The organism is Bradyrhizobium sp. WSM1253 (genome assembly GCF_000244935.1).
In the GTDB taxonomy this organism is placed as follows: Bacteria; Pseudomonadota; Alphaproteobacteria; order Rhizobiales; family Xanthobacteraceae; genus Bradyrhizobium; species Bradyrhizobium canariense.
In genome coordinates this window covers 72425-127023 of sequence record NZ_JH600073.1, presented here as the reverse complement: position 1 = coordinate 127023, position 54599 = coordinate 72425, and the positions used below count along the sequence as shown (strand labels likewise).

Annotated in this window: 55 protein-coding genes (2 of these 55 running past the window's edge); 20 read left to right on the top strand and 35 right to left on the bottom strand. The window is 64.4% G+C overall.

Annotated elements, in window-relative coordinates; translation table 11 throughout:
• A protein-coding gene (locus tag BRA1253DRAFT_RS02450) for an acyl-CoA synthetase (protein WP_007590712.1) crosses the window boundary here: on the bottom strand, positions 1-1474 show its 5' portion. It extends 134 nt beyond the left edge of the window; the window shows 1474 of its 1608 coding nt (coding positions 1-1474); its start codon is at positions 1472-1474; its stop codon lies off the left edge, out of view.
• Between the two features lie 179 nt (positions 1475-1653).
• Here BRA1253DRAFT_RS02450 and BRA1253DRAFT_RS02445 point away from each other — a divergent pair, with 179 nt between their 5' ends.
• Positions 1654-2010 carry a hypothetical protein gene (locus BRA1253DRAFT_RS02445; protein ID WP_007590711.1) on the top strand — a complete coding sequence of 119 codons (357 nt, stop codon included), beginning with the start codon at positions 1654-1656 and terminating at the stop codon, positions 2008-2010.
• Positions 2011-2073: 63 nt separating this feature from the next.
• Here BRA1253DRAFT_RS02445 and BRA1253DRAFT_RS02440 read toward each other — a convergent pair whose 3' ends face one another.
• Positions 2074-3003, bottom strand: coding sequence for a tetratricopeptide repeat protein (locus BRA1253DRAFT_RS02440; protein WP_007590710.1), 930 nt, complete (start codon positions 3001-3003; stop codon positions 2074-2076).
• 103 nt (positions 3004-3106) lie between these two features.
• Between BRA1253DRAFT_RS02440 and BRA1253DRAFT_RS02435 the strand changes: the two genes are divergently transcribed.
• Positions 3107-3382, top strand: coding sequence for a GNAT family N-acetyltransferase (locus BRA1253DRAFT_RS02435; protein WP_007590707.1), 276 nt, complete (start codon positions 3107-3109; stop codon positions 3380-3382).
• Between the two features lie 53 nt (positions 3383-3435).
• On the opposite strand, the gene BRA1253DRAFT_RS02430 is transcribed toward BRA1253DRAFT_RS02435, so the two are convergent.
• The gene (locus BRA1253DRAFT_RS02430) at positions 3436-3825 is read right to left on the bottom strand and encodes a DUF3597 domain-containing protein (protein ID WP_007590704.1); all 390 of its coding nucleotides are present in this window, start codon (positions 3823-3825) and stop codon (positions 3436-3438) included.
• A gap of 333 nt (positions 3826-4158) precedes the next feature.
• Here BRA1253DRAFT_RS02430 and BRA1253DRAFT_RS02425 point away from each other — a divergent pair, with 333 nt between their 5' ends.
• The 8 genes from BRA1253DRAFT_RS02425 to BRA1253DRAFT_RS02395 all read left to right on the top strand — a co-directional run bounded on the left by BRA1253DRAFT_RS02425 (position 4159) and on the right by BRA1253DRAFT_RS02395 (position 11675).
• Complete coding sequence (locus BRA1253DRAFT_RS02425) at positions 4159-5067, top strand: DUF2189 domain-containing protein (RefSeq protein WP_007590703.1); 909 nt, start codon at positions 4159-4161, stop codon at positions 5065-5067.
• A 130-nt stretch (positions 5068-5197) separates the two neighbouring features.
• Positions 5198-6022: a lytic murein transglycosylase gene (locus BRA1253DRAFT_RS02420; RefSeq protein WP_035992624.1), complete on the top strand. Its 825-nt coding sequence runs from the start codon at positions 5198-5200 to the stop codon at positions 6020-6022.
• A 469-nt stretch (positions 6023-6491) separates the two neighbouring features.
• Positions 6492-6644: a DUF1127 domain-containing protein gene (locus BRA1253DRAFT_RS41035; RefSeq protein WP_007590701.1), complete on the top strand. Its 153-nt coding sequence runs from the start codon at positions 6492-6494 to the stop codon at positions 6642-6644.
• A gap of 125 nt (positions 6645-6769) precedes the next feature.
• Positions 6770-8197, top strand: coding sequence for a methylenetetrahydrofolate--tRNA-(uracil(54)-C(5))-methyltransferase (FADH(2)-oxidizing) TrmFO (gene trmFO / locus BRA1253DRAFT_RS02415; protein WP_007590691.1), 1428 nt, complete (start codon positions 6770-6772; stop codon positions 8195-8197).
• Between the two features lie 7 nt (positions 8198-8204).
• A complete protein-coding gene (locus BRA1253DRAFT_RS02410) occupies positions 8205-9299 on the top strand; it encodes a serine/threonine protein kinase (protein WP_007590689.1) in 1095 nt (364 codons plus the stop codon).
• Positions 9300-9403: 104 nt separating this feature from the next.
• Positions 9404-9961, top strand: a complete 558-nt coding sequence (locus BRA1253DRAFT_RS02405) for a CAP domain-containing protein (RefSeq protein WP_007590687.1) — start codon at positions 9404-9406, stop codon at positions 9959-9961.
• A gap of 92 nt (positions 9962-10053) precedes the next feature.
• Entirely contained in the window at positions 10054-10467 is a 414-nt protein-coding gene (locus BRA1253DRAFT_RS44245; RefSeq protein WP_007590685.1) for a GFA family protein, read from the top strand.
• A gap of 29 nt (positions 10468-10496) precedes the next feature.
• Entirely contained in the window at positions 10497-11675 is a 1179-nt protein-coding gene (locus tag BRA1253DRAFT_RS02395; RefSeq protein ID WP_035992621.1) for an aminotransferase class V-fold PLP-dependent enzyme, read from the top strand.
• 17 nt (positions 11676-11692) lie between these two features.
• Here the strand turns inward: BRA1253DRAFT_RS02395 and BRA1253DRAFT_RS02390 are convergent, their stop codons facing one another.
• From BRA1253DRAFT_RS02390 to yajC, 6 genes are read right to left on the bottom strand one after another with little or no spacing between them, the layout of a single operon-like run.
• Positions 11693-12937 carry a threonine ammonia-lyase gene (locus BRA1253DRAFT_RS02390; RefSeq protein WP_007590682.1) on the bottom strand — a complete coding sequence of 415 codons (1245 nt, stop codon included), beginning with the start codon at positions 12935-12937 and terminating at the stop codon, positions 11693-11695.
• 45 nt (positions 12938-12982) lie between these two features.
• Positions 12983-13846: a phytoene/squalene synthase family protein gene (locus BRA1253DRAFT_RS02385; RefSeq protein WP_007590680.1), complete on the bottom strand. Its 864-nt coding sequence runs from the start codon at positions 13844-13846 to the stop codon at positions 12983-12985.
• The gene (locus BRA1253DRAFT_RS02380; protein ID WP_007590678.1) at positions 13843-14226 is read right to left on the bottom strand and encodes an Mth938-like domain-containing protein; all 384 of its coding nucleotides are present in this window, start codon (positions 14224-14226) and stop codon (positions 13843-13845) included. Before BRA1253DRAFT_RS02380 ends, BRA1253DRAFT_RS02385 begins: the two co-directional genes overlap by 4 nt.
• Before the next feature lie 60 nt (positions 14227-14286).
• Positions 14287-15312, bottom strand: a complete 1026-nt coding sequence (gene secF / locus BRA1253DRAFT_RS02375) for a protein translocase subunit SecF (protein ID WP_007590676.1) — start codon at positions 15310-15312, stop codon at positions 14287-14289.
• Between the two features lie 16 nt (positions 15313-15328).
• Complete coding sequence (gene secD, locus BRA1253DRAFT_RS02370) at positions 15329-16933, bottom strand: protein translocase subunit SecD (protein WP_007590675.1); 1605 nt, start codon at positions 16931-16933, stop codon at positions 15329-15331.
• A gap of 59 nt (positions 16934-16992) precedes the next feature.
• A complete protein-coding gene (gene yajC, locus BRA1253DRAFT_RS02365; RefSeq protein ID WP_007590674.1) occupies positions 16993-17358 on the bottom strand; it encodes a preprotein translocase subunit YajC in 366 nt (121 codons plus the stop codon).
• Between the two features lie 180 nt (positions 17359-17538).
• On the opposite strand from yajC, the gene BRA1253DRAFT_RS02360 reads away from it, so the two are divergent.
• Positions 17539-18567, top strand: a complete 1029-nt coding sequence (locus BRA1253DRAFT_RS02360) for an ATP-binding protein (RefSeq protein WP_007590673.1) — start codon at positions 17539-17541, stop codon at positions 18565-18567.
• Positions 18568-18722: 155 nt separating this feature from the next.
• Here BRA1253DRAFT_RS02360 and BRA1253DRAFT_RS02355 read toward each other — a convergent pair whose 3' ends face one another.
• On the bottom strand, positions 18723-20111 hold the full coding sequence (locus tag BRA1253DRAFT_RS02355) for a LysM peptidoglycan-binding domain-containing M23 family metallopeptidase (RefSeq protein ID WP_007590672.1): 1389 nt from the start codon (positions 20109-20111) through the stop codon (positions 18723-18725).
• A 109-nt stretch (positions 20112-20220) separates the two neighbouring features.
• Positions 20221-20871, bottom strand: coding sequence for a protein-L-isoaspartate(D-aspartate) O-methyltransferase (locus BRA1253DRAFT_RS02350; RefSeq protein ID WP_007590671.1), 651 nt, complete (start codon positions 20869-20871; stop codon positions 20221-20223).
• A gap of 226 nt (positions 20872-21097) precedes the next feature.
• Here BRA1253DRAFT_RS02350 and BRA1253DRAFT_RS02345 point away from each other — a divergent pair, with 226 nt between their 5' ends.
• A complete protein-coding gene (locus BRA1253DRAFT_RS02345) occupies positions 21098-21469 on the top strand; it encodes a response regulator (protein WP_007590670.1) in 372 nt (123 codons plus the stop codon).
• 35 nt (positions 21470-21504) lie between these two features.
• Here the strand turns inward: BRA1253DRAFT_RS02345 and surE are convergent, their stop codons facing one another.
• The 12 genes from surE to BRA1253DRAFT_RS02285 form a co-directional block, all read right to left on the bottom strand.
• Positions 21505-22272, bottom strand: coding sequence for a 5'/3'-nucleotidase SurE (surE, locus tag BRA1253DRAFT_RS02340; RefSeq protein WP_007590669.1), 768 nt, complete (start codon positions 22270-22272; stop codon positions 21505-21507).
• Positions 22273-22375: 103 nt separating this feature from the next.
• The gene (locus BRA1253DRAFT_RS02335; protein ID WP_007590660.1) at positions 22376-22738 is read right to left on the bottom strand and encodes a hypothetical protein; all 363 of its coding nucleotides are present in this window, start codon (positions 22736-22738) and stop codon (positions 22376-22378) included.
• A gap of 96 nt (positions 22739-22834) precedes the next feature.
• Positions 22835-24121 (bottom strand): serine--tRNA ligase, encoded by a 1287-nt coding sequence (gene serS, locus BRA1253DRAFT_RS02330; RefSeq protein ID WP_007590659.1) that lies wholly within the window; start codon positions 24119-24121, stop codon positions 22835-22837.
• A 211-nt stretch (positions 24122-24332) separates the two neighbouring features.
• Complete coding sequence (gene tatC, locus BRA1253DRAFT_RS02325) at positions 24333-25145, bottom strand: twin-arginine translocase subunit TatC (protein ID WP_007590658.1); 813 nt, start codon at positions 25143-25145, stop codon at positions 24333-24335.
• Positions 25142-25717, bottom strand: coding sequence for a Sec-independent protein translocase protein TatB (tatB, locus tag BRA1253DRAFT_RS02320; protein ID WP_007590657.1), 576 nt, complete (start codon positions 25715-25717; stop codon positions 25142-25144). Before tatB ends, tatC begins: the two co-directional genes overlap by 4 nt.
• Before the next feature lie 88 nt (positions 25718-25805).
• The gene (locus BRA1253DRAFT_RS02315) at positions 25806-26042 is read right to left on the bottom strand and encodes a twin-arginine translocase TatA/TatE family subunit (RefSeq protein WP_007590656.1); all 237 of its coding nucleotides are present in this window, start codon (positions 26040-26042) and stop codon (positions 25806-25808) included.
• 167 nt (positions 26043-26209) lie between these two features.
• Positions 26210-26962 carry an SMC-Scp complex subunit ScpB gene (gene scpB, locus BRA1253DRAFT_RS02310; protein WP_007590655.1) on the bottom strand — a complete coding sequence of 251 codons (753 nt, stop codon included), beginning with the start codon at positions 26960-26962 and terminating at the stop codon, positions 26210-26212.
• A 21-nt stretch (positions 26963-26983) separates the two neighbouring features.
• Entirely contained in the window at positions 26984-27823 is an 840-nt protein-coding gene (locus BRA1253DRAFT_RS02305; protein WP_007590654.1) for a ScpA family protein, read from the bottom strand.
• A complete protein-coding gene (gene nagZ, locus BRA1253DRAFT_RS02300) occupies positions 27820-28848 on the bottom strand; it encodes a beta-N-acetylhexosaminidase (protein WP_007590653.1) in 1029 nt (342 codons plus the stop codon). Before nagZ ends, BRA1253DRAFT_RS02305 begins: the two co-directional genes overlap by 4 nt.
• Positions 28849-28893: 45 nt before the next feature.
• Complete coding sequence (locus BRA1253DRAFT_RS02295; protein WP_007590652.1) at positions 28894-30468, bottom strand: SPOR domain-containing protein; 1575 nt, start codon at positions 30466-30468, stop codon at positions 28894-28896.
• A 139-nt stretch (positions 30469-30607) separates the two neighbouring features.
• On the bottom strand, positions 30608-32398 hold the full coding sequence (argS, locus tag BRA1253DRAFT_RS02290; protein WP_007590651.1) for an arginine--tRNA ligase: 1791 nt from the start codon (positions 32396-32398) through the stop codon (positions 30608-30610).
• 9 nt (positions 32399-32407) lie between these two features.
• On the bottom strand, positions 32408-33604 hold the full coding sequence (locus tag BRA1253DRAFT_RS02285; RefSeq protein WP_007590650.1) for a deoxyguanosinetriphosphate triphosphohydrolase: 1197 nt from the start codon (positions 33602-33604) through the stop codon (positions 32408-32410).
• A gap of 146 nt (positions 33605-33750) precedes the next feature.
• On the opposite strand from BRA1253DRAFT_RS02285, the gene erpA reads away from it, so the two are divergent.
• Positions 33751-34080, top strand: a complete 330-nt coding sequence (erpA, locus tag BRA1253DRAFT_RS02280) for an iron-sulfur cluster insertion protein ErpA (RefSeq protein WP_007590649.1) — start codon at positions 33751-33753, stop codon at positions 34078-34080.
• Positions 34081-34086: 6 nt separating this feature from the next.
• Here the strand turns inward: erpA and BRA1253DRAFT_RS02275 are convergent, their stop codons facing one another.
• Complete coding sequence (locus BRA1253DRAFT_RS02275; protein WP_035992616.1) at positions 34087-36417, bottom strand: ATP-binding protein; 2331 nt, start codon at positions 36415-36417, stop codon at positions 34087-34089.
• Positions 36418-36551: 134 nt separating this feature from the next.
• On the opposite strand from BRA1253DRAFT_RS02275, the gene xth reads away from it, so the two are divergent.
• Positions 36552-37349, top strand: a complete 798-nt coding sequence (xth, locus tag BRA1253DRAFT_RS02270; RefSeq protein ID WP_007590647.1) for an exodeoxyribonuclease III — start codon at positions 36552-36554, stop codon at positions 37347-37349.
• 15 nt (positions 37350-37364) lie between these two features.
• Here xth and BRA1253DRAFT_RS02265 read toward each other — a convergent pair whose 3' ends face one another.
• The 3 genes from BRA1253DRAFT_RS02265 to BRA1253DRAFT_RS43330 all read right to left on the bottom strand — a co-directional run bounded on the left by BRA1253DRAFT_RS02265 (position 37365) and on the right by BRA1253DRAFT_RS43330 (position 41606).
• Positions 37365-38186, bottom strand: a complete 822-nt coding sequence (locus tag BRA1253DRAFT_RS02265; protein WP_007590646.1) for a tetratricopeptide repeat protein — start codon at positions 38184-38186, stop codon at positions 37365-37367.
• Positions 38173-39897, bottom strand: coding sequence for a dihydroxy-acid dehydratase (gene ilvD / locus BRA1253DRAFT_RS02260; protein ID WP_007590645.1), 1725 nt, complete (start codon positions 39895-39897; stop codon positions 38173-38175). Before ilvD ends, BRA1253DRAFT_RS02265 begins: the two co-directional genes overlap by 14 nt.
• A 1310-nt stretch (positions 39898-41207) precedes the next feature.
• Positions 41208-41606, bottom strand: a complete 399-nt coding sequence (locus BRA1253DRAFT_RS43330) for a MerR family transcriptional regulator (protein ID WP_007590644.1) — start codon at positions 41604-41606, stop codon at positions 41208-41210.
• A gap of 84 nt (positions 41607-41690) precedes the next feature.
• Between BRA1253DRAFT_RS43330 and BRA1253DRAFT_RS43325 the strand changes: the two genes are divergently transcribed.
• Together BRA1253DRAFT_RS43325 and BRA1253DRAFT_RS02245 are read left to right on the top strand one after the other, a co-directional pair.
• Positions 41691-42143, top strand: coding sequence for a hypothetical protein (locus BRA1253DRAFT_RS43325; protein ID WP_007590643.1), 453 nt, complete (start codon positions 41691-41693; stop codon positions 42141-42143).
• On the top strand, positions 42143-42358 hold the full coding sequence (locus BRA1253DRAFT_RS02245) for a hypothetical protein (RefSeq protein WP_007590642.1): 216 nt from the start codon (positions 42143-42145) through the stop codon (positions 42356-42358). The genes BRA1253DRAFT_RS43325 and BRA1253DRAFT_RS02245 overlap by 1 nt, the downstream gene beginning before the upstream one ends.
• 25 nt (positions 42359-42383) lie before the next feature.
• Here BRA1253DRAFT_RS02245 and BRA1253DRAFT_RS02240 read toward each other — a convergent pair whose 3' ends face one another.
• The 5 genes from BRA1253DRAFT_RS02240 to BRA1253DRAFT_RS02230 all read right to left on the bottom strand — a co-directional run bounded on the left by BRA1253DRAFT_RS02240 (position 42384) and on the right by BRA1253DRAFT_RS02230 (position 45858).
• Positions 42384-42962 carry a hypothetical protein gene (locus tag BRA1253DRAFT_RS02240; RefSeq protein ID WP_007590641.1) on the bottom strand — a complete coding sequence of 193 codons (579 nt, stop codon included), beginning with the start codon at positions 42960-42962 and terminating at the stop codon, positions 42384-42386.
• Positions 42963-43087: 125 nt separating this feature from the next.
• The gene (locus BRA1253DRAFT_RS41020) at positions 43088-43285 is read right to left on the bottom strand and encodes a hypothetical protein (protein WP_245285850.1); all 198 of its coding nucleotides are present in this window, start codon (positions 43283-43285) and stop codon (positions 43088-43090) included.
• Between the two features lie 194 nt (positions 43286-43479).
• On the bottom strand, positions 43480-43692 hold the full coding sequence (locus tag BRA1253DRAFT_RS02235) for a hypothetical protein (protein ID WP_007590639.1): 213 nt from the start codon (positions 43690-43692) through the stop codon (positions 43480-43482).
• 148 nt (positions 43693-43840) lie between these two features.
• Positions 43841-44017, bottom strand: coding sequence for a hypothetical protein (locus BRA1253DRAFT_RS44240; RefSeq protein WP_007590638.1), 177 nt, complete (start codon positions 44015-44017; stop codon positions 43841-43843).
• Between the two features lie 104 nt (positions 44018-44121).
• Positions 44122-45858 (bottom strand): adenylate/guanylate cyclase domain-containing protein, encoded by a 1737-nt coding sequence (locus tag BRA1253DRAFT_RS02230; RefSeq protein WP_007590637.1) that lies wholly within the window; start codon positions 45856-45858, stop codon positions 44122-44124.
• Between the two features lie 323 nt (positions 45859-46181).
• On the opposite strand from BRA1253DRAFT_RS02230, the gene BRA1253DRAFT_RS02225 reads away from it, so the two are divergent.
• Entirely contained in the window at positions 46182-48371 is a 2190-nt protein-coding gene (locus tag BRA1253DRAFT_RS02225; RefSeq protein WP_007590636.1) for a lytic transglycosylase domain-containing protein, read from the top strand.
• Positions 48372-48819: 448 nt separating this feature from the next.
• Here the strand turns inward: BRA1253DRAFT_RS02225 and BRA1253DRAFT_RS02215 are convergent, their stop codons facing one another.
• The gene (locus BRA1253DRAFT_RS02215) at positions 48820-49008 is read right to left on the bottom strand and encodes a hypothetical protein (RefSeq protein WP_007590634.1); all 189 of its coding nucleotides are present in this window, start codon (positions 49006-49008) and stop codon (positions 48820-48822) included.
• 713 nt (positions 49009-49721) lie between these two features.
• On the opposite strand from BRA1253DRAFT_RS02215, the gene BRA1253DRAFT_RS02210 reads away from it, so the two are divergent.
• From BRA1253DRAFT_RS02210 to BRA1253DRAFT_RS02200, 3 genes are all read left to right on the top strand, one after another.
• Entirely contained in the window at positions 49722-52157 is a 2436-nt protein-coding gene (locus tag BRA1253DRAFT_RS02210; protein ID WP_007590633.1) for a PAS domain-containing sensor histidine kinase, read from the top strand.
• Complete coding sequence (locus BRA1253DRAFT_RS02205) at positions 52154-52825, top strand: response regulator transcription factor (RefSeq protein ID WP_007590631.1); 672 nt, start codon at positions 52154-52156, stop codon at positions 52823-52825. The genes BRA1253DRAFT_RS02210 and BRA1253DRAFT_RS02205 overlap by 4 nt, the downstream gene beginning before the upstream one ends.
• An 85-nt stretch (positions 52826-52910) precedes the next feature.
• Positions 52911-53297 carry a response regulator transcription factor gene (locus tag BRA1253DRAFT_RS02200; protein ID WP_007590630.1) on the top strand — a complete coding sequence of 129 codons (387 nt, stop codon included), beginning with the start codon at positions 52911-52913 and terminating at the stop codon, positions 53295-53297.
• Positions 53298-53329: 32 nt separating this feature from the next.
• Here BRA1253DRAFT_RS02200 and BRA1253DRAFT_RS02195 read toward each other — a convergent pair whose 3' ends face one another.
• The gene (locus BRA1253DRAFT_RS02195) at positions 53330-54298 is read right to left on the bottom strand and encodes a tripartite tricarboxylate transporter substrate binding protein BugD (protein ID WP_007590629.1); all 969 of its coding nucleotides are present in this window, start codon (positions 54296-54298) and stop codon (positions 53330-53332) included.
• Between the two features lie 87 nt (positions 54299-54385).
• Positions 54386-54599 carry the 3' end of a threonine synthase gene (locus tag BRA1253DRAFT_RS02190; RefSeq protein ID WP_007590628.1) on the bottom strand. 1028 nt of this gene lie beyond the right edge of the window, so 214 of the gene's 1242 nt are visible here — the last part of the coding sequence; the start codon falls outside the window, past its right edge; it ends in the stop codon at positions 54386-54388.

The window sequence follows — 54599 nt, the reverse complement described above, 5'->3', positions numbered from 1 at the left end:
AGCGCGGCACCTTGGGGCTGAGGAATGCCGCCATCTCCGCTTCGCTCACCGGCTTTGCGCCTTCGCGGGCGACGCAGACGGCAACGCCGACCTCGCCCCAGGTCGCATCGGGCACACCGAGCACCGCGACCTCGCCGACGCAAGGATGGGTCAGGATTTTCTCCTCGATCTCCCGTGGATAGATGTTGGAGCCGCCGGAGATGTACATGTCGGAGGCTCGTCCGGTGATGTAGACGAACCCCTCCTCGTCCATGTGGCCGAGATCGCCAGTGCGGAACCAGCCATTGCGGAACGCCTTCGCATTGGCTTCGGGATTGTCGTAGTAGCCGGCAAGCACGGCGGGGCCGATCACGCAGATCTCCCCGCTCTGGTTGGCGCCGAGTTCGCGGCCCTCGTCGTCCTGGATCGAGACCTGCATGCCGGTACGCTCGAAGCCACAGGTGCCGATCTTCGCGTGCGGCCCGTCCTCGGGATCATGCAGCGCCGCCGGCAGCACGGTGATGTTGCCGGTCACCTCGCCGAGACCGAAATACTGCACGATGACCTTGCCGAGCTTCCTCAGCGCAGCCTTCTGGTCCTCGCGATACATAGGCGCACCCGCATAGATCACCTGGCGCAGCGAGGAATGGTCGTATTTGTCGGCGGCGGGATGCTCGACCATCATCTTCAGAATGGTCGGCACCACGAAGAGATTGCTGACCCGATGCGTCTCGATCAGGCGGAACGCCTCGTCGATATCGAATTTCTCCGTCGGGAGCAGCACGGTGCAAACGCCACGCGCGGTCTGAACCAGCTGATGCACGCCGGCGCCATGCGACAGCGGCGCCACCACCAGCGAAGCATCCGCTTCGGTGACGCCGGGCGTGAGATCGGCGAGATGGTTGGTGACGACAAAACCCATCTGCCCGTGGGTGAGCACCGCAGCCTTGGAGCGGCCGGTGGTCCCCGACGTGAAGAAGAACCAGCAGGGATCGTCGTGCTCGACCGCAACGTTCTCGACCACGCTGCCAGCGCGCGACGCGACGGCATCCGCAACCGACGTCTCGGCAAATGGCGCCCGACCGTCGATGCTCCAGGTGAATTCCAGCGCGCCACCGCTCACGGCCGCGGCGTGTTCAGGAAAATCGACGTGGCACAGAAACGCCTTCGCGCCGGAGGCCTGCGCAAGATAAGTCACCTCGTCCGGCATCAGTCGGAAATTGGTGGGTACCCAGACCGCGCCGAGCCGGAACGCCGCGAACATCGAGAAGAACATCTCGTCGCCGTTCTTGGAATGGACGAGGATGCGGTCGCCCTTCGCGATGCCCCGCGCAGCGAGCGCCGCCGCCAGCGCCGAGACCTGCGCGTCGATCTCCCGCCAGGTCCAGCATCTGTCACCCCAGACGAAACCGGGACGCGCCCTATGCCGCCGCGCATTCTGGGTCAGCATGTGAGCGAGATTCATGACGCGGCGGGACATGCGCAGGGGCTGCATCGGGCTTCCTCTTCGGCGGCGGACGGCACGCAAGCCGCCCGCTCATTGCAGCCCATTTATCGCCATCGCCACGACCCCTGCAAGGCTGCCGGGCGCAGCGCAGCCCATCCCACCGTTCAGGAAATTTTAAACATGATCGGCGCAACCTCGCTCAGTTCTCGCGTACAGAGTGCCGCATCATGGTCAAAGCGCCCGCCCTCCTCCTGTTGTCGTTGGCGCTTGCCGGATGTGCCGTGGGCCCACAAGCGCACCTCGCCTCCGGTCCCGCCTTCACGCCTGCGCGCTATGCCTGGGACGGCGCTGGCGAAAATCCCAATCACCCGCGCGCTCCCTCAGGACCAGCACGCACGGCCCGATCCGAGCGCAACAGCTCGCAAGCAGGGCTTAAACCCTACTCGAAGGAATGGTGGCAGGCGCAGGACGGCATCGAGGCGGAACAGGACGCCAGGGTCAACCGTTCCCTCGTCATCTGCCAGGGATGCCTGCGCCCGCAGGCGCAGTCCGAGGATTCCAGGCTCGCCAAGGCGACCGATTGAAACCTCCGGACGATCAGGACCTGGTGGAAGTCCGGCCCCGTCGTCGCGAGAAGCGACCGGGAGCTACAACGCCCCGAGCTTCCGCAATGACTCCTGTGCGGTCGGCAGGCCCGGCTTCAATTCCAGCGCCTTCCTGAAATCGGCAATCGCGCCCTGTTTGTCGCCGAGCCGCAGCTTAGCCTGTCCGCGGTTGCTCCACGAGAACACGTCGGAGGGATCGTATTGCAGCGCCTTGTCGTAGTCGGAAAGGCCGCCCTTGCTGTCGCCCTGATAGAGCCGGATCATGCCGCGATTGCGCCAACCGCGCGCGTCGGTCGGCGCAACGCGGATCGCCTCGCCATAATCGGCGGCGGCGCGATCGAGCTGCTCGCTATCGCGATAGACGTTGCCGCGATCGATATAGGCGAGCAGATCGGGCGCAAGCTTGATCCGCGTGGTATAGTCGGCGATGGCGTGCGCCATGTCGCGCCTGCGGTAAGACACCAACGCACGATTGGCGTAGGCCATGGCGTATTTGGGATCGCGCTTGATCGCGGCGTCAAAGTCCGCGAACGCACCGTCGAGATCGCCCTTGTTGAAACGCGACTCGCCGCGATTGCTGTAGGCCAGCGCCAGCGACGGATCGAGCTTGATGGCCAAGTCGTAATCGGCGATGGCGCGATCATAGTCGCGCTTGAAACTGTAGACACGGCCCCGATTGTTGTAGGCGCAGGCATAGCCGGGGTCGCGCCTGACCGCATCGTCGAGATCGGACAGCGCCGCGTCGAGCTCGCGCTTCTCCGTCAGACCATGACCGCGATTGCAATAAGCGCCGGCGAGCCGAGGTCCGGTTTCGCTCTTGGTATCGATCACGGTCGAGCAAGCCTTGATCCGCTCGTCCGGCGTGCTGGCCAATCCGACGCAGGCCTCCCAGGCCGGACCGCCTGCCGCGGACGCCGGAGCCGGCGAGATCAGCGCGGCGAGCAGCGCCAGGAGGCTGAGCGGGACACGCATTTTCCGGATATCTCCCCTGCGGCAATCCCTCTTGGTCGCACCTTGGCAACGGCCGGTTCAGGCGCCTAGATCAGAGGCAAGCAGCAGGTCGGAAGGATTTTGCATGGCGCCATCGGTACGCGACAACAAGGACAGAAGCCGCTTCGAGCTCGATGTCGGCAGCGAAATCGCCTTCGCCAATTACCGGCTGACGCCGGCGGCAGTGATCATCACCCATACCGAGACGCCGCGCGCGCTGCGCGGCCGCGGCATCGGCTCCGAGCTGGTCAAGGGCGCGCTGGAATTGATCCGCCGCGACGGCAGGAAGGTGATCGCCGGTTGCGGATTCGTCGTCGACTATCTCGACAGGCATCCGGAAGATGCGGATCTCGTCGCCTGAATGCAAAAGGGCCCGCGCGATCGCGGGCCCTTGGGTTACGACCGGGCGACCGGTCAGTGCTTGATCTCCGGCGGCAGCTTGCCGCCATTGGCGGCGAGCTTGGACATCACCTGCTTGTGCAGCCAGACGTTCATGGTCGCGGAATCGTTGGTGTCGCCGCTGTAGCCGAGCTCCTTGGCGAGGTCCTTGCGCGCGGCGAGGCTGGAATCGATGTCGAGCGCCTTCATGAGGTCGACGATCGAGGTGCGCCATTCCAGCTTCTCGCCCTTGTGCGCGGCGGCCGCCGCGTCGACGATCGAGGCAACGTCCACCGTCGCCGCGGGCGCCGATCCGCCCGGCGCGGCCCCTGCGGGCGCGCTGCCCGACGGTGCGCTGCCTGCGGGCGCGGCGGAAGCTGGCTGGCTACCGAAGATCGCGCCCATAATTTTCCCGAAAATGCTCATGTCTGCTCCCCGAAAAGGACCCGCTGGAGGGCCTTGAGTGGCACTTATAGACCAAGTTGCGTCGTTGCGCCCGCAAAGTTCCGCGGACCAGCACGCAGCATCAGCTTATCTGCGGCGAAATGACGACCGAACGACATCATCGGGGTTGCGCTGCGGCATCGAATCTCACCCAAGCGTGAGGGACAGGACTCGCAAATGGGCGTAGGCTTGACGTTCAGTTAGCGATGCCATCCGGAATTCGCGTCTGGTTGGGGATCGTGAAACTTAGAATAGCGGCCGCTTGCGCCGTTTGCTGGCGCCAGATGCGGCTGCATGGCAAGGGAGCTAGCGACCATGGCCACACTCTACCAGGGCAATGTCCCCACCTTGGCCCAGACCGCAGAAGCGGCTGGACCGGTGATCCGAACCATCCAACTCTCCGATCTGCACGATGCGCTCAAGCGCGGCTGGGACGATTTCAAGGCGGTGCCGAGCCACGCCATCATCCTCTGCGTGATCTATCCTGTGCTGGGCCTCGTGCTCGCCCGCGTGGTGATGGGCTATTCGGTGCTGCCGTTGTTATTTCCGCTGGCCGCTGGCTTCGCGCTGATCGGCCCGTTCGCTGCTCTCGGTCTCTACGAGCTCTCCAGCCGGCGCGAGCGCCATGAGGAGGCCAGCGCCTGGGATGCCATGGAGGTGCTGCGTTCGCCCTCCTTCGGCGCGATGCTCGGTCTCGGCGCGCTGCTGCTGGCCCTGTTCGTGACCTGGGTTGCGACCGCGCAGGCGATCTACGTTGCCGCTTTCGGCTACGAAGGCGCATCCGGGATCTCGGATTTTCTGACGCGCGTGCTCACGAGCCGGCAAGGCTGGTGGCTGATCGTGGTCGGCTGCGGCACCGGCTTCCTGTTCGCCCTTGCCGCGCTCTGCATCAGCGCCGTGTCGTTCCCGCTGATGCTCGACCGCCATGCCGGCGCGTTCGAGGCAATGGTGACGTCGCTGCGCGTTGTCGGGAAGAACCCGGTGCCGATGGCGGCCTGGGGCCTGATGGTGGCCGTCCTGCTGGCGCTGGGCACGATTCCCGCCTTCCTCGGCCTTGCCGTGGTGGTCCCCGTGCTCGGCCATGCCACCTGGCATCTCTATCGCAAGGTAATCGCAGCCGATCCGGGCGCGCGTCCGGTGCCGCCTCCGCCGCATCGTCCACGCAAGCCGGCCGCCGACTTCCCCGCCAACCTATTCCCCTGGCGCAATCGGACCGACGTCTGACGATATCGTGACATGCGATCCTGCTCCGGTGCGGGCAGGATCGCGCACTGTCATGCGCCTTGCTTTGGCCGCGGTTTCCATCGAGATTGCACCCGCCGTTCAGATCACTTCACGGAATTTATTTGCTCGAATGACCCCGACGATTTCTCGTCTCGCCCTCGCAGCCTTAGCCCTCACCGCGTCCATCCTATCCGCCCAGCCAGCGCTCGCCGCTGTTGCCTGCGGTTCGGGCAATTTCGACGCGTGGCTTGCAGACTTCAAAACGGACGCCGCGGCCAAAGGCGTCTCGCAACAGGCCATTTCCGCCGGGCTCGCCGGTGTAACGCTCGATCAGAGCGTGCTCAACCGCGACCGCTCGCAGAAGGTCTTCAGCCAGACCTTCGAGGAGTTTTCCGGCCGCATGGTGCCGCCGCGCCTGACGCGCGGCTCCAACATGATGAAGCAATACGGCTCGGTGTTGTCGCGTATCGAGCAGACCTACGGCGTGCCTGGCGAGGTGCTGGTTGCGATCTGGGGTCTCGAGACCGATTTCGGCGTCAATACCGGCAAGTTCGCAACCATCCGCTCGCTGGCGACGCTGGCTTATGACTGCCGCCGCGCCGAGCAGTTTCGCGCCGAGCTGTTGGATGCGCTCCGCATCGTCCAGCGCGGTGACCTCGCACCGGCCGACATGAAAGGCGCCTGGGCCGGCGAGCTCGGACAGACCCAGTTCATGCCGTCGTCATGGATGAAATACGCTGTCGATTTCGACGGCAATGGCAAGCGCGATCTCCTGCACAACGCCCCCGACGTGCTCGCCTCCACCGCGAACTATCTCGCCGGTTATGGCTGGCAAAAGGGTAAGGATTGGCAGCCGGGCAGTCCGAATTTCGCGGTGCTACAGCAGTGGAACAAGAGCGAGGTCTACTCGAAGACTGTCGCTTATTTCGCCACCCAGCTCGCGCGCGCCCCTTAGAAGCCCCACGGTTCGGCGTGTGTGCACTGCACCAGCGCCGCGTTATGTCGATCCGCCAGGGTTTAGTCGCACCGCTGGCCCAGGGCTGGCAAAAGTGTACCCTCTCGCTTGTTAATGAATCTTAGTTCACTCTTAATGCTCGATCATCATGCGATTCGCGCACGCGAGACTTGGGTATAGAAGCTATTCGATCAACTTGCGGACGACCACAAAGCAACTTATCTGGCCCTGAGTGGAACCGCCTCATCCGCAGTAAATCCGTGAATTCACGGGCGTCAGCACCCTTTTTCCCGTTCCGCCTACCCTTTGGGCGGGAGTGCTCCTGGGTTAATCGACCGTTACCAATGCTATGCACCCAGCGCTTAGCTGCATCGCAACATCGGAACTTTCGCACTGCACCACTCTCACCTATATTCATTTCAACGATGAGGCTCGGGCAAGAGCTGAATCGAACTACAGGAGACTACCAATGCTGCTCTCGCTCATCCGCATGATCCAGGCTTTCCGGGACTATCAGCGCAATGTTGCCGAGCTGTCCCAGCTTAGCGATCGCGAACTGGCCGATATCGGCCTCGATCGCTCGGACATCCCGCGCGTTGCCGCCGGTCAGTATCAGGGCTGATATCGTTCAGCCCTAACCGGACGAACCGATAGCGCCCGCCTCGTGCGGGCGTTGTCGCATCCGGAGGCAGAAAACTCGATCTCGGCGATTCCACTGACCGCCGAAAAGCGCTACCTGTCCGCCCCATGACAGGACCCCAATCAAATACCGTGCACGTCATCGGCGCAGGCCTTGCCGGCTCCGAAGCCGCCTGGCAGGTGGCCAAATCCGGCGTGCCCGTGGTGCTGCACGAGATGCGGCCGACCCGCATGACCGAGGCACATCGCACCGACGGGCTTGCCGAGCTCGTCTGCTCCAATTCGTTCCGCTCGGACGATGCCGCCAACAACGCCGTCGGCCTGCTGCATGCCGAGATGCGCCGCCTCGATTCGCTGATCATGCGCGCAGCCGACGCCAACCAGGTGCCCGCCGGCGGCGCGCTGGCGGTGGACCGCGACGGCTTCTCAGCGGCCGTCACCAAGGCGCTGAACGATCATCCCCTGATCGAGATCGCCCGCGGCGAGGTCGCAGGCCTGCCGCCGGCCGATTGGAGCAACGTCATCGTTGCGACCGGCCCCCTCACTTCGGCGCCGCTGGCGGATGCGATCCGCGAGTTGACCGACGAGAACGCCCTCGCCTTCTTCGACGCGATCGCGCCGATCGTGCACCGCGAATCCATCGACATGTCGGTGGCCTGGTTCCAGTCGCGCTACGACAAGGTCGGTCCCGGCGGCACCGGCGCCGACTACATCAACTGCCCGATGACCAAGGAGCAGTATGACGGCTTCGTCGCAGCGCTGGTCGCCGGCGAGAAGACTGAGTTCAAGGAATGGGAGACCAACACGCCCTATTTCGACGGCTGCCTGCCGATCGAGGTCATGGCGGAACGCGGCCCCGAGACCCTCCGCCACGGGCCGATGAAGCCGGTCGGCCTCACCAATCCGCACGATCCCAGCACCAAGGCCTACGCGATCGTGCAGCTGCGCCAGGACAACAAGCTCGGCACGCTCTACAACATCGTCGGCTTCCAGACGAAGCTGAAATACGGCGAGCAGCAACGCATCTTCCGCACCATCCCGGGGCTGGAGAAGGCCGAATTTGCCCGCCTCGGCGGCCTGCATCGCAACACCTTTCTCAACTCGCCAAAGCTGCTCGACGGCCAGTTGCGCCTGCGCGCGCAGCCGCGGCTGCGCTTTGCCGGCCAGATGACGGGCTGCGAGGGCTATGTGGAATCCGCCAGCGTCGGACTGATTGCCGGCCTCTATGCGGCAGCGGAGGTGCGCGGCGAGACGCTTGCGGGTCCGCCTGCTACGACGGCGCTCGGATCCCTGCTCGGCCACATCACCGGCGGCCATATCGAGACCATCGAGCCCGGCACGCGCTCGTTCCAGCCGATGAACATCAATTTCGGCCTATTCCCACCGCTCGCCAGTGTACCGACGAAGAAGCCGGACGGAAGCCGACTGCGCGGCAACGAGAAGACGGTGGCCAAAAAGCAGGCGATGAGCGCGCTGGCGCTCGCCGATCTCGATCGCTGGATCGCCGATCACCTGCGCATTGCCGCCGCGGCGTGAGTTTTCGATGAACCTTCCCAAAGACGACGCCGCAACACTCTCGGCGCGCTGGACCGAGGGCGTGCTGCTCAAGCGCGACGTGTTCTCGACCGTCGAGCGCGGCCGATTCCGCGACGATGACGGCGAGGTCGACGCGGTGCTGCGCCGCCTCGACGAGGTGCCGTGGTGGTCATTCCTTTTGGCGCGCCATCTGTTCGCCCGCGAGACGCATGCGCTGGCACTCGCCAAGGGACTCGATGTCGGCCCGGAGCTGCTGTGGGCCGGACGCCGCGCGCTGGTGCGCAGCTTCGTCGATGGTGTCGCACTGCATCTGGCGAAACCGCATGGCGACCTCGCTTATTTTCGCTCGGCGAAGGCCGCGCTGCGACGGCTGCGCCGCGCCGGAATCTGCCACAACGATCTTGCCAAGGAACAGAACTGGCTGGTCGGCCGCGACGGTAGCGCCTATGTGACCGACTTCCAGCTCGCGGCCTGCTTCGACCGTCGCGGCCGGCTTTACCGGATCCTGGCGTATGAAGATCTCCGGCATCTGCTCAAGCACAAGCGATCCTACGCGCCCGAGGCGCTGACGCCGCGCGAGCGCAAGATCCTGGCGAAGAAGTCGTTCGCCGCCAGCCTGTGGCTCGCCACCGGCAAGAAGGTCTATCGGGCAATCACGCGCGGCCTGTTCAACTTCACCGACCGTGAAGGCGGCGGCCGAAGGCTCGTCAACGACGCGCCGGTGCTGGCGGAATTGATCCGCAAGAACCCCGCCGTGCGCGACACCGCCATCGTCGCGTTTGCCGACCGCCGCTCCGGTGTCGGCCTCTATGCCTTCGTCGAAGCCGATCAGGCCGCGCTCGAAGGCCAATTGCGGAACGAACTCAGCGCCGCCAAGGGGCCGAAGCCCCCGGAACACATCCAGGTCGTGCACGCACTGCCACGCAACGCCGACGGCAAGCCGCGCACGGAGATCCTGCAACTGGTCGCCATGAACCAGCTCGACCTGATCGAGCCGATGATGAAGAACGACCAGGACCGTGCTTTCCTCAAGGACATCCTGGAGCAGCGCAAGAACTTGCGCGACCGCTTCAATTTCGAGGCCGACCTGCCGGCGGGCTAGCGTGGATCACGCCTTGAAGCGTCCACATTGGCGATAGAGAAGCGATCCGATAATTCGAGCTTGGTGGGGGACTTGGCGGGGTCATGGGCACTCGGGGGACGATGATGCATCGTGTGGTAGGCGGCCTGATCGCCGGCCTTCTGCTGCTCGCCACCGCGCCCGTAATGGCCGAGTCTCCCGCCGAACTGATCTCCAGCTTCCGCCTCAAGCATGGCGAGGTCCGCGTCGTCCGCGATTCGACCCTCGACCGCATCGCCATGGACCAGGCGCACGCGATGGCGACAAAGGACGACCTCAGTCACGACGCCCTCGGTCCGTTCAACCGCCGGGTCGCACCTGCCGGCGCAGGCCGCGCCGCCGAGAATATTGCCTACGGCTACGACAATTTCGAGAAGACTCTGGGGCAGTGGATCGACTCGTCCGGACACCGCAAGAACCTGCTGCTGCACAACGCTTCCCGCGTCGGGATCGCGAGCGCGAAAAACGCCAGCGGCAAGCGCACCTATTGGGCAATGGTGATCGCCGGCGACTACGAGCCGAAGGGCAAAGGCAAAGGCAAGAAAGACGGAGAGCCCCTCGTTGCCGTGAAACGCGAAGCCGTTCCTGCAAGCAAGCCGAAATCCGGCGGCTGCCACATCAAGCTGCTCGGCCTCTGCATCTGAGGCGTGACGCCGCGCCGGAAGCATTGTTGCACGCGCTTCTCCGACCGGCCATTATGATCGCGCCGCTATCCTCAACCAACCTGAGGCGATCAATGGCCAAGAAGTACACCGCTCAATGCGCCTGTGGCGCCATCAAGTTCGAATTCAGCACCGATCCGTCCTTCATCGCCAATTGTCATTGCAACGACTGCAAGCGCGCTTCGGGCGGCGAGATGGCGACCTTCTTCGCGGTACCCGAGGACGATTTCACGCTTCTCTGCGGCAAGCCGAAGGCGTTTCACTACATCGCCAATTCCGGCAAAGGCCTGGATCGCAATTTCTGCCCGGAATGCGGTTCGCGGGTCTTTACCACTAATCTCGATAGCTTCCCCAAGACGGTCTTCGTCCAGTTGGGCAGCCTCGACCGGCCCGACCTCGTGGCACCGAAGCTCGAGATGTTCACCAAGCGTCGCATGTCGTGGAACATGCCGCTCAACCTGCCGCAGTTCGAGGAAATGCCGCACTGACGCGACGATAGTCCGAGCCGGAGATTTAGTTGATCAACATCGAGCGAATACGTGCCGACACGCCAGCCACCTCCCGGCTGGCGTACCTGCACAACGCGGGAGCTGCTCTCATGCCCGTTGCTGTCGTCGAAGCCATGAAGCAGCATATCGATCTGGAGTGCGAGATCGGAGGCTATGCGGCAGCCGATCGGGAGTCGCGCCGGCTTGATTCAGTCTACGGCTCTGTGGCCCGCCTGCTGAATGCCGCGCCGGATGAGATCGCCCTCATGGAGAACGCGACGGTTGCCTGGCAGATGGCTTTCTACGCGCTTCCATTTAGCAAGGGCGACCGGATCCTGACCGCCGAGGCGGAGTACGCGGCCAACTATGTCGCTTTTCTTCAGGTCGCCAAGCGAACAGGCGCCGCGATCGACATCGTGCCGAGTGATGCCAGCGGCGAACTCGACGTCGACGCGCTCGAACGCATGATCGACGAGCGCGTGAAGCTGATTGCGATCACCTGGGTTCCGACCAATGGCGGACTGGTCAATCCCGCAGCAGCCGTCGGCAAGATCGCGCGGGCGCACGGCATCCCCTATCTGCTCGACGCCTGCCAGGCGGTCGGACAGATGGTGGTCGACGTCGAGGCCATCGGCTGTGACATGCTGTCGGCGACGGGCCGTAAATTCCTCCGCGGCCCGCGCGGCACTGGCTTCCTGTACGTCCGCCGGGCGATGCTGCAGCGGCTCGAACCGCCGATGATCGACCACTACGCCGCACCCTGGGTCTCCCGGGACGCTTATCGGCTGCGTGACGATGCGCGCCGTTTCGAGACCTGGGAGAACAACTACGCAGCCCGGCTTGGGCTCGGCGCGGCTGTCGATTATGCCCTGGACATCGGGATCGGCCCGATCGAGCAGCGGTGCCGCATGCTGGCGGACCGCCTGAGGGGCAGCCTTGCGTCCATTCGCGGCATCAGAATTCGCGACCTCGGACGCACTCCGGGAGCCATCGTCAGCTTCACGGTGGACGGCTACGAGGCGGAGGCGGTCGTCAGCGGCGCGGCCGCAGCCAGCATCACGATCGGCGCCTCAGATCCGTCGAGCACGCGCATCGATGCCGAAATTCGCTCGCTGCCGCCGGTGGTGCGCGCCTCCCCGCACTACTACAATACGGAAGCCGAGATCGATCGGCTGATCGCCCATTTGGCGGGTTTGACGCCGCGATAGCGGCGGGCGCGCACAGCTCAGGTACAGCGCGCACTCAATCCGGATGCGCCAAGCTTCGCCATGACCTCGTCGAGATGGGCGCTGTCGCGGGTCTCGATCACCAATTGCAGCAACGTCGCCTTGGCCGGAAGATCCGAGAAGGTGCGCTGGTGCGAGACCTCGATGATATTGGCGCCGGCCTCCGCCAGCAGTGCCGCGACAGCAGCCAGTTGGCCGGGCCTGTCGGGGATGTCGAGCGACAATTGGGTGAGCCGCCCCTCGCGCGCCAACTCGCGGGTCAGGACCGATGCGATCAGCCGTGTGTCGATATTGCCGCCGCTCAGCACCAGCCCGACCTTCTGGCCGGCGAAACGGGACGGGTCGGACATCAGCGCGGCGAGGCCAGCGGCACCGGCGCCTTCCACGACCGTCTTCTCGATCGAGATCAGGGTCGCCACCGCGCGCTCGAGTTCGGCTTCGTTGACCAGCGCAATGTCGTCGACGAGGCGGCGGACGATTTCGGTTGTGATCTTGCCGGGCGTTTTCACCGCGATACCTTCGGCGAGTGTGTCGCCACGTGCCGGCAGATTGCCGTCGTGGATGGCGTTGTACATCGAGGGGTAGAGCCAGGCCTCGACGCCGAGGATCCGCAGCGACGGCTTGATCGATTTCGCGGCAATGGCGATCCCGCTGATCAGACCACCGCCGCCGATCGGGACGACCAGTGTATCGAGCTCCGGCACTGTCTTGAGTATTTCCAGCCCGACCGTTCCCTGCCCCGCGATGACAAGCGGATCGTCATAGGGATGGACGAAGATCATGCCGCGCGCTTCGCCGTGGCTGCGCGCATACGCGGCCGCCTCCTCTAGCGTGGCGCCCGTCACCACCACCTCGGCACCGTGATGCCTGGTGTTCTCGACCTTCACCATGGGCGTGCCGACCGGCATGACAATGGTGGCGGGAATGCCGAGCCGCTTGGCGTGATAGGCGACGCCCTGCGCGTGGTTGCCCGCCGACATCGCGACGACGCCCCGCACGCGCTCCTCCGGCGTCAGCGCCGTGAGGCGGTTGAGCGCGCCGCGCTCCTTGAACGAGGAGGTGAACTGGAGGTTCTCGAATTTCAGCCAGATATCGCAGCCGCAGATATTGCTCAGCGTGCGACTGTAGCTACAGGGCGTCTCGACGACGGCGCCGCGGATCGTCTCGGCGGCGGCATGGATGTCGGCCGGTGCGACCGGAAGGCCGCCCAGATCGGAAGATATGGTTTGGGACAACTCAGCCATAGGACAGCATAGAGCATTTGCCCGGCTCCGGCGATAAGCCAACCGCTATTTGGTAAATTCCCGCGAACGTGAAGCCCGCCAAAGCGTCCACAGCGTACGCAGCCGCGATGACGGTTGCGGCGCAAATGGATTGCGCCCGGGTTGCGACAGGCGCTCAAGGTCGGCCCTTACCTGGCTCAGCGGCAGAAACGCTGGCCGAGCCGACACCGGCACCTCGGGCAACAGCGACAAGGCCGTGGTCAAATGCTGCCCGGCCTCGCCCACGAGCTGGTCCAGGACGGCGCGCAAATTCGGCGTCTCCTTGCCGGCGAACACGTCCTCCATGTTGCAATCGTGGCTTGCCAGAACTTGCTGCGGCAGGAACAATTGCCGGTGCGCCGCATCACGCGGCAAGTTCGTGATGACTTGCGCGATGCCTTGAGCCAACCCCGCATGCCGCGCGAGATGCTCGGCTGGGTCCAAGGGTGACGCCATGATCCGCGCCGCAAGAGTAAACAACGCCGAACAGGTCGCGGCCAGATAGCCTTCGAGAGCCGTCATGGTCGGCATTGGGTCGTTGTAGAGATCGAATTGATGCTCGTCGACGAGCAGCGACAGCGGTTCGACCGGCAGGTCGAAATCACGGATTGCGCGGAGCAGCTCCGCCGCCACCGGATTGCCCTCGGCGCTGCCATGGACTTGGCCCGACAGCATGTCGGTCCACCATTGCAGGCGGATTTCACCAGGCAAGGGCTGGCTTACCTGGTCACGGACGCGGACGATCTCGACATTGAAAGCATAGAGCGCCAGCAGCGCGCGGCGCTCGGCAGCGGGCGCGAACAGGGTCGCGGCATAGCGAGCAAAGTCGTGGCTGCGCACGAGGTCAGCACAGAACGCGGCAGAATCCGGCGGCGGCGCGGAGCCGCTCATGGCACGGCGATCAGCGCGGCCGCCACGCGCCGCCGTTCGCCGATCATGATGTTGTAGGTACGCACGGCGGGACCGGTCTGCATCGTGTCCAGAACCACCCTCGCCGCTTTAAGCGCCTGGCGCAGTTCCGCCGGCGGCAGCCAGACCCCGGTTCCGGTGCCGATCAGGAGCGTGTCGATGCTGTTGGCGGACTTGAAGACTCGATCCAGCGAATAGCGGTCGATCTTCGCGGGGTCCGTTATGTCCCAGGCCCAGATCGCGTCGGGCAGGCAAAGCAGCGATCCCCGATGCGACATGCCGGCAAAGGCAAAGCCGCCCTTGCCATAGGCTTCGATCGGCGCCGAGCGGGGGAAATGCGGTGCGTTGGGATCGCCGGCCATGAGCTTCGTCCGAATGAGCTTACTGCCCTCGCAAACTCCTGCGAGGGCATGCGGTTCGGATCATGCCTTGCTTTTCTTCGCCGGCGTAGCCTTATCGACCGCATCTTCGCGATGCTCGCCGACGCCGAGATAGATCAGGATCGGGGCTGCAATGAAGATCGAGGTATAAGTGCCGACCAGCACCACGCCGAACATCATGACCGCGGTGAAGCTGTGGATGGCATGGCCGCCGAACAGCAGCAGAGCCAGCAGCGCCAACGTCACGGTGAAGTGGGTGATGATCGAGCGCGACAGCGTCGAGTTGATCGATTCGTTGAGGAGCTGCGGCATCGGCATCTTCTTGTAGCGCCGCAGCATCTCACGGATACGGTCGTAGATGACAACGGTGTCGTTGAGCGAATAGCCCAAAATCGTCAGAAGCGCCGCGATGCTGGTCAGGTCGAAATCGACCTGACTGATCGACATGAACCCGATCGTCAGCACGATGTCGTGCACGTTGGCGATCATGGCGCCGAGCGCGAACTGCCACTCGAAGCGGAACCAGAGGTAGACCAGGATCGAGACGATCGCGAGCATCAGGCCGAGCATGCCCCAACTCAGCAGTTCGCCGGAGACACGCGGCCCCACCACCTCGACGCGGCGATACTCCACGGACTCGCCGAGCGCAGTGCGGACCTTGTCCACGGCTGCCTGCTGCGCCTTGTCGCCGCCCGGCTGCTCAGCAACGCGAAGCAGCACGTCAGCGGGGCCACCGAATTGCTGCAGCTGGACTTCGCCGAGTCCCAGGCTGCCAAGGGTCGTGCGCATCTGCGCAAGATCGGCGGAGCCCGACTTGGCCCTTACCTCCATCAAGGTGCCGCCCTTGAAGTCGATGCCGAAGTTCAGGCCATGGGTAAAGAACAGCGTGATGGCGACGATCGACAGCGCCGCCGAGATCGGGAAGCTGATACGGCGGAAGCGCGTGAAGTCGAAATGCGTCTCGTCTGGCACGATGCGCAGCGACGGCAGGAGGCCAAGCACGCTGACCACGGTCAGCACGGCAATCAGGACGCCGAGAGAAATGAGAACGAGTTGAGTAGTGGTCACAGCCGGCCTCGAATGATCAAATCGGCACAGTTTTCGGCCGCGTCCACTGCACCCACCATGCGACGATCAGGCGGGTCATGGTGAAGGCGGTGAAGACCGTGGTGATGATTCCGATGCCCAACGTCACTGCGAAGCCGCGCACCGGTCCGGTGCCGATCATGAACAGCACGGCAGCGGCAATGAAGGTCGTGATGTTGGAATCGAGAATGGTCGCAAGCGCCCGCTTGAAGCCTGCATCGATCGCCGAGATCGGGCTTCTCCCGCCGCGCAACTCCTCGCGGATGCGCTCATATATCAGCACGTTTGAGTCCACCGCGATGCCGACGGTGAGCACGATGCCGGCGATGCCGGGAAGCGTCAGCGTGGCACTGAGCAGCGACAACAGGCCGAAGATCATTGCGACGTTGATGGCCACCGCGATGTTGGCGAACACCCCGAACAGCCGGTAGGTCAAGAGCATGAAGATGACGACCAGGATCGAGCCGACGTAAGCCGCAAGCTCGCCCTTCTCGATCGAGTCCTGGCCGAGACCCGGACCGACGGTGCGTTCCTCGACCACCGTGAGCGGCGCAGGCAGGGCGCCGGCGCGCAGTAGAATCGCGAGGTCGTTGGCCGACTGCACGGTGAAACTGCCGGAGATCTGGCCCTGGCCGCCGGTGATCGGCTCGCGAATGACCGGCGCCGAGATCACCTTGCCATCGAGGATGATCGCGAAGGGCACCCCGACATTCTCCTGCGTGGCCTGCGCAAACTTGCGCGCTCCAGAGGTATTGAACGTGAAGCTAACGACCGGCTCGTTGGTACGCTGGTCAAAGGTCGCCTGGGCGTTGGTCAGGTCGCCGCCAGCAACCAGCACCTGCTTCTTGACCACATAGTTGGGCGGCGGCGGCGTGGCCGCCGGCAGCAGTTCGGAATCCGGTGGAATCCGGCCCTGCTGCGCCTGGTCCGGCGGCACCGAGGGATCGACCATGCGAAATTCCATTTTCGCGGTCTTGCCCAACAGTTCCTTCAAATGGGTGGGATCCTGCAAGCCCGGCACCTGCACCAGGATGCGGTCATTACCCTGACGCTGGATGATGGGCTCGACGGTGCCGAGCTCGTTGACGCGCTTCTCAACGATCTGGATCGACTGCTCGATGGTCTTGCGCATGCGGTCGAGCATCGCGGCCTCTGGAATACTGAGGCGGATCAATCCGCCACCAGCATCGGCGACCTCAAGGTCGCGCTGACCGCTGGACCCCATCAGGCCGCCAATCGGCTGCGCAAGCTCGCGCAACTTGGCGAGCGCCGGCTGCGCGTCGGTGTCCTTGGTGATGCGAACCTCGACCGCGTCGTTGCGCACGGTGACGCCACCGGTGAAGCCGATCTTGGCCTCGCGCAGCACGCGACGGACGTCGTCGCGGATCTGGTCGAGCTTTTCCTTCTTCACATAGTTGGAATCGACCTCGAGCTGCAGAGAGGAGCCGCCCTGCAAGTCGAGACCCAACACCAGCCGCCGCTGCGCCCAGGCGGGCCAGGTCTTGACCTGCGCTTCGGGGAAGAAGTTCGGGACCGCGCAGAGGCACACGATCAGCGCCGTCAGGATGATCCCGAGCGCCTTCCACCGCGTGAAATACAACATCGACTGGACCTGTCAGATCAGGAGACTTGCAGGAAGACTTGAGAGACTCGCGGAAGCGCTCACTTCGCCGCGGCGTCGTCCTTGGCGCTTTCCTTGGATTCCTTGGCCGGCTCGCCCTTGGCGCGCACGCCGGAGACCATCGAGCGCATCTGCCGCACGCGCACGCCATCGGCGATCTCGAACTCGATCTGGTCGTCGTCGACGACCTTGGTGACCTTGCCGACGAGACCGCCCGAGGTCACGACGGTGTCGCCGCGGCGGATGTTCTTTACGAGGTCAGCGTGGTCACGGACCTTCTTCTGCTGCGGACGCAGAATCAGGAAGTACATGATCACGAAGATCAGGGCGAATGGCAGCAGCGACATCAGCATGCCGCTGGTGTCGCCGGCGCCCGCAGCCTGGGCATACGCAGGGGTAATCAACATTCGGACGATCCTCGTGAGAACGGGGGAAAACCGGTCAGGCCCAAATGGCGACCGGTTCGGTCAAATTCGCGCGGACTATAGCGGCCATTGCCCCAATTGCAACGCTGCCAGACCGCCCTTTTAGCCACCTTGCGGCGCGCGCTCAGGCCCGATAAGGCTGCATTCTCAGGAACTTCGGACATGCCCCAAAAACCAAGCAAAAGCCCGGCCGGCAAAGGCCCCCGCACCCCTGCCGCGAAGCCAGCCCGCGTCGCGGCAAAACGTCCCAAGGCAGCCCTCAAAGCTGCTTCCAAAGCGACTTTCAAGACGATTTCCAAGGCGACTTCCAAGGCCAACCAAAGCGTCTCCCAGGAGCGCATCGTTCGCGCGCTGGAGACGATTGCGGCGCACCTCTCCGCGCAAGGCAAGCCCGCCGTCGAACGCGAGTCGTTCAAGCCGGCGGACGCTTTCGTCTGGCACCCGGACGGCCGTCTTGCCGCGGTGCCGCGGGTCAGCCGCGTCGAATTGTTCCTGCTTAAGGGCGTCGATCGGATGCGCGACATCCTGATGGAGAACACGGAGCGTTTCGCCAACGGATTGCCCGCCAACAACGCATTGCTCTGGGGCGCGCGCGGCATGGGCAAGTCGTCGCTCGTGAAGGCGGCGCATGCCAGCATCAACACGGAGCGCAAACCGGCCGACAGACTGAAGCTGATCGAGATCCATCGCGAGGACATCGAGAGCCTGCCCGCGCTCATGGAGCAGCTTCGCGCCTCATCCTTCCGCTTCATCGTGTTCTGCGACGATCTCTCCTTCGACGGCAATGATGCGTCCTACAAATCGCTCAAGGCGGTGCTCGAAGGCGGCATCGAAGGTCGGCCGGAGAACGTCATCCTCTACGCCACTTCCAACCGCCGCCATCTGCTGGCGCGCGAGATGATCGAGAACGAGCGCTCGACCGCGATCAATCCCGGCGAAGCCGTCGAGGAGAAGGTCTCGCTATCGGATCGCTTCGGTCTCTGGCTCGGCTTCCACCGCTGCAGCCAGGACGAATATCTCGCGATGGTGCGGGGCTATTGCAGCCATTTCGGCGTCAAGGTCGACGATGACGCGCTGGAGCGCGAGGCCCTTGAATGGTCGACGACGCGCGGCTCGCGCTCCGGCCGCGTCGCCTGGCAGTTCGTGCAGGAGCTTGCGGGACGGCTCGGCGTCAAGCTGACGGCGACGTAGCGGGAGCTAAGAGCCGCACTCACACCTGTCATTCCCCGCGCAAGCGGGGAATCCAGTATTCCAGAGACAGTTTTGATCGATCGAGACGCTGCGGCGTACTGGGTCGCCCGGTCAAGCCGTGCGACGACAGCTTTCGTGCCGAGGCAACGCTGGCCTCACGCCCCGTTCAGGAATTGAAGCGGGTCAACCGGGCTCGATCCCTTGCGGATCTCGAAGTGGAGCTGCGGCGACGCCACCTCCCCGGATTGACCCGACTTGGCAATGACCTGGCCGCGCTTGATGGTATCGCCGCGCTTCACCATCAGCTCACTCGCATGGGCATATGCGGTGACGTAGCCGTTGGAGTGCCGAACCAGGACGAGATTGCCATAACCTTTCAGCTCGTTGCCGGAATAGGCAACGACACCGTCTTCAGCCGCCTTGACCGGCGTACCCTCGGGCACCGCGAGATTGATGCCGTCGTTGGACTTGCCATTGGTCTTGGCGCCGTAGCTCGTGACCACCTTGCCGCGCACCGGCCAGCGGAAAGTCGGCAGCGCGCTGGTGGTCTCCGCAGCTTTCGCCGGAGCTTCAGCGGTCTTCTCTTCGACATTGGCAGTGGCCTGGGCCAGGCGCGCGCTTTGCACCGGCGCGACGGCCGCCATCTTGGTGGCGGGCGCAGGCGCGGCCGCAACGGGTTGCAGCGTTCCGGCAACGGGAGCGGCTCCGACCGGAGCCGCGGCAAGCGGTGCTGCGACGGCGGCGGTCTTGGCGCCGGGCACGGCCAGCCTGGTGCCGAGCTTCAGTTTCGCAGAGGGATCGAGCCCATTGGCGCGGGCCAGTTCAGCCGCCGAGATATGGTTCTTGCGGGCGATGCTGGCGAGCGTGTCGCCGTGGTTCACGAAGTGCGTGCTTGACGGCGCGGCAACGGCTGCAACCGGCTTCGCAGCAGGCGCCATCGCGGGGGCAGCGGCAACGGGAGCCATGAGCGGCGCGGGCGCAGCGGCCGTAGCCTGGTGCGGAATGATCAGTTGCTGGCCGGGCGAGAGCGCGCGCGGCCCCTTATAGCCGTTGGCGGCGAGAATCGCCTGCGGCGTGACGCGATAGCGTTTGGCAAGCAGGTCGAGCGTATCGCTGGTGCCGACGATGATTTTGGTTCCACCGACCGGCTGGGCGGCTGCGACCGAGCGCGGCGGCACGGTGGCCGTGGTCTCCAGATGCGGCTGCGCCGGGGGTGCGTAGGAGCCGACACCGCGACCGCCTCCGGACACGCCGCCTGCCGCAACGGGGTAGGATTGCGGCGCGGACACCGCCGGCGGCAAAGGCTGCGACTGATAATAACCGGACTGGGTCTGCGGCCGCGAATATTGCGGCAACTCACGCTGCGGCGGCGGTGCCTGTTGCACCGAACCGGTCGATTCCTGCGCGAAGGGATTGGAGAAGTTCGACTGGGACATGCGCGACGACATGTCGGCGCTGCACCCTGCGAAGCTGAAGGAGATCAGCGCCAGCACCGCGACCTGCGGCACCCGGCGCGAGTAAAGCAACTCGGCGGCAACGGACATGGTTACTCACTCGTACGCAACAGAACTGGTGTTTTAAGTAAACACGCGCCGAGTAAATAACGGCTTAACCCTCCCAATAAGATGTTGGCAGCACAGCCAATCCGGAATTCTACAGCTCCCGCGCCACGCCGGGCAGCGCCGGCACGAAGCGGACTTCGACGAGTTCCTTGCGCTCGATCCCGGCTTCCGTCCGGCTCAGGCGGATCAGCGTCTGCACCCCCTGATGCGGACCGACGGGCGCGATCAGGATGCCGCCCACCTCCAGCCGCTCGACCAGGTTCTCCGGGAGCTGCTCCATCGCGGCCGTGACGATGATGCGGTCGAACGGGCCGATATTGGGAGGCAGATTGAGGCCATCGCCCAGCATCACCTCGACGTTGTGATAGTTGAGCTTTTCAAGCCTGATCCGTGCGGCATCCGCAAGCTTGCGGTAGCGCTCGACCGTCAACACCTGGCCGGCGAGCCGCGACAGCACCGCCGCCTGGTAGCCCGAGCCGGCACCGATCTCGAGCACGCGGTGCCTCTTCTGAAGCTGGAGCTGCTCGGTCATGTAGGCGACGACGAAGGGCTGGCTGATGGTCTGCCCGCAGGCGATCGGCAGCGCGCTGTCGCGATACGCGCCGTCGCGATCGGCGTCGTCGACGAATTGATCGCGCGGCACCTCCTCCATGGCCCGCAGGACCGCCTGGTCGCTGATGCCCCGACGCCTCAGCGTGAGCTGAAACATCATCTTTTCCGGCGGGTGCTGATGGGAAGTCATTGCCTGCTTGTGCTGTCTTTGCGGTCCGGGACGCCGAGCTGGGGCGCTAGATTCTTGTTCCGGCTCAGGGAACCCATGATAGGCTTCGGATGGGAGTAGTTGACCACAAATTGGCTTGCAACGGGCAAGCCGCGACGGCCATTTTCATGCATCCGTTCGTCAAAACGCGCATTGCGTCGATTCATGTTATCTGCGAACGTTTTTGACAATGGGCAAGGACTCGACCATGACCGCGACGGGGCTTACCGGCCGCTCTGTATTCCTCGTCGAAGACGAGGTGATGATCAGGATGATGGTCGCGGACATGCTCGAAGAGCTTGGCTACAAGATCGCAGCCGAGGCTGGCGACATCACCGAAGCCATGCGGCTCGCCCAGGCAACCGAGTTCGACATCGCCATTCTCGACGTCAACGTCAACGGCAAGGTCATCTCGCCGGTCGCCGACGTCATCAAGGCAAAGGGCTGCCCGTTCATCTTCGCCACCGGATACGGTTCCTCCGGCCTGCCCGAGCAGTACCGCGATCGGCCGGCGCTTCAGAAACCATTTCAGCTCGACGCCCTCGGCAAGACCATCGAAGCCGCGCTTCGCGGCGGCTAGGCCCCATTCCAAGTCGGATTACTTCAGCGTCGGACTTACTTCAGCGTCGCACTCAGCGCCTCCGAAAACGCCTCGTTGGTGCGGTCGAGCCGGAGCGGCGTGACGGAGACGTAGCGTTCGCGCAGCGCCGCGAGATCGGTGCCATCGGCGGGTGTATCAATCATCGCGGTGCGCTCGAAGCCGATCCAGAAATAGGGATTGCCACGGCCGTCCTTGCGCTCGTCGATCTTGAGGAAGCCGAGATTGCGCTTGCCCTGCCGCGTCACGCGAATGCCCAGCACATCCTCCGGCGCGCAAGCCGGGAAGTTGACGTTGATGACGGTGTCCTTCGGGATGCCGGCGGCGATCACCTTGCGCAGGATGTCGGGCCCGAATTTGCGCGCGGTGTCCCACAGCGGTCGGTCGCGGGTCTCGACGCTGAACTCCTGCGACAGGGCGAAAGACGGTAGTCCCAGGATGGTTCCCTCCAGCGCACCGGCGATGGTGCCGGAATAGACCACGTCCTCGGCGACGTTGCGGCCCTTGTTGACGCCGGACAGCACGACATCGGGCAGCTTGGCGCCGAGGATGTGGCGCGCGCCCATGATGACGCAGTCCGTCGGCGTGCCGCGCACCGCAAAGTGCCGCGGGCCGACCTCGCGCAGCCGCAGCGGATCGTTCAGCGACAGCGAATGCGACACGCCGGACTGGTCGAGTTCAGGCGCGACCACCCAGACGTCATCGGACAATGCGCGCGCGATCTCCTCCAGGACCTTGAGGCCGGGGGCGTGGATGCCGTCGTCATTTGTGCAGAGAATGCGCATGGGAAAGGTCGATTCCTGAAGCGGGTCTCAGCCGTCTTATCCGGCCGGGGCCGATCAGGCAAACCGGCCGATCGGGGCCGGCTGCCGGTACCGGCTTGGCCGGCTATCGGCGAACGCGCCATTGCGGCAGGAAGCGCGCCAGCCGGCCCTCGGCGTGCAATTTCATCGCCGGCACGACCGGGCTCACGATCGGCGCCTCGATGACGCCGAGCGTCTCCAGCTGTGCGACGAACGGGTCCGCTACCGACGCCTGCGGAAAGCGTTCGCGTGCCAGCGACAGTGCCTGGTCGAAATCCGCGGCATTCACACCGGGCTTGGCCCGCCGGCTCTGGACCAGATCGTCGTCCCAGAGCCGCGTGATCCCGATGTCGAACACGCCACGCAGCCGCTGATCGAGAGCCTGGATGCCGGCACCCGTCACCGCCCATTGTCTGCCGACCCAGAAGATGTCGCGGTGCAAGGCCATGGAACGAGGGGTTCGCGTTGTCGGGTGGCCGGCAGGATAACCGGCCGCCCGATCTTCGCAACCAAACGTTTCGACCGTTTCAGATTGGCAGCACGCCTAGTCGCGTGCGACCACCTTCAGCCCGCCCATATAGGGCTGCAGTACGCTGGGGACCGCGATCGAGCCGTCCTCCTGCTGGTAGGTCTCCATCACAGCGATAAGCGCGCGGCCGACGGCAGTGCCGGAGCCGTTCAAGGTGTGCACGAAACGCGGCTTGACGTCGGGACCGCGCGAGCGCGCGTCCATCCGGCGGGCCTGGAAATCGCCGCACACCGAGCAGCTCGAGATCTCGCGGAACATGCCGCCATCGCCCTGCCCGGGCATCCAGACCTCGATGTCATAGGTTTTTTGCGCCGCAAAACCCATATCCCCTGCGCAGAGCGTCATCACGCGATAATGCAGGTCGAGCTGCCGTAACACCTCTTCGGCGCAAGCGAGCATCCGCTCATGCTCGTCCTTGCTGGTTTCGGCCGTTGCAATCGACACCAACTCGACTTTTGTGAATTGATGCTGCCGGATCATGCCGCGCGTGTCGCGGCCTGCCGCCCCTGCTTCCGCCCGAAAACACGGCGTCAACGCTGTCAGGCGCATCGGCAGCTCCCTCTCGTCCACGATGGATTCGCGAACCAGGTTCGTCAGCGGCATTTCAGCCGTGGGTATGAGCCACATCCCTTCCCGCGTGCAAAACATATCTTCGGCGGATTTGGGAAGGTTACCCGTCCCATAGGCCGTTTGCTCGCGCACCAAGAGCGGCGGGTTGATCTCGGTATAACCATGCTCGTTGGTGTGCAGGTCGAGCATGAACTGGCCGATCGCGCGTTCGAGCCGCGCCAGCCCCTTCTTCAGCACGACGAAGCGCGCACCCGAGAGTTTTGCCGCTGCCTCGAAATCCATGTAGCCGAGCGCGTTGCCGAGATCGTCGTGCGGCTTCGGCGCGAAGCTGTAGTTGCGCTTGTTGCCGAAGACGTGGTGCTGCACGTTGCCGTGCTCGTCGACGCCATCGGGTACCTCGTCGAGCGGCAGGTTCGGAATCGCGGAGAGCTCTTTCGTCAGCTCCTCGTCGGCGGACTTCGCCGCGGCCTCGAGCTGCGGCATCGTCGTCTTGAGTTCGGTAACTTCCGCCATCAGCTTCGCCGCGCGCGCCTCGTCCTTGGCCTTCTTGGCATCGCCGATTTCCTTTGAGGCCGCATTGCGCCGCGCCTGCGCCTGCTCGGAAGCCAGGATCGCCGCACGCCGGGTCTCGTCGATCGCTAGCAGCGACGCCGACATCGGCTTCAGGCCGCGTCGTGCGAGGCCGGCGTCGAAGGCTTGCGGGTTGTCGCGGATCGATTTGATATCGTGCATGGCCGAGGTCCTGGGGCAGCGCGTAAACATACAACGGCAAACGTTGTACGTCAGCGCGTCTCCCTAGCACTCTGTCATCGCCCGCGAAAGCGGGCGATCCAGTATTCCAGAGACGTCAGTGATTCCCCCGAGAGGCCGCGGCGTATTGGATTCCCCGCCCCAGGGCGCAATTGCGCACAAGGCGGGGAATGACAGCGGAGGTCAGGGCGCCCTACTCCGCCGGATTAGCCGGCGTCGATACGTCAGTGCCGGTGGTGGCCTTTGAAGCTGCCGCCTTCTTCTCCACAATTCCCACCGCGATGATCGAGCCCTCGTAGAGCGCGAGCAAGGGGATCGCGAGCGAGCACTGGCTAAGCACGTCGGGCGGGGTCAGAACGGCCGCGATGACGAAGGCGACGACGATGAAATAGCGGCGCTTCTCGCGCAGCATTTTTGACGTGACGATGCCGATGCGCCCGAGCAGCGTCAGGATCACCGGAAGCTGGAAGGCGATGCCGAAGGCGAAGATCAGCGACATCATCAGCGACAGGTATTCACCGACCTTGGGCAGCAGCTGGATCTGCGCGGTCTCGTCGCTGCCAGCCTGCTGCATGCCGAGCGAGAAGCGGACCAGCATCGGCAGCACGACGAAATAGACCAGTGCTGCGCCCAGCACGAAGAAGAACGGGGTCGCGACCAGATAAGGCAGAAAGGCCTGCTTCTCGTGCTTGTAGAGGCCCGGAGCGACGAACTTGTAGATCTGCGTCGCAACGATCGGGAACGAGATGAAGCCGGCGCCGAACAGCGCGAGCTTGAGCTGAGTAATGAAATATTCCAGCAGCGCAGTGTAGATGAATTTCGAGTTCTCGGGACCCGCGACCCACACGAACGGCCAGACCAGCACGTTGTAGATCTGCTTGGCGAAGAAGAAGCAGAAGATGAAGGCAACGCCGAAGCCAAGGAGCGCCTTGATCAGCCGCGAACGCAGCTCGATCAAATGGTCCATCAGGGGAGCTTTGCTGGCCTCGATATCGGCGGCGCTCATGACGCTTTGGCGTCCTTGATCGCCTCGGCCGGCGCAGTGTCCTGGATGACCGAATCTTGCGTGACCGAACCTTGAGCGACCTGCGCCTGCTCGACCTCACGGGTGATGGCGAGCGGCTCGTTCACCGCCGCATGTGCCTCGGCCTCTACGAAGGTCTCGGGCGTCGGCGCTTCCGGCGTGGTGGGCGTCGCCGGCAATTCGCTTGAAGTCGCCAGCGCTTCGCTTGAAGTCGCCGGCGGCTCAACAGCGGCGGTGGTCGAGGTCTCGGCCGGCTTGTCCAGCGCATCGACGCGGAGCGCGTCGCTGACGTCTTTCTGAAGCGAGGTCATCAGATTGTTGCCGGCGAACCCGGAAGCCGCTTCCTTGACCTCGTCGAAGCTCTTCTTGAGGTCGGCCATTTCGGCCTCGCGCATCGCCTCCTGGAATTGGCCCTGGAATTCGGCGGCCATCTTGCGCGCCTTGCCCATCCACTGCCCGACCATACGCAGTACGCCCGGCAGCTCTTTCGGGCCGATGGCGATCAGGGCCACGACCCCGATCAGGACCAGTTCACTCCACCCGATATCGAACATGAGGTCTTCCGTTCACGCCAGCCGCAGCCAGCCCAATCCCTCGCGCGCAGGATCGGGTCCGCTACCCGCGTCTCGCGTGCTCTCTGGCTCAGACGGCCTTGCTGCCGATGTCGGACCGTGCCGCGGTCGGCGCGGCATTGTTGTGCTCGATGGACTTGGCCGGCTCGGGCTTGTCGGCGACCTTGTCGTCGTCCTGCATGCCCTTCTTGAACGCCTTGATGCCCTGCGCCACGTCGCCCATCAGATCCGAAATCTTGCCGCGACCGAACAGCAGCAGGACCACTGCGATCACCAGGACCCAGTGCCAAATGCTGAGTGAACCCATCCTGCAACCCTCCAAACGCGCATGGCCGGGGACCCGGCCGATCTTCACCGAAACCTAGGCTTGGCAGGTGTCAAAAACAAGGACCAAGGCAGCGCCAATTCGCTGTTGGCGCTACGTAATTTTGCTAGTGTTAACTGGTCGCAGGTGGCCGGTAGAAGGCCGGGACGTCAGTCCTCGCTACCGCCCTCGCCGCCCTCATTGCCGCCTTCCGGCGGCGTCTCGGGCTCGACCGCAGGCGCCAGCGCGAGATCAAGGTCCTCGCCAGGTTCCAGCGGATCCTCGTCCTCACGCAAAGTCGGGTCATCCGACGGCGTCGGCACGCTGAATCCGGTCGGCAGACGCGAATCCAGAAGGCCCGTGCCCTTGAGCTCCTCCAAACCCGGCAGATCGCCGAGCTGTTCCAGAGTGAACTGCGACAGGAAGTCCTCGGTGGTTCCGAAGGTCAAGGGACGGCCCGGCGTCTTGCGACGGCCGCGCGGCTTGATCCAGCCGGTTTCCAGCAGCACGTCCAGCGTGCCTTTCGAGGTGACGACGCCGCGGATCTCCTCGATCTCGGCGCGCGTCACCGGCTGGTGATAGGCGATGATTGCGAGCACCTCGATCGCGGCGCGCGACAGGCGGCGGGTTTCGGTGCTCTCGCGGGTCATCAGCCAGGCGAGATCGCCCGCCGTGCGGAAGGTCCATTTGTTGGCAACCCGGACGAGATTCACGCCGCGCAAGGAATAGTCGGCCTGCAACTGCTCAAGCGCGGCCTTCACGTCCACGCCCTCGGGCATGCGCTTGGCCAGCGTCGCGGTGTCCAGCGGTTCATTCGAAGCGAACAGCAGCGCTTCCAGCAGCCGCAATTCTTCGGGACGTGCCTGGGACTCGTTCTCCATCGGCTCGGCCTCTTCTACCCGCACTTCAGCCAGGCTTGCCATGGCAGATTCTCCTTGTTGCACTTAAGCGACCGGCGCATCGGGCGCAGGAGCTGCGTCCATGACCGGCTTGGGGCGCCCCTTCCGGAAATAGATGGGCGCAAACGCCTCTTTCTGATTCAGCTCGAGCTGACCTTCGCGCACCAGTTCGAGCGCAGCCGCGAAACTCGAGGCGAGCACCGTCGCGCGCTGCGTCGGATCGGCGACGTGCTGCAGCAGAAAATCGTCGAGAACGCCCCAATCGTCTTGCTCGCTGATGCTGCCGACCAGCCGCTCCAGCGTGGCGCGCGCCTCCGCAAGCGACCACACCGTGCGCTTGGCGAGATGCACGCTCGCCAGCACGCGCGACTGGCGCTGCGCGGCATAGGCGGTGAGCAGGTCATAGAGCGTTGCGGTGTATTTCGGATGCTTGATCTCGGCGATCTGCTCGGGCTCGCCGCGCGGGAAGATGTCGCGCAGCAATTGCTGCCGGTTCATCAGCCGGTTGGCGGCTTCGCGAATGGCCTCCAGCCGGCGCAGGCGGTTGGCGAGCGCCGTCGCCATCTGCTCGGCGCTCGGGCCTTCCGCACTCGGCGGCTCCGGCAGCAGCAGGCGCGATTTCAGAAAGGCGAGCCAGGCCGCCATCACGAGATAGTCGGCGGCAAGCTCGAGGCGGATCTTTCGCGCGGCTTCGATGAAGTGGAGATACTGGTCGGCGAGCGCCAGGATCGAGATCTTGGCGAGATCGACCTTCTGCTGCCGCGCCAGTGCGAGCAACAGGTCGAGCGGACCCTCATAGCCCTCGACGTCCACCACCAACGCCGGCTCACCCTCGGCGAGCTCTGCGGGCCGCCCGGTTTCAAACGATAGGATTTCTGCGGTCATGCCGATGCCGTGTTTGCCCGTGCGATCAATGCGTCCAGTTCGGCGCGTGCGGCCGCGCGATCGAACGGTTGCGGTCCTCGACGCGCCGCGAGCGCGGCGTTCGCCCGCTCCAGCGCCCTGCCCGCCAGTTCGGGTGTCTGGCCGGCGACCTCACGCATCTCCTCGATCTTGCCGTTGCAATGCAGGGCCATGTCGCAACCGGCCGCAAAAATCGCGCGGGTCCGCTCGGCGATATTGCCCGACAGCGCGTTCATCGACACGTCATCACTCATTAACAAACCCTGGAACCCGATTGTGCCGCGAATCACCTCAGCGATCATTGTCGCAGATGTCGTCGCCGGATGGGCGGGGTCGACCGCGCTAAACACAACATGTGCAGTCATGGCCATCGGCAAATCCGCCAAAGGCATGAACGCCGCGAAGTCGGTGCGCTCCAGTTCGTCTCGCGACGTGTCGACGGTCGGCAGATTGAAATGGGTATCGGCCGTAGCTCGGCCATGGCCGGGGATGTGCTTGAGCACCGGCAACACGCCCCCCTCTTCCAGGCCCTCGGTGACCGCGCGGGCGATCGCGGCGACTTTTCCCGGTTCGGTGCCGTAGGCCCTGTTCCCGATGACGGCGTTGGCGCCAGCCACCGGCACGTCGGCCAGCGGCAAGCAATCCACGGTAATGCCGAGATCCCCGAGATCGGCCGCGATCAGCCGGGCACTGAGGCGCGCCGCGGTCAGCCCGAGCGCCGAATCAGTATCGTAGAGACCCGCGAAAATAGCGCCCGGTGGATAGACCGGCCAAAGCGGCGGCCCCAGGCGCTGCACCCGTCCACCCTCCTGGTCGATCAGGACAGGGGCATCAGCGAAACCCGCGACCGCCCGCAATTCCGCAACGAGTGCAGCAACTTGAGCTGGCGTCTCGACGTTGCGCTTGAAGAGGATGAAGCCCCATGGGCGTTCGCTGCGGATAAACTCCCGCTCGGCGGCAGTTAGTTCCGTTCCGGAAACGCCGGTAATGAAGGCCCGCGTGCTCATACGGCCGATTAACCCTGACCCGCGAGACGGTCAAGGAAACGGCCGTTAATTCCTCTGGACGAAGCAGGCAGACAGGCCCGCGGATTTCAAACTGTTGCAGGCCTGGTTCGCCTCTTCGAGCGATCCGTAGGGTCCAGCGAAGGCGCGGTAGACGATTCCCTTGCCCTTGTCGGTCAGGTCGACCCGCTTGACCACCGGAGCGCGGGAGCCCAGCACGCTGCCGTACTTGCTCTGAAGCACCCGGTAGGAGGCGTGGGCGCTATCCTCGGTCTGCTGCGAGGAGACCTGCACGACGTAGCCACCGCCACCGCTGCTCGCGGGCGCAATTTGCGTCGGATTGGTCGCAGCCATCCGCTGCGGCGGCTCCGCAGCCGGCGCCGATTGCGGCGCCAGCGAGAGCGGCTGATTGGCACTGGCATTGGCCGAGGTCGGCGGCGTGCGTGGTGCAGCGGGTGCCGCAACGGGCTTCAGTGGAGCTGCCGGCTTCGCGACGGCGGCGGCTTGCGACGCGGTGGCGTCGGTCTGATCGCCCTTCACGGCCACGGTCCTGATCGCGCGCGGCGAATTGTTCGGCAGCGTGCCGTTACTCGGATTCGGGCCCGCACTCGATAGCGGAATGCTGGACGGCGACACGCTCGCCACCGGCGGCGGGTTCGCGTTCTGGTTCAGCGGCGGGAACACCACGCGGGGACCTCCCGCCTTGGCGTTGACGTCGACAGGCGCCTCCTCGCGCGGCACGATCTTCTCAGCGCCATCACCGGTGACCATGCGGTCCGGCACCTTGGCCGAGGAGTCCGACGGCGCCGGCACGATTTTGGTCGGCGTGTTGTCGGCCTTGATGATGGGCGGCTCGCCGCTGCGGGGCGAGCCCACATAGGTCTTGTAGGCGAACGCAGCGCCGGTCCCGACCACGGCAAGCGCCAGGATCGCCGCGACCGTCATCATGCCGCCGCGCTGCTTCTTGGGCTCGTCGAGATCGGCCTCGGGATAGTCGCTCTGGAATGCGTAAGGATCGTCGGGATAGGCGGCATCGCGCTGGTAGTCTTGTTCGCCCGCCTCCAGCCGTCCGTAGAGCGCATCGTCGTAGCGCGCCGGATCGGGCTGCTGCTGATAGGCTTGTTCCTGATAAGCCTGATCGTGCTGCTGGTAGGCCTGATCCTGATAGGCAGGAGCTTGATAAGCAGGAGCTTGATAGCCCTGATCCGGATAGGCCTGCGGCTGACGAAAATCAGGTTCGGGCTCGGGCGCAGTCGGCTGGGCTGAATAACGATGCAGTGGATGAACCGGGTTTACGGAAGCGGGATAGGCAGGCTCAGCTGGCGCCGTCTGCGGCTGCACATTGGCGCGCCGCATCCATGAGGGCGGTCCGGGCGGCGGCGGAGGAGCCTGCTCGGCATAGTCCTGCGGGTCATCGTCCTGGCGATAGTCGTCGTCCTGATAGCTCTGGGCAGGCGCGGGCGCTGCTGGCGGGTGCGCACCCGGCCGCCCTTGCGCCGCAAACGGATCGGTCTGCCCGATCAGGCGGGCGAGTTCGGCCAAGGGATCGCCGCTCCCATGCTGATCGCCACCGCGACCATAGTCATCGGAAGGAAACGGTCTGTCCTGATATCGTTCGGCCATCGTGATGATGCGTCCCTTCGGGAAAGCCGCGCGCCCCTCGGCCAAGGCACGGCTTTCGACCCACAAGGCTTTCAACCAAGTCTAAGCGATCCGGCTTCTGCCGGTTACCCCCGAAATCCCTTAAGTAGTTCGCCCCAAACTACCGCATCTCGTCCGGAGCATGGACGCCGAGGATGGCGAGGCCCGATGCCAGGACAGAGACGACGCCCTGGACCATGGCCAGCCGCGCCTTCGTTAGATCTGCATCATTATTGATAATGAAGCGTAAATAGGGCAAATCGCGCCCCTTCGTCCAAAGTGCGTGAAATTCGCTCGCTAAGTCATAGAGATAGAAAGCAATTCGGTGCGGCTCGTGGGCGCTTGCCGCCGCTTCCAGCATGCGCGGAAAAATTGCGAGCCGCTTAAGAAGGTCGAGCTCAGCCGGGTCTGACAGCCGTTCCACCGCCGACTCACCGAGCCAGGCGATGCGCTTTTCGGTTTCCTCGGGGAGTTCCGGGAACACCTCGGCCCGGGCGTTGCGGAAGATCGAATGGCCGCGGGCGTGGCCGTACTGGACATAGAACACGGGGTTGTCGCGCGACTGTTCCATGACCTTGGCAAGGTCGAAGTCGAGCACCGCGTCGTTCTTGCGGTAGAGCATCATGAAGCGGACGGCGTCCTGGCCGACTTCATCTACCACCTCACGCAAGGTGACGAAGTCCCCGCTCCGCTTGGACATTTTCACCGGCTCGCCGTTGCGCAGCAACTTCACGAGCTGGACGATCTTGACGTCGAGCGCCCCCTTGCCGGAGGTCGTCGCCTTCACCGCCGCCTGCATGCGCTTGATGTAGCCACCATGGTCGGCGCCCCAGACGTCGATCATTTCCGCAAAACCACGGTCGAACTTGTTCTTGTGGTAGGCGATATCGGCGGCGAAGTAGGTATAGGAATTGTCCGACTTGATCAGCGGGCGATCGACGTCGTCGCCATAAGCAGTCGCCTTGAACAGCAACTGCTCGCGATCTTCCCAATCCTCGGCCGGGGCCCCTTTTGGCGGCGGCAGACGGCCCTGGTAGACGTCGCCCTTGGCCTTGAGGAAGTCGATGGTCTCGGCGACCTTGTTGTTGCCGGCGTCCTGCAGCGAGCGCTCCGAGAAGAACACGTCGTGGCGGATGTTGAGCGCGCCGAGATCTCCCTTGATCTCGTCCATCATCATCGCGATGGCCTTGGCGCGTACCGTCGGCAGCCACGCGCCCTCGCTCATGGCGAGGAGCTTGTCGCCGTGTTCGTTGGCCAGCGCCTGCCCGACCGGCTTCAGATAGTCGCCGGGATAAAGGCCTTCCGGAATCGCGCCGATGTCCTCGCCGAGCGCCTCGCGATACCTGAGGAACGCGGAACGTGCGAGCACGTCGACCTGCGCACCGGCGTCGTTGATGTAATATTCGCGCGTGACGTCACGGCCTGCGAACTCGAGCAGGCTCGCCAGCGCGTCGCCGAACACGGCGCCGCGGCAATGGCCGACATGCATCGGTCCGGTCGGGTTGGCCGAGACATATTCAACGTTGACCTTGGAGCCGCCGCGGACGCGGCCGTAATCGGCGCTCTCGCGCAGCACGGTCCGTAGCGCCTCCGCCCATGCGGCCGGCTTCAGCGTCAAATTGATGAAGCCGGGACCGGCGACGTCGACCTTGGCGATCAGCGCATCCGCGCGCAGCCGTTCGGCGATCTGCTCGGCGAGATCCCGTGGCTTTGCCTTTGCCTCTTTCGCAAGCACCATGGCCGCGTTGGTCGCCATGTCGCCATGGGAGGTATCGCGCGGCGGCTCGACCACCACGCGCGAGAAATCGATGCCCTCGGGCCAGTTGGCGTCCGCCGCAAGCGCGCGGCAGACCGCGTGCACGCGTGCGAGCACGTCGGCGAACAGGTGCAGTGCTGAGGATGTGTCGGGCATGGGCGCCGCCTAACGCAAATCCGGGGTCGAGTCAAAGAGCCGCTGGTGCTCGGTCAGGGCGAAACGGTCGGTCATTCCGGCAATGAAATTCCCGATCCGTCGAGCCCGGTCGCCCTCATTGTCCGCCTCCGCCCCGACCAGCCATTCCGGCGGCAGTTCGCCGGGCGATGTGAGGTATTTCGCGAACAGGTCGAACAGGATCTGTTCCGCCTCGCTCATCACCCGCATGACCCGCTTGTGGCGGTACATGTGCTGATAGAGAAAGCGCTTGATGGCGGCCTCCTTCTCGGCGACCGCGGCGGGGAACGCGATCAGTGCCCGGCTCTGCTGGCGCACGTCCTGGGCGGATTGCGGTTTCACGGCGGCAAGGTTTGTCTGCGCCTCGGCGAACACGGCACCGATCAGGTGCGAGATCAGCTCGCGCACCAGCTCGGCGCCGCGCCTGACGTCTTCGAGATCGGGGTAATGCGCAGACGTCTCGGCGATGATCTCCGCGGTCAGCGGCATGACCTTGAGGTCGTCGAGGTGAAACAGGCCGGCGCGCAGGCCGTCGTCGATATCGTGGGCATCATAGGCGATGTCGTCGGCGATCGCGGCGACCTGTGCCTCCAGCGAGGCGAAACTCCACAACTCGAGATCGTAGGTCTTGATGTAGTCGGCGATGCCGACAGGAATGCCGTGCTCGCGATAACGCCCGACCGGCGCACCGCTGCGATCGGTCAGCGGGCCATTGTGCTTGACGATGCCTTCCAGCGCTTCCCAGGTCAGGTTGAGCCCGTCGAATTCGGGGTAGCGGTGTTCCAGCGCCGCGACGACGCGGAGCGTCTGGACGTTGTGGTCGAAGCCGCCGAAATCCGTCAGGCAGGCGTCCAGTGCCCGCTCGCCGGCGTGCCCGAACGGCGGATGGCCGAGGTCGTGGGCGAGCGCCAAGGTTTCCGTTAGGTCCTCGTCCAGCCCGAGCTGCCGCGCCAGCGCCCGGGCAATCTGCGCCACCTCCAGCGAATGGGTCAGCCGGGTCCGGTAATGGTCGCCCTCGTGGAACACGAACACCTGGGTCTTGTACTTCAGTCGGCGGAACGCGGTGGAATGGATCACCCGGTCGCAATCCCGCCGGAACGGGCTGCGGGTCCGGCTCGGCGGTTCCGCGACCAGCCGGCCGCGGCTGCGATCGGGATCGCAGGCATAGGGCGCGTGGGGGGCAGCCATTCCGACGGACACGGCGAATTTAGTCCCTATCCATTTGATTCTGCGTATGGTGGCACTTAACTATGCCGGACGCGGGATACCAACTGAATTGGGCAACCGACCTTCGGGCGACCTTGGTGTGACCGCGGGGCTATCGGAGACGAGCGATGACGACTGACGTGACCATCAGTGACAAGGCCGCACGCCGGATTGGGGAGATCCTCAAGGACGAAGGGTCTGGCGCGATGCTGCGGATCTCGGTCGAGGGCGGCGGCTGCTCCGGCTTCCAGTACAAGTTCGACATTGACCGTGCCCGCACCGACGACGATCTCGTGATCGAGCAGGACAATGCTGTGGTGCTGGTCGATTCCGCCTCGCAGCCGTTCCTGGCGGGCTCGCAGGTCGATTTCGTCGACGATCTGATCGGCGCCTCGTTCCGGGTCAACAATCCCAACGCCACGGCGTCCTGTGGCTGCGGGACCAGCTTCTCGATCTGACAGGCTTTAGGCGCCAGTCATCTGCCTTTCCTCGTCCGTCCACTCCACGTCGACAGGCGTGAGCTCCGGCTGAAGTGGTGCGTCTTCCGCCATCACATGTCCATCGAGCGCGCGCAGCAGAGCCGCCACCAGCGCAGGCTTGCGCAGCGGTTTGGCGAGGAAGTCGGACATCCCCGCCTCGCGGCAGATCTTGACGTCCTCGGGGAAGGCATTGGCGGTCAGCGCGATGATCGGCAAGGCCGCGAAGCATCCGCCCTCGGCGCGGATCGCACGGGTCGCGGCAAGCCCGTCCATCTCGGGCATGCGCACGTCCATCAGCACGATATCGTAATCGTCTTCGGACACGGCCGCGACGGCCTCGACACCGTCGGTCACGACGCGCAACTCGACGTCGAAGGCACCGAGCATCTTGCTCACGACCATGCGGTTGACGGCGTCGTCCTCGGCGACCAACACCTTCAGCGGTCGGTCGAGGCCCGCGATGCGCGCCTTGAGATCGTCGGCTTCCTCGCGGCCTGCGTCGTGATCGGACGTTTGCACCTGACTCCACGGCAGTACCAGCGTGAAGCGGAAGGTCGAGCCTTCGCCCGGCGTCGAGGTGACGCCGATGGTGCCGCCCATCTGCTCGATAATGCGCCGCGAGATCGCTAGGCCCAGCCCGGTGCCGCCGAAGCGGCGGCTGATCGAGGCGTCGGCCTGGGCGAAGTCGGAGAAGAGCTCGCCGAGCTTCTCGGGGGCGATGCCGATACCGCTGTCGGTCACGCTCCATTCGACGGTGGCGAGCAGATCGCGGCGGGCCTGACAGACAGCTGCGATCGTGACTTCGCCTCCGTCAGTGAACTTCACCGCGTTGGATGCGAGATTGAGCAGGACCTGGCGGATACGCGCGACATCGCCGCGCAGCGTCGGCGGCAGGTTGGGATCGAGCTCGACCTTGACGGCGAGCCCCTTGCTCTTGGCGCTCGCGCGCACGATGGTCGCCACGGCTTCGACCATCGCCTGCGGCGCGAAGTCGATCACCTCGAACGCGAAGCGTCCGGCCTCGAGCTTGGACAGGTCCAGGATGTCGTTGAGGATGCGCTGGAGATTGTCGCCGGACTCGCGGATCGTGGTGACAGCCTCGCGCTGCTCCGGATCGAGTTTTGTCTCCAGCAGCACGCTGGCAAGCCCGAGCACGCCGTTCATCGGCGTGCGGATCTCGTGGCTCATCACCGCGAGGAAATCCGATTTGGCGCGGCTCTCGGCCTCGGCCTTTTCGGCGCGCCAGCGCTCGGTCACGTCGCGGCCGAAGCCGCGATAGCCGAGGAATTGACCGTCGCGGTCGTAGGCCGGCTTCGCAGTGAGCGACCACAGCCGCGCCTCGCCGCCGGCGACGACCTTGAGGTTCATTTCGTGCAGCGGTTCGGCGTGCTCCATCAGGCCGACGACGTTGTAGGCCGCGCTCTTGTCTTCGGGGCACAGCATGTCGAGCACGTCGGCGAAATGCGAGCCCTTCAGCAACGGCAGTGGCAGCTGTGCGACGGCGGCGAAGCGCTCGGGCACGTCGACCAGATGCCCTTCGGCGTCGGTCTGCCATAGCCAGTCGCTGGCGTTCTCCTGAAAATCCTTCAGCAATAGCGAAATGATCTCGGTCTGGCGCTCGAGCTCGAGCCGGGCCTTGAGATTGCCGAGGAACAGATTGCCTTGCGAGACGATGTTGCGCGCCATGAAGAACGCGAACAGCAGCAGAAACACCGCGGTCAGGAGGTAAGGCCCGGTGCCGCACAACAGCAACGCCGCGGCGCAGGCAATCGTCGTCGTCGCGAGATAGACAAGGCCCGCGCGCGGGAAGGTCGAGAGCATGAAGGCGCCGCCGGACATCGTGCCGACCATCAGGCAGGCCAGGACGAGCTGGCTGGTCGGCTCGATGCGGCTGAACAGCGCGATCGGCAGCGTGCCCCAGATTGCGGCGAGGAAAAACGCCTGCCGCAACATCTGCCGCGCGGCGCGGGGCGAGGCTTCCTGCGGCGGGCTCCGGTGGGAGCGCCGCCACGCGCGCACCGCGAGCGAGGCGGCGGTCGCGAGGGTCATGCCCCAGATCGCGAGAAAGTCGTTCCAGCCACGGCCCCAGAACAGGACCAGCACGACTGCGACGTTGAGCATGGTGACGGCCATCGTCACCGGGATCAGGCGTATCACCGCGTCGATCTGCTTGGCGCGGATGCGGCTCAGCTCGCGCTCGCTGAGACCGGCGGTCAGGCCGTCCTCGATCTCGTAGCCGCCGAGCCAGTACAGGAACGCGCCGATCAACCCGTCGCGGGGCTCGGTTCGCTTCATGGATTTGTCCGGCCGTCCCATTCGAAAAACCTTTTCACGATCAATGACCCAGGCCCGACTTAAGCCGGGTTAATTTTGTGGGAGATTTCGCAGCGTCCTTGACGGGCGCGTTTGCATTTTGTTCTAACCATGGCCCCTGCCCGGAGCCCGTCGAAATGCCCATCAGAATAGCCACCTGGAACGTGAACTCGGTCCGGCAGCGGATCGACCTGTTGCTGACCTGGCTGAAGGAGTGCCAGCCGGACATCGTCTGCCTCCAGGAGATCAAATGCGTCGACGAGGCCTTCCCGCGGCTGGAGATCGAGGCGCTCGGCTACAACGTGGTCACCCATGGGCAGAAGACGTTCAACGGTGTCGCCCTGCTCTCGAAGCTCCGGTTCGACGAGACCAAGTCGGGGCTGGCCGGCGACGACGAGGATGCGCATGCCCGCTTCCTCGAAGGCGTGGTGACGCTCAAGAGCGGCGTGCTGCGCATCGCCTGCCTCTATCTGCCCAACGGCAATCCGGTCGGCACCGAGAAATATCCCTACAAGCTCAAATGGATGTCGCGGCTTCTTGAGTATTCGAAGGAGCGCCTCAAGACCGAGGAGCCGCTGATCCTCGCAGGCGACTTCAACGTCATCCCGCATGCCCGCGACGTCCATAATCCCGCCGCCTGGACCGAGGACGCCCTGTTCAAGGCCGAGACGCGGGAGAGTTTTCAGTCCCTGCTCGGCCTCGGCCTGACCGATGCGCTTCGGGCCGTCACCGACGAGCCCGGGCTCTACACCTTCTGGGACTACCAGGCCGGCGCTTGGCAGAAGAACCACGGCCTGCGGATCGACCATCTGCTGCTGTCGCCACAGGCCAGCGACCGGCTCGGCAATGTCGGCATCGACAGTTATGTGCGCAGCTGGGAGAAGCCGTCGGACCATGTGCCGGTGTGGGCGGATCTCGACCTCGAGGCGGCGTGAGGCCGCCTCAACCCATCACTCCCGGCGACCCTGGACCCATTGCTCCAGCATCTGCAGGCACATGGCGCGATCGTCGTCGGAGGCCTTTGCGAAGGCGCGGTTGTAGTTTTCCTTGATCCAGGTCTCGTCGCTACCTGCGCTGTCGCGCGCCAGCGTCAGCCACATCAGGCCGCGCGCGGCCTGCCGCGGCAGGCGGTCGCCGTTGAACAGCATCTGGCCGAGCAGCGCCTGGGCCTCGTGCTGGCCCTTCTGCGCGGCGAGCCCAAGCCAGCGCGCGCCGTAGCGGAAATCCTCGCGCGAAGCGTCTGGTGTCTTCAGGTACAGGCGGGCGAGATCGTATTGCGCATCCGCGTTGCCGAAATAGGACGCGGCATAGGAGAACATCTCCCGCGCCCGCTCCTGGTCCGGCTTGACCTTCGAATTCGGGATGCCACTGAGATAATAGCGGCCGAGCGCCACAAAGGCGTTGGCGACGATCTGCGCCTGGGGCGCGGACGGGCTGTCCTCGGCGTGCGCGTTGGCGATCCGGGTGAAATACTCGAACGCACGAACATCGTCCTGGGCGACGCCGTCGCCATTGGCATACATGCGGCCGAGCTTCCACTGCGCGATGGGGTGGCCCCCTTCCGCGGCATATTGCAGGGCGCTGAGCGAGGTTTCCTGCGGCACGACTGGCGGTACATTGCGCACCTTGCCTGCTGCGCCCGGCAAGGTCGTGACCACCGGGATGGTCGCATCCTTCTGGCTGACGGGTGCGCCGTCAAAGGCGAGCGCCGGCGCGGCCAGCGCAGTAGCCCCCAACACAAACGCAACGATGGTACGCCTAGATGTCCGCATAGCACTGTTTCTCGTGCGCGCCGCCCGGATGGGTCACTGCCCCACCGACCGCTGGTCCAACCTGCTGAGCATATTTCCAGAGCGCGCCCGTCGTGTGGTTAGTCGCGCGAGCGGTCCATTTGGTCTTGCGCTGGGCAAGCTCCTGGTCGCTCAATTTTACGTTAAGGGTACCGGCGACCGCGTCGATCTCGATGATATCGCCGTCCTCGAGCAGCCCGATGGGGCCGCCGATGGCGGCTTCCGGCCCGACATGGCCGATGCAGAAGCCGCGGGTGGCGCCGGAGAAGCGGCCGTCGGTGATGAGCGCGATCTTGCCGCCCATGCCCTGGCCGGTCAGCGCCGCGGTGGTCTGGAGCATTTCCCGCATGCCGGGACCGCCCTTGGGCCCCTCGTAGCGGATCACGATGACTTCGCCTTCGCGGTAAGTGCGGTTCTGGACGGCCTCGAAAGCATCCTCCTCACGGTCGAAGCACCTGGCCGGACCGGTGAACCTGAGGTTGGACATTCCCGCGACTTTCACGATCGCACCTTCTGGCGCCAGATTGCCCTTCAGACCGACCACACCGCCGGTGACGGTGATGGGTTTGTCTGCCGGGTGCACCACGTCCTGGTGCGGATTCCACTTCACGCTTTTGAGGTTTTCGGCGATCGTTCGACCGGTGACGGTCATGCAGTCACCGTGGAGAAATCCGTTGTCGAGCAGCGTCTTCATCAGAAGCGGTATGCCACCTACTTCAAACATGTCTTTGGCGACATAACGGCCGCCCGGCTTCAAATCCGCGACGTACGGTGTCTTTTTGAAGATTTCGGCGACGTCGAACAGGTCGAACTTGATGCCGCACTCGTGCGCGATTGCCGGCAGGTGCAGTGCAGCATTGGTCGAGCCGCCGGACGCGGCGACCACGGCGGCGGCATTCTCCAGCGCCTTGAGGGTAACGATGTCGCGCGGCCGGATGTTTTGCGCGATCAGCTCCATGACCTGCTCGCCCGCCGTCATGCAGAAGGCGTCGCGAATTTCATAGGGTGCCGGAGCACCAGCCGAGTACGGCAGCGCCAGCCCGATCGCCTCGGAGACGGTCGCCATCGTGTTGGCGGTGAACTGCGCGCCGCAGGCACCCGCCGAGGGGCACGCCACGCGCTCGATCTCGTCGAGGTCCTCGTCGGACATTGCGCCGACCGAGTGCTTGCCGACGGCTTCGAACATGTCTTGCACGGTCACCTGCTGGCCCCGGAAATTGCCGGGCAGGATCGAGCCGCCATAGATGAAGATCGAGGGCACGTTGAGGCGGACCATCGCCATCATCATGCCCGGCAGCGACTTGTCGCAGCCGGCCAGGCCAACGAGGGCGTCATAGGCGTGACCGCGGATCGTCAGCTCGACGGAATCGGCGATGCATTCGCGCGACGGCAGCGAGGAGCGCATGCCGTCATGGCCCATGGCGATGCCGTCGGTCACGGTGATGGTGCAGAATTCCCGCGGCGTGCCGCCGGCGGCTGCGACGCCCTTCTTCACCGCCTGCGCCTGGCGCATCAGGGAGATGTTGCAGGGCGCGGCCTCGTTCCAGCACGAGGCGACGCCGACGAAGGGCTGGTGGATCTGGTCGGTGGTCAGACCCATGGCGTAGAGGTAGGACCGATGGGGCGCGCGCGCAGGGCCTTCCGTCACGTGACGGCTCGGCAGCCTCTGCTTGATGTTGCTCTTCGCGTCCATCGCAAACCAGTTTCCCCGGCGAACCCTTTCAGACCCGAAAAATCAGTGCCAAGATTTGAATCGACCTTTTGAATCGACCTTGGGGATTTCCGTCGCCTTCCAGGACCACCGCTGCCGCTAAAACATTCGAGTGATTTTATTCATGTTCGGGTGTGGCCAAAAAGCGGCGTTGATGCGAACGGACAGAGATGATGGTTAAATCCGTGACGGGTGTTGCGCGGACGGCACAATCGTGGCTTGGAGGACACGATTGAGCTTACTGCGATACCCCCGGCGGGAGGACAATCCACAACTTCAGGCCAGTAGATGCCCGCACCGCAACTAAGACGCGACGACGAGGCGCAGCCAAGGTGAGTCGGCGCCTTCATCATCCCCCGCGCGTGCCCCTACGCGCTGCAAAGGCCTCTGCGCTGCGCATCGGAGACTCAAGGGTCGAGCGTGGCGCACACTCTCTCAAAGCGTCATTGCGAGCGAAGCGAAGCAATCCAGAATCCCTCCGCGGTAAGACTCTGGATTGCTTCGCTGCGCTCGCAATGACGGCGTATGAGGCGGCAGCGGCACTCTTCCAGCTCGCATTTTTACTTGCAGACATGCCTTTTCGTCCTCGCGGCTGATTTCGCCCGAGCTTTGCTTGTTCACTCCACCCTCTTATCCAAGAGGGCGCAGGGAAGGCCGGGTGCCAGCTGGCACCCGCGGTCCGCTGCGCGAAAAGCACACGCAGAAAAACCGCACAGCAGCATACAGGTGGTGCCAATCACTCGGCCTTCCCTGCGCGATGGTTGGACGGCTTATGCCGTGCTCTCCCGGGAGCCGAACTTTCCTTCTGGCCTCCCTCGCCTCGCGAATTGGATGATGCTGTCTGCCCGGTTGGGCTCGCACACACCTCCGCGACAGCTTGACCGTAGCAACAACGGCCAGGACCACACGGTTTTGCCGTACGCGCATTCGCCATTTCGCCGCAGGGTTCGACGGCCTCGTGCACGTAGCCATCGAAATACCGACGAGACGAACTTCACAGCGCCGCTCGTCCGCACGTGGCCACGGGCTCACAGGGAGTACCCGCCCTGCCCGCACCTCTCATGCCGACGCTGCCGCGTCCACCGCAAGCCCGGCTCGCAATCAAGACGACAACGAGATCGCCCCTCAAGGATGAGCCGGGATGACCGACACATACGCCGTTTCCGAATTTCGGTAAAGTAGAATATTTTAGACACACCGTCTTGACACGAGCATGTCAAGAAATGGTCGGGTGTTTTGCCCGACGGGTCACGGCGACTGCATCGTGAAAGTCAGATCAAGGCGACCCGGGATCACGCGGCCCCGCATCCGGGCTGCAGGATCACGCAATCCGGCGCGGCGCTGCCGCAGCACGTCGTCTCGCAACTGCTGACCAGCGCGGCCACGGTCGCTTCCAGTGCCCGCAGCTCCGCAATTTTCTTCCTGATCGATCCGAGATGCTTCTCCGCAAATGTCTTCGTATCGCTGCAGGGCAAGCGCCGCTGACCCGATGCGAGGATGTCGCGCGTCTCGTCGATGGAGAAGTCCAGTTCGCGGCAGTGCCGGATGAGACTGAGTGCCTTGAAAGCCTCTCCGCCGTAGACGCGCTGGCCGCCCTGGCGCGCTGGCGGCGTCAGAAGACCGATGCTCTCGTAATAGCGGATGGTGGGAACCGAAACGCCGGCCGCCTTGGCGAGGACGCCAATTCTCATGGAGCTCTCACTTTTCGCTTGAACCTCAAGTGGCTTGAGGGCGTAGCGATCCGGTCCGTGGCGCACAAGCATGAGGAGAATCACATGAGCGTTATAGGACCGTCCTGCAACCTTCCGTCCGAGACGTCGCCAGGATGCGGCTGCGCGGCCAAGCTCGAACCAGGGACCGAACCAGGAGGCGGCAAGGCCGCCGGCACGGCGGTCGCGGCCGCGGTTGTCGCTGTAGCCTGCACGGCGTGCTGTGTGCTTCCCTTTACCCTGCCCGCTGTCGTGCTCGCCAGTGCAGGCAGCCTGATCGCCGTGTTCGACCATGCGCACGGGCTGATGACGATACTGTCCATCGCCGTCGTGATCTGCGCCTGGGGCTGGATCGTCTGGCGATCGCGGACGCGCGGCTTGAAAATCCGATCGTCCGTGCTGGCTGCAATGTGCGCCGCGACCGTTCTGACCGCGACAGCCGCGCTGTGGCCAGTGATGGGGCCCGCTGTCTTCCAGGCCCTCGGTCTCGCCAAGAAGCCGAAGCATCCGGCCGGCTGATGGACGCAATCACGATCTTCGGACTGCTGTCGGTCAGTGCGATGCTGTTGTTCTACGCGCTCGAGCCGCGCGGACCGCATTTTGTGCTGGCCTTCGCGGCAGCCTGCGCGCTCAGCGCGGTCTATGGCTTTCTCCAGGGGACCTGGCCGTTTGGGCTTGTCGAGACGGTCTGGACAGCGGTCGCCTTACGGCGCTGGGTCCGGTCATCGCCATGACCGGAACTTAAAGCCTTGGAGGCGCCTACGCGTTCCGCATCGCACGGCCGAACGGATCGACCAGGCGGACGATCTCACAGGCGGCAACGAGGCCGGCGAGCCAGACGGCGCTGGTCAGCCCGATGCGCGCAACGATGGCGGCGGTGAAGGCGCCCTCGCCGCCGAGGACCGGCGTCGCGACAAGCAGCGCGAACTCGTAGACCGCGTAGGCGGCAGCGAACGCAATCGCCAGCATCAGCGGCGTGCGGCCTCGTGGCAGCCTACGGAGGACCGTCGATGCGGCTGCGGTCGATAGCAGCGCAGCCGCGCCGATGACGAAGCCCCAGGCGATGGTGCTGATGTCGATCGGATAGTGCAGCACGCCGAAACCGATGGTCTGGTTGACCAGCCAGGCGCCGGTGACGACGAGCAGCGCCGGACGCAGCGGCAGCATCGCGGCGGCGATAACCGCGAAAGCGGCAAATGGCGTGGCGCAGGCGAATGCAAAGCTTGCCAGCGCGCATGACACCGTCAGCAGCGCGAAGCCGAACAGCGGCGCAAGCCGCGGCGCAACCGGGTACAGACGGAAACGGTCGCCGTGAGAGGGCAGGATCTGACGGGGCATGGATGAACTCCTGCCGGCGATCCTAGCACATTGCATTGGTTGGATCGCCTCCCGCGACAGTTCCAACTGCCCCATCGGAGGTCGTGAGAGATGGTAACGCGCCCTCTTGTCCTAGAACGGGCCGGCTACGCTCGCCCTCTTGCGCGCTGGGCTTGAGCCCAGGCCGCGGTGACGTCGCGCGGCGGGACGTCGACGCGCCGGATCGGCGTCAACTCGCCGGAGGCGGAGATGATCGCGGTCTCCTCGCGGCGGCAACGCGGGCACACGAAGCGGACCTCGTTCGGCGAAGCCGACCAGCTCGAACGTTTTACATTGGCGGCCATCGGCCAGGCTGCGCAGTGAGAGCATGACACCAGGAACCGACCGGGATCGAGCATACCCATTCCAAAGGACTCCGCGTCCTGCCATCCCTTCAATGATTAATCCATGTGAATCGTTCCGGTGCCGAGACACCGCCAAGGACACCGTCAAGGAACCGTCAAGACACCGTCGGCCCCGAACCAGGAGGCGGAGCGGCTCAATGGGCGCCCTTGAGCGTGCACGACGTGGTGCAGGTGACCGTGTTGCCGTGGTCGCACGCCTTGCAGGCGGCAACGCATTGGGTCATGTCGCGGGGATTGAAGGAGCTGTAGTTCCGCATCGCGCAGACTGGGGTCGAGCCGGTGATGTCCTGCTCCTGGTTGCAGGCTGCCGTCATGAGTCCAAACATGATGACCGCGAGGAGGCGCATGGGATCGCCCTGTGAGGCACGACAAAACAATCTCGCGAGGCGCGCTGCACCGCAGCGAGCCTCGGCATTTCCACAGCGGAAATCGCCGCAGGCGTCCCCGCTTCTGCATTGAGGATGCGCGCCAAGTGTTAAGAACGGATTGCCGGCGTCAGGCCGCAGCCTTGCTCGCGATGGCCTGCCGCATGTCCACGGCCAATTGGCGGTACTGCTCCGATAGCTTCAGATAAAACTCGCGCTTGGTGCTGTCGGTGGCCAGCCTGGCGATCAGCTCGCATTCGGCGGTGAGCGTCTCGAACCGTTCGAGCCTGTTCTCAAGTTCTGTCATCGGCGTGTCCCCGTCAAACGCCTCAAGGACATCAAACCTAAGCCCGGGAAATAGGTCACAGCGAACATCGTTATCGAGTAGAATCAATTTTTCCGCGCGGCCGGCTATTTCTGCTCCAACCGCCACGCGCCGTCCCAGCCCTCGTCCGGCGGATTGGCCTCGAACCGCGCAATACGGGCAAGCATTGCCCGCGACGGGCCGTCGCCGGGGACGGCTTCAAGTGCCGCGTTGAAGGCGGTACGGGCCTCGTCGAAGCGGCGGGCGCGATAGGCCGCGAGGCCTTCGGCGTAGTGCGAACGCAGACTCTCATGCGCGGCAGTCAGCGCGCCTGCCCGGCCCATCACCTCGAAAATCGTTTGCGGCACGCTTTGGCCGGCGACCGCAAGACGATCGACCTCGCGCAATTCGAGCTGTGAGCCGATCGCGTCCGCCGTCGCCTGCGAGATCAGGATACGGGTGCCAAAGGTCTTGTTGACGGCTTCCAAGCGCGAGGCGAGGTTCACGGCATCGCCCATCACGGTGAAGCTCATCATCAGCTCGGAGCCGATGCTGCCGGTCAAAACCTCGCCGGTGGCGATGCCGATGCGCAGATCGCATGGCACCGGCATGGCGCGGATGCCGAGGAGATCCGGGAGCTGCTTCTGGAGCGCGGGCACCTGGTCGGCCATGTCGAGCGCGGCGAAGCAGGCAAGCTGAGCCTGCTCCTCCTCCTCGATGAAGGGCGGCCCCCAATAGGACATGATGGCATCGCCGATGTATTTGTCGATGATGCCGCGGTTGCTCCTGATCGGACCGGACATGACGGTGAAATAGTGGTTCATCACCCTGACGAGACCGCGCGGGGTCATGCCCTCGCTCATCGAGGTGAAGCCGCTCATATCGCAGAACATGATGGTCATGACCCGGCGCTGGCCCTCGATGGCGACCTCGGGCCGGTCGATCAGGCCCTGAACCACCTTGGGATCGATATAGCGGCCGAAAGTCTCGCGGATGCGCTCGTTCTGGCGCAACTGCTCGACCATGCGGTTGAAGGCGGCAGCGAGCTCTCCGATCTCGTCCTGGGTCGAGACGCTGATAGTCTTGTCGAAATGGCCTGCCTCGACCTCGCGGGTGCCGGCCAGCAGCAGCCGGACCGGTCGCGTGATCCCGGTGGAGACCATGATCGCAAAGGCAAGTCCGACGATCGCCGCGAGGATGGTCACGATGCCCGAGACGATGATCGCCTGGCGCTGATGGCGGATGACCTGGGCGGTGCTCACGAACACCTGCGAGAGCATGTCGGCTCGGATCGCGTCGATCCGCTGGGTGAAGAGGTCGCGTAGCGCGTCCACATGGACGAGCACGTCGGGCGCGCCCGCAAAGTCCTTGTCATCGAGCAGCCGGAGCAGCTTGGCGTCCTCCTCGTCGAGTTCGCGGCGAAGCTCCTTGACTGCATTCTCGATGCGCGTCTCGATGCGGGCGAGTGCCGCGTTGTCCGACGGTGTGCTCTCATCGTTGATGATCGCGTTGATCAGCTTTCGCGCGGCTTCGGCCTCCTGCTCGACCTGGGCGTCCGTTTCCCTGAAGATCTTCAGCCGCGCCGCAAAGCCCTCCTCGTCCGGCGGCGTTTGCATTTTGGCGATCACCATGCGCCGCATCGCCAGCGCCCGCTCCAACGAACGCACATTGGACCGCGCCAGGTGGCCGTAAGCCGGAATATACCGGGCGGTCAGCTCATCCAGAAGATGGCCGACGCGGCTCGACATCACCATCGACAGGATCGCGGTGACGACCATCAGGATGATGAGGCCGAGCGCAATCCCGACGATCTTGCGCCGGATCGACTGGTTGAAAATCGGCATGGGCGCGGGACAATGGGCTGAAGGGGAAAGGCCTTGGAACCAATACAACGGATTTGCCGCCGGGAATACTCGCAATTTGGCCGCTTGTGGCGTCCTGAACCGCCGCAACCGTCGCGCGAGCCTTGTTCGTTAATGAAGGTTAAGAAACCCGCTCGACCCGCCGTTGCACAAGTTCCCTCGCTCCATCCGTATTTCGCCGCATTGTTGGAACAGCTTGAGGATGCGAAACGATGTCGTGTCACCGTTTTTGACGCCGTTTTGATTCTCGAACCGCATCTCGTCGCGGACTTTGGTTTGTACTGGTTTCGCAGGGGGACCACGGAATGAACCAGTGCCTACGCTCGCTTGCGTGCGTCGTTGCCGTGGCCGCTTTGGCCTTCATCCCTACCGAGCTGGCAGCGAAGAGCAGTCAGAAATCGTCCGCGCCGAAGAAGACGCATGAGGCGAAAGCCGGCAAGCAGCGCCACGCCTCCGCCAGCAAGGCGCGGCACGGCAAACGTGCCGAGGCCAAACGCAACTCGAAGAAGCAGGACGACGCGCCCTCGGACAATCCGGCAGCCCCGCCACTGACTGGCGATCTCGCCGCGCTGAAGGATGCCATCGATCTCGCGCGGAAGGGCAAGACCGAGGACGCGAGCGCGGCGCGCGACCGCATTGCTGACCCGGCGGGGCAGAAGCTCGCCGACTGGTTCATGCTGCGCCATTCCGAAAGCACGGCCAATTTCAAGCGCTACGCCGCCTTCCTCGCCGCCAATCCGGACTGGCCGAGCAGCGCGCTGCTCCGCCGCCGCGCCGAGGCGCGGCTGTGGCAGGAGAAGGCCGACGCGGCGACCGTGCACAAATTCACGATGGACCGGCCGACCAGCGCCAAGGGCAAGTTCGCACTCGCCCGCGTGCTGATGACCGAGGGCGACAGCGACCGGGCCGAGCGTCTGGTGCGCGATGCCTGGCGCACGGACGAATTGTCCGAACGCAGCGAGGAAGATTCCTACGAAGCGTTTCGCGATCTCCTGACCACCGAGGATCATCGTGCCCGCATGGACAAGCGCCTCGGCGCCAAGGACTACGCAGGTGCGCGGCGCGCAGCCAAGCGGCTCGGCGAGGATGCGCTCGCGATCGTCAAGGCCTGCGCCGCCGTCACCGGCAAGGCCAGCAAGGCCAAGGATTACCTCGAGGACGTCTCGGCCGAGGCGCGCCGCGACCTCGGCTATGTGCTGTGCCGCGCGCAATGGCATCTCCAGAATGACCGCATCGACGACGCGGCCGAGGTGATCCTAGCCGCCGCGCCCGATACGATGGCGGCGCAAGACACCGACGCCTGGTGGCGCGAGCGCCGCCTGCTCGCGCGAAAGCTGCTCGACCAGGGCAAGTTCAAAACCGCCTACGACGTGGTGCGCTCGGCGGCCGTGCCCGCGATGGAAGTCTATCGCGTCGACTATCACTTCATGTGCGGCTGGATCGCGCTGCGCTATCTCGATGATCCCAAGGCGGCGATGACGCATTTCGCCGCGATCGACGAAGGCTCGGCCAACCCGATCGCGCTGTCGCGCGCGCATTATTGGCGCGGTCGCGCGGCGGAGGCGATGAACGCAACCGCCGATGCGCGCCTGAGCTATCAGGCGGCGGCGCGCTATCCGACCGCCTATTACGGCCAGCTCGCCCGCGCCAGGCTCGGCCTCGACCGCATCGAACTGCGCGGGCCCTCGCCCGTGCTGGCAGCAGTCGACACGCCGCCCGCGGACGAGCGCGTGCGCGCCGCCGACATGCTCTACGGCGTCGGTGAGCGCGACATGGTGTTTTACTACGCCGAGGATTTCGCCAAGGAGAGCACCGACGTGGCGGCGCTCGAAGCCCTCGGCGAGCTCGCCGGCCGGCGCAACGATGCGCGCGTGATGCTGGAGGTCGGCAAGTCGGCGCTGGCGCGCGGGCTCGCACTCGATCACTACGCCTTCCCGACCATCGGCATCCCTGAACATAAGCAGGTCGCGCCCGCGATCGACCCCAGCGTGATCTATTCGGTGGCGCGCACCGAAAGCTCGTTCGACCAGCGCGACAAATCGGCCGCCAACGCAGTCGGGTTGATGCAGGTGACGCCGGAAGCGGGCCGCGACACCGCAAAGCGCTTCGGCCTGACCTATGACTGGGACAAGATGGTCTCCGATCCCGTCTACAACACGCAGATGGGCGCGGCCGAGCTCAGCGCGCTGATGTCGGAATACCGCGGCAATCAGATCATGACCTTCGCCGGCTATAATGCCGGCCGGGGCCGCGTGCGCGAATGGGTGCAGGCGCGCGGCGACCCCAGGGATCCCAAGGTCGATCCGGTCGACTGGGTCGAGCGCATCCCGCTGTCGGAGACGCGCAACTACGTCCAGCGCGTGATCGAGAACGTGCTGGTCTATCGTGCGAGGTTTGAGGCCAGCAGCGTCGTCGCGGCGAAGTCCGAGCAGCGCGTTACGACGCCGAACGTGGGCGCGATGCCGACGGCATCGGCCGCAGCCGCCGCGCCCTAGCTTCGCGACGCCGGGGCTGGACGCGGCGTGAAGCTGGATGCGGTGACTGCGACCGACCTCTCTGCGCGGGTCCGCATCGTTCGGCGAGCCGTCACCTCCTTCCGTGGTCAGAGGGTTCGTACGCGCGCAGAAATGCTTCCGTCAGCGAGCGCGAGAGCGCACCCGTCTGCAGTATCCAGTTCCAGCTCGACACCGTGATCGCTTCGAGCGAACTGCGGTAAGGCCAGAGCATTTCCACCGTCGTCTGCTGATATCGACGGTAGCAATCATAGTCGCAGTACCGCCGCTCAGCGGGCACATGGCGGACGTAACTCGCGCCCAACGGTTGCGCGCACGCGCTGCAGGTACCGCCGTGGCGAGGCCCTTCCTGATTGACGAGCATGAATCTCATAGCGATGCCCTCTCACCCGGACGGCAAATCCACCGCCCGTTTCGCTCTCCTATCCGCTCAAGACGCCGCTCGTGTGCGTCCCTCGATCAGCGGCGCAGCTTCGCCATGAAGCGCGTAACACTCGTAGCCGCAGTAGGGCAGCAGCGTCTTCGCATCGCGCAGATAGCCGCCGCTGATCTCCTCGCAGCACCACAGGCAGAACGTTTTGCGGAAAGGGGTCCTGCCGTTCACCAATATGAACCTCATGTGGCACCTCCGAGCGCAAAGCAGTAGACCGTGTCGACGGATCCGGTGACTGGTGCTTACGCCGCCTGAGACCGAAACAGCCATCGGCGATCGCGTTCGCGGCGCGCCCTGAAGCGATCGAGACATTTCCGGGAGCAAAGCGGCGCTCGCCAGGAATAATACCGGATCAGGCCGAACTTCCCGCTGCAGACGGCGCAGCTTTTTGCCGCGGAAGGGCGCTCGGAGTGTTCGGGCTTATCGCACATGATCTCTCCTCCTGGCCTCTGATGGGCGCCTCTGACGGTCGAGGATCCCCACGGGCGCTGATGCACAATCATCACGTTCGTCAACGAAATGCGGCTTCTCAATCGTGACCAGCCAGATCACGGCGGAGGCGAAGCTCGCCTCTTGAGCGCACGACGCCGCGCTACTCGACGGTTCGTGCTTCGCGATCGACTTCACTGGATTGCCGGTGAGACTAGTCCGCATGCGACGGGCCGCTCAATTGTACGGAGGTAAATGCAGCGTATGACTAGGGTTGCGCGACCTATACATAGGTTTGTCCGGTAATTTTCCGGAGTTTCGTCTACCCGCAACGAGACGGCGCAACGGCGGCAAGCTGCACGGAGCCCGCGAATTCTCGACTCGGAATCCTGCTTTGGTCGGAGGGAATTGCCCCTCCTGTCGCAAAGTGCTCTACTCGCCCTGCCCCCAAGCGGGCCGGGACGCCTGCGATGATGCCTGGCCAGATCGCAAAATTAGGGAATTCGGCCGCGCAATTCCTGCTCGGCGGCCTTGCGGCGCTTCGATCTCTCGGCAATGCAGCGAAAGACGGACCTGCGGCTGGAGAGGGCCGGCGGCAGGACAATGCCGACCTGCGCGACGCCGTGAAGCAATGGCGACAAGTGTTCGAGCACAATCCGGTCATGTATTTCATGGTCGATCCGGCCGGAACGGTGCTCAACGTGAATACATTTGGCGCCGCGCAACTGGGCTACAGCGTGGCCGAACTGACCGGCCAATCTGTGCTGAACGTCTTTTTCGAAGAGGACCGCGATTTCGTTCGTCGCTGTGTCGGGCTGTGCCTGGAAACCGTGGACCAGTCGCACACCTGGGAGATTCGCAAGATCCGGAAGGACGGCTCGGTTCTCTGGGTCCGTGAGAACGCCAAGGCCATGCGGCGCGGCGACGGCACGCCGATCGTGCTGGTCGCCTGCGAAAACATCACCCAGCGCAAGGAGGCGGAGGATGCGCTGCGCCAGAGCGAGGCCTACCTTGCCCAAGCGCAGGAGTTGAGCCGCACCGGCAGCTTCGGCCTGAGCCTGGCAACCCGCGAGGCCGTCTGGTCCAGGGAGACCTTTCGCATCTTCCAACGTGACCCGCAGGTCAAACCGACGCTCGATTTTGTTTTCCAGCGCATCCATCCGGAAGATCGCAATGCGGTCAGCAAGACCCTTGATCGGGCCTTCCGTGACGTCGGCGATTTCGACCATGAATATCGTCTGCTGATGCCCGATGGATCCATCAAATATCTCCATTCCGTGGCACGCGCGGTGAGACATGGATCCGGCCACATCGAGTTTGTCGGAGCGGTCACTGACGTCACTACGGCAAAGGAAACCGAACAGCGACTGCGTCGCAGCGAAGCCTATCTAACCGAAGCCCAGCGCCTCAGCCATACGAGCAGCTGGGCCTGGGACGTGCGCCGTCAGGAATTCGCTTACCGATCGGCCGAACTCTATCGCCTGTTCGGATTTAACCCGGACCAGATTGATCTGTCGGCGCAGGCCTTCCAACAACGGATCCTCGCCGAAGACTTTAAGCGGATCGTCGATGTGGAACGTCAGGCAATCCGGCAAAAGCAGCCTTTCGAAGTTGATTTTCGGATTGTGCGTCCGGACGGTTCGGTACGACACGTCCATACGGAGGGGCATCCCGTCGTCGGCGGGGACGGCGATGTGACGGAGATCATCGGCACCCACGTCGATGTCACCGAGCAGTTTGCCGCAAGACAAGCGCTGCAAAACGCCTTTGACGAGCTCAAGCTGTCCGAGCAGCGATTTCGCGACTATGCCGAAACCGCCTCGGACTGGTTTTGGGAGAGCGGGCCGGACCACCGTATCACACGGATTTCGGAACATGCCGACACGGCCGGTCCCGTGCCCACGGGCGTGATCGGCCTCGCCCGTTGGGACATTCCGCCCGATGCCGAGCTCGAGCCCGAGAAGTGGGAGCGGCATCGCGCGACACTCGATGCCCACCTTCCGTTTCGCGACCTGGTCTACCGAAGCAAGGATCGCAACGGATCTCCGATCTACGTGCGCACCAGCGGCAAGCCCTTGCACGACGCGAACGGCAACTTTCTCGGCTATCGTGGCGTCAGCAGCGACGTGACGGCGGCGATCCGCGCCGAGCAGGCCGAAGAAGCACTGCGCAAGGCGCAAGCCGAGCTTGCTCACGTCACGCGTGTCACGATGCTCGGCGAACTCACGGCCTCGATCGCCCATGAGATCAATCAGCCTTTGGCCGCCGTGATCTCCAATGCGGATGCCTGCATCGGATGGCTCGACCGCGAACCGGCCGACCTGAATGCCGCGCGCCGTTCCGTGGAATGGATCGTCGAGGACGCCAATCGCGCCAGCGAGGTGATCCGCCGGATCAGAGCGCTTGCGAAGAAGACCGAGATCGAGATGGCTCCGGTCGACATGAACCAGCTCGTCAGGGAGACGGTGGCGCTCGTCCGCCGCGAGCTTGCCACCCATGCCGTGTCGGTGCGAATGGAGCTGGCGTCCGCTCTGCCCAGAGTCTGCGGCGACCGGATCCAACTGCAGCAGGTGCTGATCAACCTGGTCATGAACGGGATTGAAGCCATGCACGCCAATGTGGAACGCCCGCGCGAGCTTGCGATCCGCTCCAGCCAGGTGAGCGAGCACGGCGAAGGCCGCATGCTCCTGATCGTGACAGACAGCGGGGTCGGCCTCGGCAACGGCGCGACGGAGCGCATCTTCACACCTTTCTTCACGACAAAGCCGAGCGGCCTGGGGATGGGACTGTCGATCTGCCGATCGATCATCGAGGCTCATGCGGGCCGGCTCTCGGCCTTCCCCAATGACGGAAGCGGAGCAACATTCCAGATTGCCCTGCCCTTGCCGATCGAGGACACGTCGTGACCGACATTCCCAAGGCGGCGACGGTGCAGACGAGCTCCGACGATCCGATCGTCTTGATCGTCGACGACGATCCATCGATGCGCCGTGCGCTCACCAACCTCTTTCAATCCGTCGGCCTCAAGGTCCAGGCTTTCGGCTCCGCGGCGGAGATCATGGAAGCCAAGCCACCGGCGGTCCCCAGCTGCCTTGTGCTCGACATCCGCCTGCCGGGCTCAAGCGGCTTTGACCTGCAGTCGGACCTCGCGAAGGCGAACATTCACACGCCCATTATCTTCATCACCGGTCATGGTGATATTCCGATGACCGTCAGGGCCATGAAAAGCGGCGCCATCGATTTTCTGACCAAGCCGGTGCGCGACCAGGACATGCTGGATGCGGTTCGGGCCGCGATCGAACGGGATCGCAAGCGACGCAATGCCGAGGAGTCGGTCGCGGGAGTGCGGTCCCGCTTCGAGGGTTTGAGCGCGCGCCAGCGCGACATCCTCACTCTGGTGGCATCCGGCCTGATGAACAAGCAGGTCGCGGCCGAGCTTGGATTGGCCGAGATTACCGTCAAGATCTATCGTGGGCAGATCATGCGGAAAATGGGCGCCAAGTCGTTGGCCGATCTCGTCAGAATGGTGGAGGCGCTCGGAATCTCACGCCCGGGCGGAAAGGTGCAAACCTAAGTATGCTTTTCAAGCTCGCTCCAAGGGCTCACTTTCGCCAAGCGCGGCACCGTGATCGGCGGCTCCCCGATCAGGAGCGATCATCTTGTCAATCCCCTTGGCCATTTCCGTCATTGACGATGATCGATCAGTCCGCCTTGCGACCAATAATCTGCTGACGTCGCGGGGATACACGGTCAACATCTTTCGCTCCGCTGACGAATTTCTTCAATCGGCCGAACTGAAGACGACGTCCTGCGTGATCGCGGATGTGCAGATGTCGTTGATGGGCGGCCTTGAGCTCTTGACGCACATGCGCAGCCTCGGCCACCACACGCCCTTCATCTTCATGACGGCTTTTCCCGACGATGCCGTGCGCGACCGCGCGCTGAAAGCGGGCGCTATCTGCTTTCTCGCGAAGCCGTTCTCCACGCCCGCTCTGCTTGAATGTCTGCGGATGGCCCTGCCCGGCCCCGATCAAACCGAGACGTGATACGCCGGCGCCGAGCCCTGGCGACACGGCGCTCACTCCACCTTGATGTTCGCCGCCTTGATGATCGGCCACCACTTCGCGATCTCCGCCTTCTGGCGCGCGCCGAGGGCTTCGGGCGTGAGCTGATCCTGCGGTGTCATCTCCAACCCCTGGCTTTCGAGCTGCTTCTTCACGCCGGGATCGTTCAGCGCTTCCACGGCTGCGGCATTGAGTTTGGTGACGATCGCCTTCGGCGTGCCCTTGGGCACCCACATGCCGGACCAGAGCGTCATGTTGAAACCCTTCAGGCCCGCCTCCTCCGCCGTCGGGACGTCGGGCGCCGACGCGAGGCGTTTGTCATCGGTGACGGCATAGGCGCGGATGGTGCCGGCGCGGACCTGGTTGATGGAGTTCGAGGTCTGGTCGACGATGACGTCGATCTGGCCAGCGATGAGATCGTTCAGGGCGGGCGCGGTGCCGCGATACGGCACGTATTGCAGCTTGATGCCGCTGACGCTCTCGAAATAGACCCCGGCGATGTGGCTGCCCGAGCCCGCGCCGGCGGTGCCGGCGGTCGGCGGCGAAGGCCGCGACTTCAGCCAGTCCAGCAGCTCCTTCAGCGAGGTCGCGGGCACCGCGTTCTTGCTGACGACGATCATCGGATTGCTCGGCAGCAGCACCACCGGCTCGAGGTCCGCGACCAGGTCGTAATTGAGCTTGTAGACGGCGCCGTTGGCAACGTGGGTGCCGAGATGGCCGAACGAGATCGTGTAGCCGTCGGGGGCCGAATGCACGGCACGGCCGACGCCGATCGAGCCGCCCGCGCCAGTGACGTTCTCGATCACCAGCGGCTGGCCGAGCGCCGTCCGCATCCGCTCGGCAAGCACTCGTGCCATCGCATCTGACGGACCGCCGGCGGCGAAGGGCACGATGATGGTGATAGGACGGGAAGGATAATCGTCGGCGCGCGCGACCCCTGCAAGAGCGAGAATAGCAATCAGCGCAGCCCAGGCGGCCTTCATTGTGTTCTCCCCAGCAATGTCATTGTTGTTTTTGTCTCTTCCCGCGTACGGGAAGAGGGATCGTTCGTGAAGGGACGAAATGCCGCGCTAGAACTGCGAATAGTCGATCGGCTTGTGGCGATCGAGCGTGCGGGTGACCGGCGGCAGCGGGTATTTCAGGCCGGTGGCGCAGTTGAACAGCATCACGCGGTCACCCTTCGAGACGCGGCCGTCGGCGAGGCTGTCCTTGTAGGCGGCGTAGGTCGCAGCACCTTCAGGGCAGAGCAACAGCCCCTCCTCGCGCGCGACCTCGTTCAGCGCG

Excerpts from the sequence above, each read along its gene's own strand:
- BRA1253DRAFT_RS02445 (WP_007590711.1), top strand. The coding sequence starts at position 1,654 with ATGGTCAAAGCGCCCGCCCTCCTCCTGTTGTCGTTGGCGCTTGCCGGA.
- BRA1253DRAFT_RS02440 (WP_007590710.1), bottom strand. The coding sequence starts at position 3,003 with ATGCGTGTCCCGCTCAGCCTCCTGGCGCTGCTCGCCGCGCTGATCTCG.
- BRA1253DRAFT_RS02435 (WP_007590707.1), top strand. The coding sequence starts at position 3,107 with ATGGCGCCATCGGTACGCGACAACAAGGACAGAAGCCGCTTCGAGCTC.
- BRA1253DRAFT_RS02430 (WP_007590704.1), bottom strand. The coding sequence starts at position 3,825 with ATGAGCATTTTCGGGAAAATTATGGGCGCGATCTTCGGTAGCCAGCCA.
- BRA1253DRAFT_RS02425 (WP_007590703.1), top strand. The coding sequence starts at position 4,159 with ATGGCCACACTCTACCAGGGCAATGTCCCCACCTTGGCCCAGACCGCA.
- BRA1253DRAFT_RS02420 (WP_035992624.1), top strand. The coding sequence starts at position 5,198 with ATGACCCCGACGATTTCTCGTCTCGCCCTCGCAGCCTTAGCCCTCACC.
- BRA1253DRAFT_RS41035 (WP_007590701.1), top strand. The coding sequence starts at position 6,492 with ATGCTGCTCTCGCTCATCCGCATGATCCAGGCTTTCCGGGACTATCAG.
- trmFO (WP_007590691.1), top strand. The coding sequence starts at position 6,770 with ATGACAGGACCCCAATCAAATACCGTGCACGTCATCGGCGCAGGCCTT.
- BRA1253DRAFT_RS02410 (WP_007590689.1), top strand. The coding sequence starts at position 8,205 with ATGAACCTTCCCAAAGACGACGCCGCAACACTCTCGGCGCGCTGGACC.
- BRA1253DRAFT_RS02405 (WP_007590687.1), top strand. The coding sequence starts at position 9,404 with ATGCATCGTGTGGTAGGCGGCCTGATCGCCGGCCTTCTGCTGCTCGCC.
- BRA1253DRAFT_RS44245 (WP_007590685.1), top strand. The coding sequence starts at position 10,054 with ATGGCCAAGAAGTACACCGCTCAATGCGCCTGTGGCGCCATCAAGTTC.
- BRA1253DRAFT_RS02390 (WP_007590682.1), bottom strand. The coding sequence starts at position 12,937 with ATGGCTGAGTTGTCCCAAACCATATCTTCCGATCTGGGCGGCCTTCCG.
- BRA1253DRAFT_RS02385 (WP_007590680.1), bottom strand. The coding sequence starts at position 13,846 with ATGAGCGGCTCCGCGCCGCCGCCGGATTCTGCCGCGTTCTGTGCTGAC.
- BRA1253DRAFT_RS02380 (WP_007590678.1), bottom strand. The coding sequence starts at position 14,226 with ATGGCCGGCGATCCCAACGCACCGCATTTCCCCCGCTCGGCGCCGATC.
- secD (WP_007590675.1), bottom strand. The coding sequence starts at position 16,933 with ATGTTGTATTTCACGCGGTGGAAGGCGCTCGGGATCATCCTGACGGCG.
- yajC (WP_007590674.1), bottom strand. The coding sequence starts at position 17,358 with ATGTTGATTACCCCTGCGTATGCCCAGGCTGCGGGCGCCGGCGACACC.
- BRA1253DRAFT_RS02360 (WP_007590673.1), top strand. The coding sequence starts at position 17,539 with ATGCCCCAAAAACCAAGCAAAAGCCCGGCCGGCAAAGGCCCCCGCACC.
- BRA1253DRAFT_RS02355 (WP_007590672.1), bottom strand. The coding sequence starts at position 20,111 with ATGTCCGTTGCCGCCGAGTTGCTTTACTCGCGCCGGGTGCCGCAGGTC.
- BRA1253DRAFT_RS02350 (WP_007590671.1), bottom strand. The coding sequence starts at position 20,871 with ATGACTTCCCATCAGCACCCGCCGGAAAAGATGATGTTTCAGCTCACG.
- BRA1253DRAFT_RS02345 (WP_007590670.1), top strand. The coding sequence starts at position 21,098 with ATGACCGCGACGGGGCTTACCGGCCGCTCTGTATTCCTCGTCGAAGAC.
- surE (WP_007590669.1), bottom strand. The coding sequence starts at position 22,272 with ATGCGCATTCTCTGCACAAATGACGACGGCATCCACGCCCCCGGCCTC.
- BRA1253DRAFT_RS02335 (WP_007590660.1), bottom strand. The coding sequence starts at position 22,738 with ATGGCCTTGCACCGCGACATCTTCTGGGTCGGCAGACAATGGGCGGTG.
- serS (WP_007590659.1), bottom strand. The coding sequence starts at position 24,121 with ATGCACGATATCAAATCGATCCGCGACAACCCGCAAGCCTTCGACGCC.
- tatC (WP_007590658.1), bottom strand. The coding sequence starts at position 25,145 with ATGAGCGCCGCCGATATCGAGGCCAGCAAAGCTCCCCTGATGGACCAT.
- tatB (WP_007590657.1), bottom strand. The coding sequence starts at position 25,717 with ATGTTCGATATCGGGTGGAGTGAACTGGTCCTGATCGGGGTCGTGGCC.
- BRA1253DRAFT_RS02315 (WP_007590656.1), bottom strand. The coding sequence starts at position 26,042 with ATGGGTTCACTCAGCATTTGGCACTGGGTCCTGGTGATCGCAGTGGTC.
- scpB (WP_007590655.1), bottom strand. The coding sequence starts at position 26,962 with ATGGCAAGCCTGGCTGAAGTGCGGGTAGAAGAGGCCGAGCCGATGGAG.
- BRA1253DRAFT_RS02305 (WP_007590654.1), bottom strand. The coding sequence starts at position 27,823 with ATGACCGCAGAAATCCTATCGTTTGAAACCGGGCGGCCCGCAGAGCTC.
- nagZ (WP_007590653.1), bottom strand. The coding sequence starts at position 28,848 with ATGAGCACGCGGGCCTTCATTACCGGCGTTTCCGGAACGGAACTAACT.
- BRA1253DRAFT_RS02295 (WP_007590652.1), bottom strand. The coding sequence starts at position 30,468 with ATGGCCGAACGATATCAGGACAGACCGTTTCCTTCCGATGACTATGGT.
- argS (WP_007590651.1), bottom strand. The coding sequence starts at position 32,398 with ATGCCCGACACATCCTCAGCACTGCACCTGTTCGCCGACGTGCTCGCA.
- BRA1253DRAFT_RS02285 (WP_007590650.1), bottom strand. The coding sequence starts at position 33,604 with ATGGCTGCCCCCCACGCGCCCTATGCCTGCGATCCCGATCGCAGCCGC.
- erpA (WP_007590649.1), top strand. The coding sequence starts at position 33,751 with ATGACGACTGACGTGACCATCAGTGACAAGGCCGCACGCCGGATTGGG.
- BRA1253DRAFT_RS02275 (WP_035992616.1), bottom strand. The coding sequence starts at position 36,417 with ATGGGACGGCCGGACAAATCCATGAAGCGAACCGAGCCCCGCGACGGG.
- xth (WP_007590647.1), top strand. The coding sequence starts at position 36,552 with ATGCCCATCAGAATAGCCACCTGGAACGTGAACTCGGTCCGGCAGCGG.
- BRA1253DRAFT_RS02265 (WP_007590646.1), bottom strand. The coding sequence starts at position 38,186 with ATGCGGACATCTAGGCGTACCATCGTTGCGTTTGTGTTGGGGGCTACT.
- ilvD (WP_007590645.1), bottom strand. The coding sequence starts at position 39,897 with ATGGACGCGAAGAGCAACATCAAGCAGAGGCTGCCGAGCCGTCACGTG.
- BRA1253DRAFT_RS43330 (WP_007590644.1), bottom strand. The coding sequence starts at position 41,606 with ATGAGAATTGGCGTCCTCGCCAAGGCGGCCGGCGTTTCGGTTCCCACC.
- BRA1253DRAFT_RS43325 (WP_007590643.1), top strand. The coding sequence starts at position 41,691 with ATGAGCGTTATAGGACCGTCCTGCAACCTTCCGTCCGAGACGTCGCCA.
- BRA1253DRAFT_RS02245 (WP_007590642.1), top strand. The coding sequence starts at position 42,143 with ATGGACGCAATCACGATCTTCGGACTGCTGTCGGTCAGTGCGATGCTG.
- BRA1253DRAFT_RS02240 (WP_007590641.1), bottom strand. The coding sequence starts at position 42,962 with ATGCCCCGTCAGATCCTGCCCTCTCACGGCGACCGTTTCCGTCTGTAC.
- BRA1253DRAFT_RS41020 (WP_245285850.1), bottom strand. The coding sequence starts at position 43,285 with ATGGCCGCCAATGTAAAACGTTCGAGCTGGTCGGCTTCGCCGAACGAG.
- BRA1253DRAFT_RS02235 (WP_007590639.1), bottom strand. The coding sequence starts at position 43,692 with ATGCGCCTCCTCGCGGTCATCATGTTTGGACTCATGACGGCAGCCTGC.
- BRA1253DRAFT_RS44240 (WP_007590638.1), bottom strand. The coding sequence starts at position 44,017 with ATGACAGAACTTGAGAACAGGCTCGAACGGTTCGAGACGCTCACCGCC.
- BRA1253DRAFT_RS02230 (WP_007590637.1), bottom strand. The coding sequence starts at position 45,858 with ATGCCGATTTTCAACCAGTCGATCCGGCGCAAGATCGTCGGGATTGCG.
- BRA1253DRAFT_RS02225 (WP_007590636.1), top strand. The coding sequence starts at position 46,182 with ATGAACCAGTGCCTACGCTCGCTTGCGTGCGTCGTTGCCGTGGCCGCT.
- BRA1253DRAFT_RS02215 (WP_007590634.1), bottom strand. The coding sequence starts at position 49,008 with ATGAGGTTCATATTGGTGAACGGCAGGACCCCTTTCCGCAAAACGTTC.
- BRA1253DRAFT_RS02210 (WP_007590633.1), top strand. The coding sequence starts at position 49,722 with ATGATGCCTGGCCAGATCGCAAAATTAGGGAATTCGGCCGCGCAATTC.
- BRA1253DRAFT_RS02195 (WP_007590629.1), bottom strand. The coding sequence starts at position 54,298 with ATGAAGGCCGCCTGGGCTGCGCTGATTGCTATTCTCGCTCTTGCAGGG.